The 57,193-nt window shown below is 68.4% G+C and carries 47 protein-coding genes and 1 pseudogene (1 of these 48 cut by a window edge); 22 read left to right on the forward strand and 26 right to left on the reverse strand.

The genetic code is table 11. From position 1 onward, the window contains the following. Window positions 1-4,654 (reverse strand): beta strand repeat-containing protein (locus tag AB7E83_RS10110; RefSeq protein WP_428568611.1); only part of this gene is annotated, 4,654 nt, incomplete at its 3' end. 267 nt (window positions 4,655-4,921) lie between these two features. On the opposite strand from AB7E83_RS10110, the gene gspF reads away from it, so the two are divergent. From gspF to AB7E83_RS10125, 3 genes are all read left to right on the forward strand, one after another. Further along, window positions 4,922-6,139 (forward strand): type II secretion system inner membrane protein GspF, encoded by a 1,218-nt coding sequence (gene gspF, locus AB7E83_RS10115; RefSeq protein ID WP_428568613.1) that lies wholly within the window; start codon window positions 4,922-4,924, stop codon window positions 6,137-6,139. Beyond that, complete coding sequence (locus AB7E83_RS10120) at window positions 6,140-7,039, forward strand: 5'-nucleotidase (protein ID WP_428568616.1); 900 nt, start codon at window positions 6,140-6,142, stop codon at window positions 7,037-7,039. 73 nt (window positions 7,040-7,112) lie between these two features. Further along, complete coding sequence (locus AB7E83_RS10125; RefSeq protein WP_428568619.1) at window positions 7,113-8,501, forward strand: tetratricopeptide repeat protein; 1,389 nt, start codon at window positions 7,113-7,115, stop codon at window positions 8,499-8,501. On the opposite strand, the gene AB7E83_RS10130 is transcribed toward AB7E83_RS10125, so the two are convergent. The 3 genes from AB7E83_RS10130 to AB7E83_RS10140 all read right to left on the reverse strand — a co-directional run bounded on the left by AB7E83_RS10130 (window position 8,488) and on the right by AB7E83_RS10140 (window position 11,778). Beyond that, a complete protein-coding gene (locus AB7E83_RS10130) occupies window positions 8,488-9,468 on the reverse strand; it encodes an MDR family oxidoreductase (RefSeq protein WP_428568622.1) in 981 nt (326 codons plus the stop codon). The two genes, AB7E83_RS10125 and AB7E83_RS10130, sit on opposite strands and share 14 nt — an antisense overlap. Window positions 9,469-9,529: 61 nt before the next feature. Further along, window positions 9,530-11,482 (reverse strand): glycosyltransferase, encoded by a 1,953-nt coding sequence (locus tag AB7E83_RS10135; RefSeq protein WP_428568625.1) that lies wholly within the window; start codon window positions 11,480-11,482, stop codon window positions 9,530-9,532. A gap of 11 nt (window positions 11,483-11,493) precedes the next feature. After that, window positions 11,494-11,778, reverse strand: coding sequence for a hypothetical protein (locus AB7E83_RS10140; RefSeq protein ID WP_428568628.1), 285 nt, complete (start codon window positions 11,776-11,778; stop codon window positions 11,494-11,496). A 55-nt stretch (window positions 11,779-11,833) separates the two neighbouring features. On the opposite strand from AB7E83_RS10140, the gene AB7E83_RS10145 reads away from it, so the two are divergent. After that, window positions 11,834-12,115: a hypothetical protein gene (locus tag AB7E83_RS10145; RefSeq protein ID WP_428568631.1), complete on the forward strand. Its 282-nt coding sequence runs from the start codon at window positions 11,834-11,836 to the stop codon at window positions 12,113-12,115. Between the two features lie 2 nt (window positions 12,116-12,117). Then, window positions 12,118-13,350, forward strand: a complete 1,233-nt coding sequence (locus AB7E83_RS10150; RefSeq protein WP_428568633.1) for a L,D-transpeptidase Cds6 family protein — start codon at window positions 12,118-12,120, stop codon at window positions 13,348-13,350. Here AB7E83_RS10150 and AB7E83_RS10155 read toward each other — a convergent pair. After that, window positions 13,325-13,633, reverse strand: coding sequence for a hypothetical protein (locus AB7E83_RS10155; RefSeq protein WP_428568635.1), 309 nt, complete (start codon window positions 13,631-13,633; stop codon window positions 13,325-13,327). The genes AB7E83_RS10150 and AB7E83_RS10155 overlap by 26 nt on opposite strands. Before the next feature lie 525 nt (window positions 13,634-14,158). On the opposite strand from AB7E83_RS10155, the gene AB7E83_RS10160 reads away from it, so the two are divergent. Together AB7E83_RS10160 and groL are read left to right on the forward strand one after the other, a co-directional pair. After that, window positions 14,159-14,449 (forward strand): co-chaperone GroES, encoded by a 291-nt coding sequence (locus tag AB7E83_RS10160; RefSeq protein WP_428568637.1) that lies wholly within the window; start codon window positions 14,159-14,161, stop codon window positions 14,447-14,449. Window positions 14,450-14,484: 35 nt separating this feature from the next. Beyond that, window positions 14,485-16,134: a chaperonin GroEL gene (gene groL, locus AB7E83_RS10165; protein WP_428568640.1), complete on the forward strand. Its 1,650-nt coding sequence runs from the start codon at window positions 14,485-14,487 to the stop codon at window positions 16,132-16,134. A gap of 64 nt (window positions 16,135-16,198) precedes the next feature. On the opposite strand, the gene pgi is transcribed toward groL, so the two are convergent. From pgi to AB7E83_RS10190, 5 genes and pseudogenes are all read right to left on the reverse strand, one after another. After that, window positions 16,199-17,734 (reverse strand): glucose-6-phosphate isomerase, encoded by a 1,536-nt coding sequence (gene pgi, locus AB7E83_RS10170; protein WP_428568643.1) that lies wholly within the window; start codon window positions 17,732-17,734, stop codon window positions 16,199-16,201. After that, window positions 17,734-18,681: a transaldolase gene (gene tal, locus AB7E83_RS10175; RefSeq protein ID WP_428568646.1), complete on the reverse strand. Its 948-nt coding sequence runs from the start codon at window positions 18,679-18,681 to the stop codon at window positions 17,734-17,736. The genes pgi and tal overlap by 1 nt, the downstream gene beginning before the upstream one ends. A 48-nt stretch (window positions 18,682-18,729) precedes the next feature. Next, entirely contained in the window at window positions 18,730-19,800 is a 1,071-nt protein-coding gene (locus AB7E83_RS10180; protein WP_428568649.1) for an ABC transporter ATP-binding protein, read from the reverse strand. Further along, a pseudogene (locus AB7E83_RS10185) lies at window positions 19,797-21,950 on the reverse strand (ABC transporter permease). Before AB7E83_RS10185 ends, AB7E83_RS10180 begins: the two are co-directional and overlap by 4 nt. After that, window positions 21,951-22,961, reverse strand: coding sequence for an ABC transporter substrate-binding protein (locus tag AB7E83_RS10190; RefSeq protein WP_428568651.1), 1,011 nt, complete (start codon window positions 22,959-22,961; stop codon window positions 21,951-21,953). It abuts the pseudogene before it with no gap. A 115-nt stretch (window positions 22,962-23,076) separates the two neighbouring features. On the opposite strand from AB7E83_RS10190, the gene zwf reads away from it, so the two are divergent. After that, on the forward strand, window positions 23,077-24,531 hold the full coding sequence (gene zwf / locus AB7E83_RS10195) for a glucose-6-phosphate dehydrogenase (protein ID WP_428568653.1): 1,455 nt from the start codon (window positions 23,077-23,079) through the stop codon (window positions 24,529-24,531). 37 nt (window positions 24,532-24,568) lie between these two features. Here zwf and AB7E83_RS10200 read toward each other — a convergent pair whose 3' ends face one another. The 9 genes from AB7E83_RS10200 to AB7E83_RS10240 form a co-directional block, all read right to left on the reverse strand. Further along, window positions 24,569-25,564, reverse strand: coding sequence for an ABC transporter ATP-binding protein (locus AB7E83_RS10200; protein WP_428568655.1), 996 nt, complete (start codon window positions 25,562-25,564; stop codon window positions 24,569-24,571). After that, window positions 25,561-26,556 carry an ABC transporter ATP-binding protein gene (locus AB7E83_RS10205; protein WP_428568658.1) on the reverse strand — a complete coding sequence of 332 codons (996 nt, stop codon included), beginning with the start codon at window positions 26,554-26,556 and terminating at the stop codon, window positions 25,561-25,563. The genes AB7E83_RS10200 and AB7E83_RS10205 overlap by 4 nt, the downstream gene beginning before the upstream one ends. Beyond that, window positions 26,553-27,464, reverse strand: coding sequence for an ABC transporter permease (locus AB7E83_RS10210; RefSeq protein WP_428568661.1), 912 nt, complete (start codon window positions 27,462-27,464; stop codon window positions 26,553-26,555). Before AB7E83_RS10210 ends, AB7E83_RS10205 begins: the two co-directional genes overlap by 4 nt. A gap of 12 nt (window positions 27,465-27,476) precedes the next feature. Continuing rightward, a complete protein-coding gene (locus tag AB7E83_RS10215; RefSeq protein WP_428568663.1) occupies window positions 27,477-29,051 on the reverse strand; it encodes an ABC transporter substrate-binding protein in 1,575 nt (524 codons plus the stop codon). Then, complete coding sequence (locus tag AB7E83_RS10220) at window positions 29,048-30,283, reverse strand: M20 aminoacylase family protein (RefSeq protein ID WP_428568666.1); 1,236 nt, start codon at window positions 30,281-30,283, stop codon at window positions 29,048-29,050. Before AB7E83_RS10220 ends, AB7E83_RS10215 begins: the two co-directional genes overlap by 4 nt. Next, entirely contained in the window at window positions 30,283-31,263 is a 981-nt protein-coding gene (locus AB7E83_RS10225) for an ABC transporter permease (protein WP_428568668.1), read from the reverse strand. The genes AB7E83_RS10220 and AB7E83_RS10225 overlap by 1 nt, the downstream gene beginning before the upstream one ends. 91 nt (window positions 31,264-31,354) lie before the next feature. Continuing rightward, window positions 31,355-32,938 (reverse strand): ABC transporter substrate-binding protein, encoded by a 1,584-nt coding sequence (locus AB7E83_RS10230; protein WP_428568671.1) that lies wholly within the window; start codon window positions 32,936-32,938, stop codon window positions 31,355-31,357. A gap of 114 nt (window positions 32,939-33,052) precedes the next feature. After that, a complete protein-coding gene (locus AB7E83_RS10235) occupies window positions 33,053-33,670 on the reverse strand; it encodes a DUF3047 domain-containing protein (RefSeq protein WP_428568673.1) in 618 nt (205 codons plus the stop codon). A 260-nt stretch (window positions 33,671-33,930) separates the two neighbouring features. Next, window positions 33,931-35,016, reverse strand: coding sequence for a porin (locus AB7E83_RS10240; protein WP_428568675.1), 1,086 nt, complete (start codon window positions 35,014-35,016; stop codon window positions 33,931-33,933). A 272-nt stretch (window positions 35,017-35,288) separates the two neighbouring features. Here AB7E83_RS10240 and coq7 point away from each other — a divergent pair, with 272 nt between their 5' ends. Beyond that, complete coding sequence (gene coq7 / locus AB7E83_RS10245) at window positions 35,289-35,906, forward strand: 2-polyprenyl-3-methyl-6-methoxy-1,4-benzoquinone monooxygenase (RefSeq protein ID WP_428568678.1); 618 nt, start codon at window positions 35,289-35,291, stop codon at window positions 35,904-35,906. A gap of 48 nt (window positions 35,907-35,954) precedes the next feature. Here coq7 and AB7E83_RS10250 read toward each other — a convergent pair whose 3' ends face one another. Next, the gene (locus AB7E83_RS10250) at window positions 35,955-36,404 is read right to left on the reverse strand and encodes an OsmC family protein (protein ID WP_428568679.1); all 450 of its coding nucleotides are present in this window, start codon (window positions 36,402-36,404) and stop codon (window positions 35,955-35,957) included. Window positions 36,405-36,602: 198 nt separating this feature from the next. Here AB7E83_RS10250 and ilvA point away from each other — a divergent pair, with 198 nt between their 5' ends. Beyond that, entirely contained in the window at window positions 36,603-38,147 is a 1,545-nt protein-coding gene (gene ilvA, locus AB7E83_RS10255) for a threonine ammonia-lyase, biosynthetic (RefSeq protein ID WP_428568682.1), read from the forward strand. Between the two features lie 5 nt (window positions 38,148-38,152). Continuing rightward, on the forward strand, window positions 38,153-38,914 hold the full coding sequence (locus tag AB7E83_RS10260) for an adenosylcobinamide-GDP ribazoletransferase (RefSeq protein ID WP_428568883.1): 762 nt from the start codon (window positions 38,153-38,155) through the stop codon (window positions 38,912-38,914). A gap of 16 nt (window positions 38,915-38,930) precedes the next feature. On the opposite strand, the gene AB7E83_RS10265 is transcribed toward AB7E83_RS10260, so the two are convergent. Beyond that, window positions 38,931-39,386, reverse strand: a complete 456-nt coding sequence (locus AB7E83_RS10265; RefSeq protein WP_428568684.1) for a type II secretion system protein N — start codon at window positions 39,384-39,386, stop codon at window positions 38,931-38,933. 62 nt (window positions 39,387-39,448) lie between these two features. On the opposite strand from AB7E83_RS10265, the gene gspG reads away from it, so the two are divergent. The 10 genes from gspG (at window position 39,449) to gspE (ending at window position 48,869) form a co-directional block, all read left to right on the forward strand. Then, window positions 39,449-39,961, forward strand: coding sequence for a type II secretion system major pseudopilin GspG (gene gspG / locus AB7E83_RS10270; RefSeq protein WP_428568686.1), 513 nt, complete (start codon window positions 39,449-39,451; stop codon window positions 39,959-39,961). Further along, on the forward strand, window positions 39,936-40,478 hold the full coding sequence (locus tag AB7E83_RS10275) for a pilus assembly FimT family protein (protein WP_428568688.1): 543 nt from the start codon (window positions 39,936-39,938) through the stop codon (window positions 40,476-40,478). Before gspG ends, AB7E83_RS10275 begins: the two co-directional genes overlap by 26 nt. Next, window positions 40,475-40,909, forward strand: coding sequence for a type II secretion system minor pseudopilin GspI (gene gspI / locus AB7E83_RS10280; protein WP_428568691.1), 435 nt, complete (start codon window positions 40,475-40,477; stop codon window positions 40,907-40,909). Before AB7E83_RS10275 ends, gspI begins: the two co-directional genes overlap by 4 nt. Next, the gene (locus AB7E83_RS10285) at window positions 40,909-41,619 is read left to right on the forward strand and encodes a PulJ/GspJ family protein (RefSeq protein WP_428568694.1); all 711 of its coding nucleotides are present in this window, start codon (window positions 40,909-40,911) and stop codon (window positions 41,617-41,619) included. Before gspI ends, AB7E83_RS10285 begins: the two co-directional genes overlap by 1 nt. Beyond that, window positions 41,616-42,593 carry a type II secretion system minor pseudopilin GspK gene (gene gspK, locus AB7E83_RS10290; protein WP_428568697.1) on the forward strand — a complete coding sequence of 326 codons (978 nt, stop codon included), beginning with the start codon at window positions 41,616-41,618 and terminating at the stop codon, window positions 42,591-42,593. The genes AB7E83_RS10285 and gspK overlap by 4 nt, the downstream gene beginning before the upstream one ends. 35 nt (window positions 42,594-42,628) lie before the next feature. Then, window positions 42,629-43,837 (forward strand): type II secretion system protein GspL, encoded by a 1,209-nt coding sequence (gene gspL, locus AB7E83_RS10295; protein WP_428568700.1) that lies wholly within the window; start codon window positions 42,629-42,631, stop codon window positions 43,835-43,837. After that, window positions 43,834-44,349 (forward strand): type II secretion system protein GspM, encoded by a 516-nt coding sequence (gspM, locus tag AB7E83_RS10300; protein WP_428568704.1) that lies wholly within the window; start codon window positions 43,834-43,836, stop codon window positions 44,347-44,349. The genes gspL and gspM overlap by 4 nt, the downstream gene beginning before the upstream one ends. Next, the gene (gene gspN, locus AB7E83_RS10305) at window positions 44,346-45,185 is read left to right on the forward strand and encodes a type II secretion system protein N (RefSeq protein ID WP_428568707.1); all 840 of its coding nucleotides are present in this window, start codon (window positions 44,346-44,348) and stop codon (window positions 45,183-45,185) included. Before gspM ends, gspN begins: the two co-directional genes overlap by 4 nt. 7 nt (window positions 45,186-45,192) lie before the next feature. Next, complete coding sequence (gspD, locus tag AB7E83_RS10310; protein ID WP_428568710.1) at window positions 45,193-47,367, forward strand: type II secretion system secretin GspD; 2,175 nt, start codon at window positions 45,193-45,195, stop codon at window positions 47,365-47,367. 89 nt (window positions 47,368-47,456) lie between these two features. Further along, a complete protein-coding gene (gene gspE, locus AB7E83_RS10315; protein WP_428568713.1) occupies window positions 47,457-48,869 on the forward strand; it encodes a type II secretion system ATPase GspE in 1,413 nt (470 codons plus the stop codon). A gap of 16 nt (window positions 48,870-48,885) precedes the next feature. Here gspE and AB7E83_RS10320 read toward each other — a convergent pair whose 3' ends face one another. The 5 genes from AB7E83_RS10320 to AB7E83_RS10340 form a co-directional block, all read right to left on the reverse strand. Beyond that, on the reverse strand, window positions 48,886-51,015 hold the full coding sequence (locus AB7E83_RS10320; protein ID WP_428568715.1) for an adenylate/guanylate cyclase domain-containing protein: 2,130 nt from the start codon (window positions 51,013-51,015) through the stop codon (window positions 48,886-48,888). 17 nt (window positions 51,016-51,032) lie between these two features. After that, the gene (locus AB7E83_RS10325) at window positions 51,033-51,176 is read right to left on the reverse strand and encodes a hypothetical protein (protein ID WP_428568718.1); all 144 of its coding nucleotides are present in this window, start codon (window positions 51,174-51,176) and stop codon (window positions 51,033-51,035) included. Window positions 51,177-51,206: 30 nt separating this feature from the next. Further along, window positions 51,207-52,172: a Bug family tripartite tricarboxylate transporter substrate binding protein gene (locus tag AB7E83_RS10330; RefSeq protein WP_428568721.1), complete on the reverse strand. Its 966-nt coding sequence runs from the start codon at window positions 52,170-52,172 to the stop codon at window positions 51,207-51,209. Further along, window positions 52,169-54,031, reverse strand: coding sequence for a hypothetical protein (locus AB7E83_RS10335; protein ID WP_428568724.1), 1,863 nt, complete (start codon window positions 54,029-54,031; stop codon window positions 52,169-52,171). Before AB7E83_RS10335 ends, AB7E83_RS10330 begins: the two co-directional genes overlap by 4 nt. 89 nt (window positions 54,032-54,120) lie before the next feature. After that, a complete protein-coding gene (locus AB7E83_RS10340) occupies window positions 54,121-55,086 on the reverse strand; it encodes an AEC family transporter (RefSeq protein ID WP_428568727.1) in 966 nt (321 codons plus the stop codon). 101 nt (window positions 55,087-55,187) lie between these two features. Between AB7E83_RS10340 and AB7E83_RS10345 the strand changes: the two genes are divergently transcribed. Continuing rightward, window positions 55,188-57,193: the 5' portion of an ATP-dependent helicase gene (locus AB7E83_RS10345; protein WP_428568730.1), read on the forward strand. It continues 55 nt past the right edge of the window; 2,006 of the gene's 2,061 nt are visible here — the first part of the coding sequence; the start codon lies at window positions 55,188-55,190; its stop codon lies off the right edge, out of view.

Below are 57,193 nucleotides of genomic sequence, written 5' to 3' on the forward strand. Positions count from 1 at the left end.
TTGTGATCGCGACCGTCGGACGCTCGGAGTCGATCGTGAGCGTGACCGTGTTGTTCGCGTCGCCACCGTCGGTGTTCAGGTTGCCTGCGGCATCCGTGAACTTGCTGCTCGCCACGCTGATCGTGCCATTGGCCGTGCTGTCCGTCGTCGGCGTGAACGTCGCCGTCCGCGTCAGGCCCGTGCCGCTCAGCGTGCCCAGCGTGCCGCCAGAGACGGCAATGTCGCTCGCGTCGAAGCTGGAATCCGGGTCTTCGCTGAAGGTGAAGGTGATCGTCGCCGTCTCGCCGGCCTTCAGCGTCGAGACATTGCTCGTGATGGCAACAGTCGGACGCTCCGAGTCGATCGTCAGCGTGACCGCGTTGTTCGCGTCGCCGCCGTCGGTGTTCAGGTTGCCGGCAGCGTCCGTGAACTTGCTGCTCGCCACGCTGATCGTGCCACTGGCTGTGCTGTCCGCCGTCGGCGTGAACGTCGCCGTCCGCGTGAGGCCCGTGCCGCTGAGCGTGCCCAACGTGCCGCCGCTCACCGCAATGTCGCTCGCGTCGAAGCTCGAACCCGGGTCTTCGGTGAAGGTAAACGTGACTGTCGCCGTCTCGCCCGCCTTCAGCGTCGAGACATTGCTCGTGATCGCGACCGTCGGGCGCTCCGAGTCGATCGTCAGCGTGACCGCGTTGTTCGCGTCGCCGCCGTCAGTGTTCAGGTTGCCTGCGGCGTCCGTGAACTTGCTGCTCGCCACGCTGATCGTGCCGTTGGCCGTGCTGTCCGCCGTCGGTGTGAACGTCGCCGTGCGCGTCAGGCCCGTGCCGCTGAGCGTGCCCAGCGTGCCGCCAGAGACAGCAATGTCGCTCGCGTCGAAGCTGGAATCCGGGTCTTCGCTGAACGTGAAGGTGATGGTCGCCGTCTCGCCGGCTTTCAACGTCGCCGCATTGCTCGTGATGGCGACCGTCGGACGCTCGGAGTCGATCGTCAGCGTGACCGTGTTGTTCGCGTCGCCGCCGTCGGTGTTCAGGTTGCCGGCGGCGTCCGTGAACTTGCTGCTCGCCACGCTGATCGTGCCGTTGGCCGTGCTGTCCGCCGTCGGCGTGAACGTCGCCGTGCGCGTCAGGCCCGTGCCGCTCAATGCGCCCAGCGTGCCGCCGCTCACCGAAATGTCGGTCGCGTCGAAGCTGGTATCCGGGTCTTCGCTGAAGGTGAACGTGATCGTCGCCGTCTCGCCGGCCTTCAGCGTTGCAACGTTGCTCGTGATCGCGATCGTCGGCGCCGTCGTGTCGACCGTGTAGCTCGCGTTGTCGGCGACGCTGGCGTGCGTGAGCGTCGCGTCGTTGCCCGCCGCGTCCTTGAGCGTGCCCGAGTTGAGCCCCAGTGCGTTCGCATCCACCGAGATGCCGTTGGCGTCCGTGTCGCCCGCCTGGACCGTGTATTCGAAGACCAGGCTGGCGCTGCCGGAGCCGCTTGCGTAGACCGCTTGCCGTGTCTGGCCGCCTACGTTCAAGCCCACTTGCGGACTGCCCGTGACCGTGGTTGCCTCGCTCATCGTCACCGTGACCGTGACGATGTCGCCCGCATTCAGCGTGCTCGCCTGCGCTCCGGTTGCGCCGGTGATCGCGACGCCCGTGACGGTGGGAACCGTGCTGTCGACCGTCACCGTGTTCGCCGACGCCGCGCTCACGTTGCCTGCCGCGTCCACCGTGTAGACCTTGTACGTGCCGTCCACGAGGCCCGTCGCCGCCAGCGCCGTGTCGGTGTTGGCAGCGGCAATCGCCACCGCGTTCCACAGGTTCCCCGCGGCGTTCACGATGCTCGCCTCGTCCGTCACCGTGACCGTCGACCTCACCAGGTAAGCCGTGCCCAGCTCGCTGGACTGCACCAGGACCTGGCCCGTGCTGGGAACGCTCGCGTTCTCCACGCTGGCCGTCGGCGCGCCCGTATCGACCTTGTACGCGGCGTTGTCCGATGCGGCGCCGTGCGCCAGCGCCGCATCGTTGCCCGCGGCGTCCTTGAACGTCCCCCCTGCGAGCGCCAGCGCGTTCGCCGCGATCGAGATGCCGTTCGCGTCCGTGTCGCCGGCCTGCACCGTGTAGGCAAACGTCAGCGTCGTCGTGCCGCTGCCACCCGTGTAGCTTGCCGTGCGGCCGGTGCCGCCCACGTCCAGCGCGATCTCCGGCGTGCCCGTGACGGTGGTCGCTTCGCTCATCGTCACCGTGACGGTGACGGTGTCGCCGGCATTCAGCGTACTGTTCTGCGCGCCCGCCGCGCTCGTGATCGCCACGCTCGACACGGTGGGGCCGCCGGCGTCGACCGTGATCTCGCCCAGCTGCACCGCCGTGCCGACGTTGCCTGCCGCGTCGATCTGCCGCACCTGCACCGCGTTCGCCGCGTACGTGCCCGCGCTCAGCGTGAAGTTGCTACCGCTCCCCGCGGTCCACGCACCGCCCGAGTTGGTGCTGTATTCCCAGGTCGCACCGCCTTCGAGGTTGGCGACGTTGACTTGGCCGTTGCTCGTGATGCCATCCGAGCTGCTCGTGCCAGTGTCGCTTGCGAGAACCGCCGTCGGCGCCGTCGGCGCCGTCGTATCGACCATGTACGACGCGTTCGCCCCCACCAGCGCATGGGTGATCGTGGCCGTGTTGCCGGCCGTGTCGCGGATCGTGCCGCCGTTGAGTCCCAGCGCGTTGGCGTTCAGCGCGATGCCGTCCGTGTCCGTGTCGCCCGCCTGGATCGTGTAGCTGAACACCAGCGCCGAGCCGCTGCTGGCACCCGCGTTGTACGCCGCCGTGCGCGCATTCGAGCCGACCTGCAAGGTCAATGTCGGCGACCCCGTCACCGCCATGGCTTCGCTCATCGTGACCGTCACGTTGACAACGTCGCCCGCATTCAGCGTGCTCGCCTGCGCGCCGGTCGCGCTCGTGATCGCGACGCTCGACACTGTTGGCGCCGTGGTGTCCACCGTGACCGTGTGATTCGTCGCCGCGGCGCCTGCGTTGCCTGCCACGTCCGTGACGATGGCGTTGAATGCGTAAGTCGTGCCATTCGTCAACGTCGGCGTGGTGATGTCCACGTAGCCGTTGCTGATGTCGGTTCCGGTGAGCGTGACCGCCGAGCCAACAGCGGTCGTGCTGTTGCGCAACTGAACCAGGTCGTTCGCCACGGCGTTGGTGCCGGTCAGGCTGACCCGAACCACCAGGACGGTGTCGTCCGTGCTGCCGCCGCTCGCCACGGCTCCGGTGATCGTGCCGACGTTGTCGGTTACCGACGTGATCGAGGGCGCGTTCGGCGCCGTGGTATCGACCGTGTACGTGCGAGTCGCAGCGGTGCCGCGGTTGAGCGCCGTATCGCGCACCTGCAGCTGGATGGTGTTGGCGCCGCTGAGCAGCGACGTCGTCCAGCTGACGGCGGTGCCGCTGACGGACCCTGTGATGTCCGTCCAGGTCGTGCCATTGTCCACCGAGCCCCAGAGCCGCTCGGCGCCGGCCGTGGCAGTGGCCGCGCTCAATGAGCCGCTGAGTGTCGCGGTGATGGTCTGGGACGTGGCGTTGGTGAGGAAATCGCTGTTCGACGTGCCTGAGTCGTTCGAGATGTCGATGCCGCTGACGGTCTTCGTCGGCGCGGTATTCTCGACTACGAGGTTCCACTTGGTACCGACGCCACCACTGGTTCCGGTGCGAGCCGCGAGGGCATGCGCCGTGTTGTTGGCCAACGATGTCGTCAGCGTGATGTCGATGTAGTCGTTGGCATCGTCGGTGGCGGTGACGGTGCCGGTGCCCACCGTGGTGTCGGTGCCCGTCGTACGGCGGATCTGAACCACAGTGCCGACGCCGGAGCCCGCCAGTGCCACTCGAACCGTCGGCGTCTGGTCGTCCGTGTAGAAGGTCGTCCCGCTCGACGTATGGGTCGACGACTCTTCGCCGAAATTGTCGGTAATCTGCGTGATCTGTCGCGACGCGAACTCGACGGCGACCGACTTGTCGCCGATCTGCAGCGTACCGGAATCGTCCTCCGCGACTACCCGGGCCAATCCCTCCGGTGTGAACGGCTCGTTTCGCAACAGGGCCGCGAAATACTCGCCCTCGTCACCGGAGCTGTCACGCCCGCCGTTCAGGCGCTGGTCCATGGCGTGTCCCAGCTCCTCGAGCAGAATATCGCCGACTCCGGAAGGCGTCACCAGTTCGAGCCAATCGGCACTGACGTAGATGGCCTCGATTCCGATGTGCGAGTTCGAGGTATAGGCAGCCGCCGCCCCTTGCATGTCCTTTGCGCTGAGCACGACGAGCTCGATACCCAAGCCTCCGCCGGCGAGCTTCGTGCGGAGTGACTCGAGCGCCGCCGAGAACTCCGCGGCATCCGTTCCGGCCCGGCCAAACACTTCGAGCATCACCTCGGCGTACTGCTCGGACTCCGCGAATGCCTTAAGGATGGCGTCGACCCGATCGACAGCGGCCTTCAGCGCTTTGGCGTCTTGCTCGCCAAGTCGATCAAAGTCGACGAGCAGATTCGAAATCGCCTTTTCCGCCTCGGCGCGCGAAGGCACTGGGCCATGCTCAACGGCAGGCGACGCCTCGGCTGCATGATCCGCCGCTGCGGGCTTGTTGGCCTCGACGGCGTCGGTCTGCTTCGACGCCGCCCCCAGCGTGTCGACCATCGCCCCGTCGAACAGCACCCGCGGCTCCAGCGCCAGCAGGCGGGAACGGGATCGGGCCGGCCTGGGCGAACCTGGCGAGCTCGACGACTTGGGCGTTTTCGGGGACTTGGGCGGCTTCTTCGACATCGATACACTCCGGCGAGACCCATACGAAAGTCTCGTGACCCCCTATCTTGCTCAACGCTGCAACAGATTGCAACGTAAATTGCAACCACCTGTAACTTGACCTGTGGTACGGGTGTGACATAGTCGCCAGTGCCCGCTTAATCCGTCAATTGCCGAGCCATGCCCGCCTACGCCTTTGAAGCACTCGACGCCCAGGGCGTCACCCGCAAGGGCATCCTGGAGGCCGACACGGCCAAGGCGGCGCGGGGCCAGTTGCGCGCCCAGGCGCTGGTGCCGATGTCCGTGGCCGCGGTCGAGTCGTCCCAGAAGCCGGGGGATGCGGGGTCCCGATTTCAGCGTCCTGTCTTCAACGGAACCAACCTCGCAATCTGGACGCGGCAGATCGCAGGCCTTGTCAGCTCTGGCTTGCCGCTGGAGCGTGCGCTCACAGCCATGGCCGATGAGGCTCAGAATGAGCGCGAGCGACACATCGTGGCGGCGCTTCGGGCCGAGGTGAATGGCGGGGCCAGCTTCGGTACGGCGCTTTCGCACTTTCCGCGCGAATTCACGGACATCTATGTGGCGGTCGTGAGCGCCGGCGAGCACACCGGCCAGCTTGGCCTGGTGCTGGAGCGCCTGGCCGACGACCTGGAGAGCCAGCAGGCGCTGCGCGCCAAGCTCATCGGCGCTGCTTTGTATCCGGGCATCGTGACCCTGGTCGCGATCGCCATCGTGATTTTCCTGGTCACTTATGTCGTGCCGCAGGTCGCGAACGTCTTTGCCGGCACCAAGCGGGCGTTGCCCTTCCTCACGACCGCGATGCTCGCGATGAGTGCTTTCGTGCGCAATTACGGTTGGATCATCCTGGTCGCGGGTGTGGGTGCCGGGGTGTTCTTGCGCGGCATGTTGCGCAATGCCGCGTTCCGCGAACGCTTCGACGCCGGCTTCCTGACGCTCCCGCTGCTCGGCCGGCTGGCGCGCGGTTACAACGCCGCGCAGTTCGCGAACACGCTTGCCATGCTCGCGGCGGCCGGCGTGCCGATCCTGCGCGCGCTGCAGGCCGCCGCGGAGACGCTCAACAACCGCGCGATGAGGGCCGACGCCATGGATGCTTTGGTTCTCGTGCGCGAAGGTGCACCGCTCGCCTCCGCGCTCGCGCAGAAGAAGCGATTCCCCGGCTTGCTGTCGATGTTTGCGCGCATGGGCGAGCAGACCGGCCAGTTGCCGGCCATGCTGCAGCGCGCGGCAACCCAGCTCTCGGCCGAAGTGCAGCGGCGTGCGATGCAACTCGCCACGCTGCTCGAGCCGCTGCTGATCGTGGCCATGGGCCTCGTGGTCATGCTGATCGTGCTCGCGGTGTTGCTGCCGATCATCCAGCTCAACCAATGGGTGCGATGAATGTCCGTCTCCCTCGATGACAAGCTGGTCGTCGCGATCTCCTCGCGCGCGCTCTTCAACTTCGAGGAAGAGAACCGCGTCTTCGAAAGCGGCGATGCGGCGGGCTACATGCGCATGCAGCTGGAGCGGCTCGACCACCCCGCCACGCCGGGCATCGCCTTCTCGCTGATCCGCAAGCTGCTCGCATTCAACGGCACGAGTTCGCAACGCGTCGAAGTCGTCATCCTCTCGCGCAACGACCCCGTGTCGGGCATGCGCGTGTTCCGCTCGGCCAAGGCCGCGGAAATCCAGCTGTCGCGCGGCGTGTTCACGCAGGGCCGGCCGCCGTTCGGCTACCTGCGGCCGCTGCGGGCGCATCTCTTCCTGTCGGCCAATGCCGAGGATGTGCGCGAAGCGCTGGCCGCGGGCTTCCCGGCGGCGCGCGTGCTGACCGAGTCGGTGCTGGCCGGGACGAACTACCCGAGCGAAGTGCGCATCGCGTTCGACGGCGATGCGGTGCTGTTCTCCGACGAAGCCGAGCGCGTGTTCCAGGCGCAGGGTCTCGAGGCCTTCCAGATGCACGAGTCGAGCAAGGCCGCGCAGCCGCTGCCCGGCGGGCCGTTCAAGCCTTTGCTCTCCGCGCTGCACCGGCTGCAGAGCGCGGCGAATCCTTCCATGCGGATTCGCACCGCGCTCGTCACCGCGCGCAGCGCGCCCGCGCACGAACGCGCGATCCGCACGCTGATGGACTGGAAGATCCACGTGGACGAGGCGATGTTCCTCGGCGGCCTGGACAAGGGCGAGTTCCTGCGCGAATTCGAACCCGACTTCTTCTTCGACGACCAGACGCGGCATGTGGCGCATGCGGCAAGGCATGTGCCGGCGGGGCATGTGGCGAGCGGAATTGCGAATGCGGTGTAGCGGCGGAAGCCTCGGCTGAGACCGGGGTCTTTCCTTCGCCATGGACGACGCTGCCGGCTGCTAATCTGCGGGCGTGTCGAACCCACCTCCTACCATCGAAGCGGCACTGGAAGCGTACAACGCCGGACGGCGCGACGTCGCGGCGGCGCTGTGCGAGCGCATGATCGAGCGGGATCCGTCGTCGTTCAATGCGCTGCATCTGCTGGGCACCGTGCGCCTGGAGAACGACCAGCTGCAAGAGGCGTTCGACCTGCTCTCGCGCGCCTGCGCGATCGAGGCGGGCGTGGCCATCGCGCACCTGCGCCGGGGTGTCGCGGCACGGCGGCTGGGACAGCTTGCCGTGGCTCGCGAGGCCTATGCGACGGCCGTGCGGCTCTCGCCAACGTTCGCGAAGGCATGGAACGGTTTAGGCATCACCTTGGCCGCACTCGGCGAGCACGAAGAGGCACTCGGGGCGCTCGATCGCGCGTTGGCACTCGAGCCCGACGACGCGCGCACGAACTGGAATGCGTCGCTCGTGCGGCTCGCGCTCGGCGACTACGCGCGCGGATGGGCGCAGTACGAGTGGCGGCTTCAGGTCCCCGAGTTCCGATTCGTCAACGACCTGCCGTCCCGCCCCTGGCGTGGACAGGAAGACCTTCGCGGCAAATCCATCGTGCTCATCGCCGAGCAAGGCCTGGGCGACACGATCCAGTTCTGCCGCTATGCGCCCCTGGTCGTGCAGTACGGCGCACGTGTCGTCCTGCGCGTGCCGGCGCCGCTGGTGAAGCTGCTGCGCACGCTGCATCCGGCGATCGAAGTCGTGGACGCATCCGCGCCGTGGCCGGCGACGGACTTCCATTGCCCGCTCATGAGCCTGCCGCTCGCGTTCCGAACCTTGCTGCAGACGATTCCGTCACAGCCCTACCTGCACGCCGACGCGAGCGACGTGGACGTGTGGTCACGCCGCATGGGCGAGCGCGCGTCGCCGCTGCGCGTGGGGCTGGCATGGGCCGGCGCGAGTCCGCCGCGAACGATGCGCGAGGAATTCGAGACCAGCCTGCGCCGCTCGCTGCGCCTGCGCATGTTCGAGGCATTCGGCGCGATTCCTGGCGTGGAGTTTTTCAGCTTGCAGGTGGGGGATGCGGCGGCCGAGATCGGCGAACTCGCGCGCGATCCCGAGTGGTATGGCCCGCGTCTTCGCGACATGACTTCGGACATCCACGACTTCGCCGACACGGCGGCGCTGGTGGCGAATCTCGATCTCGTCATCACATGCGACACCTCGGTCGCACATCTCGCGGGCGCGCTGGGCCGACCGGTGTGGGTGCTGTCGCGATTCGACGCGTGCTGGCGCTGGCTCGTGGCCCGCAGCGATAGTCCGTGGTATCCGTCGGCGCGCGTGTTCCGGCAACCTCGATTGGGCGAGTGGGCGCCACCCGTGGCCGAGGCCGCCGAAGCCCTTCGCGCTATCGCGTCCTGACGACGATGCGGCCGCGCACCTGGCCGGCCATCAGCTTCTGCGCTGCGGCGACGGCTTCGTCGAGGCCGATTTCGGTGGTGATCGCGTCGAGCTTCCCAACATCGAGATCGCGCGCGAGGCGGGACCACGCCTCTTCGCGCCGCGCACGGGGCGCCATCACGCCGTCGATGCCCAGCAGCGCGACGCCGCGCAGGATGAACGGCGCGACCGACGCGGGAAAGTCCATGCCCTGCGCGAGCCCGCAGGCCGCGACTGCGCCGCCGTAGCGCGTCTGCGCGCAGGCATTCGCGAGCGTGTGACTGCCGACGGCGTCGACGACGGCAGCCCAACGCTCCTTTTGCAGGGGCTTGCCGGGCGCGGAGAGTTCGTTGCGGTCGATGATGGACGTTGCGCCGAGTTGCTTGAGGTAGGGCTCTTCGGACGCCTTGCCTGTTGCGGCGACGACCGTGTGACCGAGCTTCGAGAGCAGTGCGATGGCGACGGAGCCGACGCCGCCGGTGGCGCCGGTGACGAGCACTTCGCCACCGCTGCCAGGCTTCAGGCCATGGCGCTCGAGCGCGAGCACACAGAGCATCGCCGTGTAGCCCGCCGTGCCTAACGCCATCGCCTGCTTCGCGGTGAATGCCGCGGGTCTCTTCACCAGCCATTGCGATTTGAGGCGCGCCCGACCGGCGAGGCAGCCCTTGTGCGTCTCGCCGACGCCGAATCCGTTGAGGATGAAGGCATCGCCCTTCTTCCACTCCGGCGATGCGCTCTCGGCCACCGTCCCCGATCCGTCGATGCCCGCGACCATCGGCCAGCTGCGCACCACCGGCGACTTGTTGGTGATGGCGAGGCCGTCCTTGTAGTTCAGCGTGGAGTAGTCGACGTCGACGGTGACGTCGGCTTCGGGGAGGAAGGTGTCGTCGACTTCGCGGAGGGTGGCGGAGAAGTCGGGGGATTTATCGAGGACGAGGGCTTGGAACATCGGAGCGTCCGGGAAAGAAATGGAATGCCTTCAAGGATACGCGCTGTCGGCGCGCCGACCGTCACGCCGAAGTGTCCGCGCTCCGCTTCACGAAAACATGAGGCTTGCCGGGATGCTCTAGCGGCATGCCTTCGTAGTCCAGCCCGACGGCCTCGCCCATGCGCGGAAGTGTGCCGGCCAAGGCCTCGTTCTCGTGAAGATGCGTCGGCCAGAACTCGCGCACGCCGTCGAAGCACTCGGAGATGAACGCCAATCCACCGGGAACGAGGCGCGCAGCCAGGCCCGCGAGCATCTCTCCGGGCCGGCTCACGTGCTCGAGCACTTCGAGGCAGATCACTGCGTTGTAGTCGGATCGGGCTTGCGCCTCGGCAATCATGCGGACCGCGCCAGGCAACGGCTGCGCAGCGGCGATGAACGACGCGATATTGGCCCGCGCCACGCGCGCCGTGACCGAGTCGTCATAGTCCATGCAATCGACGTCGAACCCGCAGCCTGCGATGCGCATCGCGTCGAATCCCAGGCCGTCGCCGACGGCGAGCACACGAAGCCGGACGTCGTCCCGCACCGACTGCAGGTTCAGAAGCCGCGTCATGATGAACGCCGCCATCAGCATCCGCGGCGGTGAGTCGTAGGTGGCCGCGAGTTCGAGGACGAAGCCCGAGCCCCCGGCATAGAGAGACTTCATCTGCGCAGACATGGCGAATGGCACCACGTCGTAAGTCCGGCAATCGGCCTGGACCGCGGCGCCCGGCTGGCGCGATTCGAGTGCGATTCGAGCCTCGACGGAGGCGGAGTCGTCACCGATCACCGCCGCGATGTTCGCCACCAGCGCGCTCCGGGGCAGGCGCTTGAGGCGAAGCGCATCGCTGAACATCGTCCCCAGATAGGGGTCGAGTTGCTTGGCACGGTAGTCGCGCGCCGCGGCGGCGAGAACCTGCTGCACGACCTGCCGTTGATGCGCCGCTCCGAACGCGGGCGCCAGTACCCGATAGCGCTCGCGCGCCGCCCGCGCGTGCGTCCGATAGTCCGCGGCGATCGACTCGACGATCCGCACCGCGCGGTCCAGGTCGCCGTGTGCGTAGAGGTACGCCTCGCCAAGCATCTCCTGCGGTCCGCCGGACATGGACGCGACCACCGGAATGCCTTCGCGCAGCGACTCGGGCACGGTCAGGCCGAAGGGTTCGTGCGTGGCAGCGATCAGGTGAATCGGCCGGCCCCGAACGCGCCCGATCCAGTCGGTCACGAAACCGTGAAGGACTACGTGGGGCGCCAGCCCCAGGCGAGCAATTTGTTCGCGGACCCGCTGTTCATCCGGCCCACCGCCGCCGAACACGTCGAGCCCGATCTCGACGCCACGCATCCGCAAGGCCTTCACGGCGACGATGGCGAACGCCAGGTTCTTGCGCGGCAGAATGCCCCCGACGAAGACCAGGCGGAGCGTGCCCTCACGCTCCGCCGAAGGCGCCGGATTCCCGCGCTCGCGGAACGGAAGGAGCACCGTCGTCCTGGCCTCCGGCGCCGCGGCGACGATCTCGGCGCGGACTGCCCCGCTGCAGCAGAGCATGTGGTCGCACACGGCGTGCAGCTGACGGATGTATGCCGTGCTCGGCAGCCCCGCCGTGGCGAGGATGCTCCGGTTCACGACCAACTCGTGCGACCAGGCGATGTGCGGCACGCCCAGGCACCCGGCGAGCACCGCGCCGTGCAGGATGACCAGCGTGTTGGAGATGACGAGGTCGCAGCCGCGCTGGCGCAGATGCGCCTCGACCTCGTCGGTGGTCGACGTCCCGATTTCGGCGAAGAGTCGCGAAGGCGTCGGGACAGACCAGGGCATGGGAAACACGACGCACCCGGCTTTCTTCATGCCCAGCACCCGCTGGAAAAGCACGCCCGCATTCTCGGGGAGCATCACTGTCGGCTCGTGACCGAGCGCAATGAGATCGTCGAGCAGGTTGAGCAGCGCCTGCTCCGCACCACCCAGATGGCTCGTATGGCTGACGAGCAGGATGCGCATGGCCGGCCGGCTCAGGCGCCACGGGCGCACCAGTCCTGCCACATCATCCGGTACAGCCCCTCGAGATCGCGCACGTACTGGTCGATGTCGAGCGCGGGGCTGGCCTGCATGCGCTCGCGCAAATTCTTCTTGGCAGTGAGCAGCTTGACTCGCTTGCTCGCGAGGTCGCTCGCAATGCGCACGAACTGGTCGGGCGTCTCGGCCACCCACTCCGGCCGGCCGATGTTGTGCAGGATGCTCGCGCTCATGCGACGCGAGAAGCCCTCGCCGGCCAGCGTGATCACCGGCACGCCCATCCATAGCGCCTGGTAGGTGGTCGTGCCGCCGTTGTAGGGCCAGGTGTCGAGGGCGATGTCGATGTCGGCGTACGACGCGCAGACCTACGGCACCCTCAAAGGCCAGGTCGAGTTCATCAGCCCGGACACCCTCAAGGACGATCGCCGCAGCGAGGAAGACACCTATTACCGCGTGCTCGTTCGCACCGAAAACTCGCACCTCATGCACAAGGGCGACAAGTTGCCGGTCATTCCGGGCATGACAGCGACGGTGGACATTCTCACGGGGCAGCGCACCGTGGCCGATTACCTGCTGAAGCCGGTCCTGCGCCTCGACGAAGCTTTCCGGGAGCGTTGAACATGATCGCCCGCCGCACCCCGCTGTTTGCAGCCGCACTGTGCTGCCTGCCCCTTCTTTCATGGGCCGATGCGTATGGCAATGTCGACGCGCTCCTGCGCGCCGGCAAGACGCAGGAAGCGCTCGCCCAGGCCGAGCAGCATCTGGCCGGCAACCCGCGTGATCCGCGCATGCGCCTGCTCAAAGGCGTCGCGCTGACCGAAAGCTCGCGCACGGGCGAGGCCATGACCGTGTTCCTCGCGCTCACCGAGGACTATCCCGAGCTGCCCGAGCCGCACAACAATCTCGGTGTTCTGTATGCGGGCCAGGAGCAGCTCGACCGCGCCCGTGCATCGCTGGAGCTGGCGGTGCGCAGCAGTTCGAAGTACTCGACGGCGCTCGAGAACCTGGGGGACGTTCATGCACGGCTCGCCGGCGAAGCCTATGCGCGCGCCGCGGGGCTCGACGCGAACAACCATCGCGTGCGGCCCAAGCTCGCCCTGCTGCGCGATCTGGTCGCGGCGCCCGGCATGCCTGCGGCGGCCTTGAGCTCGGCGCCCGCGTTCGGCATCGCGGTGTCGCAGGCGCCGATTCACATGACGGCTTCGCCCGCGACGGCCGCGACGGCTGCGACCGCACCGGACGCCCCGGCAGCCGCACCGACTCCCGCGCGCATGACGGCAGAAACATCGCAGACGTCTCTGCCCGACGCGCGGACACCGGATCCGATGTCGATGGCGCAAGCCCCGGTCTTCGTGCGCGTGGTGTCCGATCCCCCACGCGCGGCAACCCCGATTCCACGGAACGCGAAGCCGGCCACCGAGCGCCTTGCACTTGCTTCCGTATCCACTCGGTCTTCGCGGCCAGGGCAGCCGGCGCAATCTCCGGACTCCGCTCAGTTGGGGCAATCGTCGTCCGAGACACGCGGCGTCGAAGACGCCCTCGCGCAATGGGCCTCTGCCTGGTCCTTGCGCGACATGGAGGGCTATTTCAGTTCGTACAGCGCGGACTTCCGTCCCGCCGGCCTCGCTTCGCGCAAGGCGTGGGAGGAACAGCGCCGTCAGCGCATCCTTGGCAAGTCCCGGATCGCGGTGAACGTGAGCGACGTCTCCGTCGAACTGAACGGCGCCACGGCCATCGTCAAGTTCCGGCAGAACTACGCCGCCGACGGCCTCGTCCTCACCGACTTGAAGACCCTCGAAATGGCCCGCGACGGACAGCGTTGGCGCATCACTCGGGAGACGACGGGGGGCTGAGCGCATCCGGCGGCTCAGCCGCAAGCGCCGCGCGTTGACGCGCCTGTGATGCGCTCAGCATCTCCATGTACGTTTCAGCCGAAACATAGCCGCCGGGGCTGAGGCGCGGGGCCGAAGGGATGACCTCCGCGACGACCGATGCGAGGCCGTGAACACAGTTGAGGCCCTCGACGCTTCGTGGGTCGAATTTCACACCGACCAGCGCTGCGGTCGCGTTCCGAAGCTTCTGCGCGTCTTCGGGCGACTTGAGTTCCCCGAGGTCGACCAATTCCGCTTCCACCATCGGGCGCTCCCTGCGCCATCTGCCCTCGCACACGCCGTAGCCGGCGTAGCCCTTGACGGGCCCGAACCCTTCGGCTTCGTTGAAACCGTATTTCTCCTGTCGCCCCGCGTGAAAAGGAGAGCGATGTGAGGCCCGGTCAGCTGTCTGGCGACCCACACTTGACGGACTCGTCCGGCCTGGGTCGCCGCGCTTGGCCCCGGCGCCGCGTGGGGCAGCGCCCCTCCCGACTTCTCGCCGAGTCTGAGAATCCGCGTCGCATTCGCGGCCGTGAGAACAGAGGGACGGATCATCATGTACACGATGATGCCGCCCGTACGCGCGGGCCGGATCTAGACGCTCGGGTTGCCAAAGCCGGCGGCCGCGCTTGATTTCGGCCCGAAAGGCCTTATCATTAGCACTCGATGGAACTGAGTGCTAGCAGTCGCGCTTCGCTCGACAGCACGTCAGACCTCCGTTTACCAGCTATTAAGCACTAACTTTTGTTGGTGCTTTTTCGTGTCCACCGTTTCACCCTCAGGAGATGCAATGAAACTTCGTCCTCTTCACGATCGCGTGATCGTCAAGCGCATGGATCCCGAAGAAAAGACCGCCAGCGGCATCGTGCTGCCCGGCAACACGGCCGAGAAGCCCGACCAGGGCGAGATCCTGGCCGTTGGCCCCGGCCGCAAGGACGACAAGGGCGCCGTGATCGCCATGAACGTGAAGGTCGGCGACCGCGTCCTGTTCGGCAAGTACAGCGGCCAGACCGTCAAGGTCGATGGCGACGAACTGCTCGTCATGAAGGAAGACGACCTGTTCGCGGTCGTCGAGAGCTGATTCACCCCGATTCCACGCATTTGAGGACATAAGTCATGGCAGCAAAAGACGTAATTTTCGGCGGCGAAGCCCGCGCTCGCATGGTCGAAGGCGTGAACATCCTGGCCAACGCGGTCAAGGTCACGCTGGGCCCCAAGGGCCGCAACGTGGTGCTCGAGCGTTCGTTCGGCGCTCCCACCGTCACGAAGGACGGTGTCTCGGTCGCCAAGGAAATCGAGCTGAAGGACAAGCTCCAGAACATGGGCGCGCAGATGGTCAAGGAAGTCGCTTCCAAGACCAGCGACAACGCCGGCGACGGCACCACCACCGCCACGGTGCTGGCCCAGTCGATCATCCGCGAAGGCATGAAGTACGTGGCCGCGGGCATGAACCCGATGGACCTGAAGCGCGGCATCGACAAGGCCGTGATCCAGCTCACCGAGCAGCTGAAGAAGGCGTCCAAGCCGACGACCACCTCCAAGGAAATCGCGCAGGTCGGCTCCATCTCGGCCAACAGCGACGAATCCATCGGCCAGATCATCGCGGAAGCGATGGACAAGGTCGGCAAGGAAGGCGTCATCACGGTGGAAGACGGCAAGTCCCTGCAGAACGAACTCGACGTCGTCGAGGGCATGCAGTTCGACCGCGGCTACCTGTCGCCCTACTTCATCAACAATCCCGAGAAGCAGTCGGCCCTGCTGGACAACCCGTTTGTCCTGCTGTACGACAAAAAGATCTCCTCGATCCGCGACCTGCTGCCCGTGCTCGAGCAAGTGGCGAAGGCTTCGCGCCCGCTGCTGATCATCGCGGAAGAAGTCGAAGGCGAAGCGCTCGCCACGCTGGTGGTCAACACCATCCGCGGCATCCTGAAGGTCGTCGCCGTCAAGGCGCCGGGCTTCGGTGACCGTCGCAAGGCGATGCTGGAAGACATCGCGATCCTCACGGGCGGCAAGGTCATCTCCGAAGAGACCGGCATGACGCTCGAGAAGATCACGCTGGCCGACCTCGGCCAGGCCAAGCGCATCGAAGTGGGCAAGGAAAACACGACCATCATCGACGGCGCCGGCGCCGCGGCCGACATCGAAGCGCGCGTGAAGCAGGTGCGCGTGCAGATCGAGGAAGCGACGAGCGACTACGACCGCGAGAAGCTGCAGGAACGCGTGGCCAAGCTGGCCGGCGGTGTTGCGGTCATCAAGGTCGGCGCCGCCACCGAAGTCGAGATGAAGGAAAAGAAGGCCCGCGTCGAAGACGCCCTGCACGCCACGCGTGCGGCGGTGGAAGAAGGCATCGTGGCCGGCGGCGGCGTCGCGCTGCTGCGCGCCAAGCAGGCCGCGGGCGAGATCAAGGGCGACAACCCCGATCAGGACGCCGGCATCAAGCTGGTGCTCAAGGCCATCGAATCGCCCCTGCGCGAGATCGTCTACAACGCCGGCGGCGAAGCCAGCGTCGTGGTCAACCGCGTGCTGGAAGGCAAGGGCAACTTCGGCTTCAACGCCGCCAACGACACCTATGGCGACATGATCGAAATGGGTATTCTGGATCCGACGAAGGTCACGCGCACTGCCCTGCAGAACGCCGCTTCCGTCGCGTCCCTGATGCTCACGACCGAAGCCATGATCGCCGAGGCGCCGAAGGAAGACGCGCCCGCCGGCATGCCGGGTGGCGGCATGGGTGGAATGGGCGGCATGGGCGGCATGGACATGTAAGTCCATTCGCTTCCGCGAAATGAAGAAGCCGGCTTTCGAGCCGGCTTTTTCTTTGGCGTCAGCGTCAGCGCAGGCGCGCGATCAATCCGGCGGTGGACGGGTCGAGCCCCGCGGCATCGCCGCTTTCGAGCCGCTGCGCGATGTCCGTCGCGAGCACCTTGCCGAGCTCGACGCCCCACTGGTCGAAACTGTCGATCCCCCACACCGAGCCGCTCGTGAAGACGCGGTGCTCATACAGCGCGAGCAGCGCGCCCAGGCTCGCGGGCGTGAGGGCGTCGAGCAGGAAAAACGTACTGGGTCGGTTGCCGGGGAAGTCGCGGTGGCCACCCGCGTCCGTCTTGCCCTGCATCAGCGCCTGCGCCTGCGCGAGGGCGTTGGACAGCAGCAACTCATGATGCAGGGGCAGGTCGTGCGCGGGCTTCCTCGTCGCGATGAACTCCACCGGCACGCGGTCGCTGCCCTGGTGCAGCATCTGGAAGTAAGCATGTTGCCCATTGGTGCCGGGCTCGCCCCACAACACGGGCGACGTGCCGAACCCGAGCGCGCGGCCTTGCGCATCGACGCGCTTGCCGTTGCTCTCCATCTCCAGTTGCTGCAGATAGGCAGGAAGGCGTCGCAGCGCACTGTGATACGGCGCGATGCTTCGGCTCGTGAAGCCGTGGAAATTGCGGTACCAGACGTCGAGCAGGCCGAGGCGCACCGGCAGATTGCGCGCGAGCGGCGCAGTGCGGAAGTGCTCGTCCATCGCATGGGCGCCGGCGAGCAGATCGCGAAATCCGTTCGCGCCGACGGCGATCGCGATCGGCAGCCCGATGGCGGACCACAGCGAGTAGCGGCCGCCGACCCAGTCCCAGAAACCGAAAGTGGTGGCGATGCCGAACTCCGAGGCCGCCTTGACGTTCGTGGTCAGCGCGGCGAAGTGTCGTGACGTGTCGCGGCCGCCCCGCTCCTCGAACCAGCGTTTGGCGGAACGCGCGTTCGTCATCGTCTCCAGCGTCGTGAAGGTCTTCGACGCGATGAGGAAGAGCGTGCGCTCCGGATCGAGCCGCTTCAGCACCGACGCGAGTTCATGGCCGTCGATGTTCGACACGAAATGGAATCGCTTGCCGGCGATCGCGTGCGATTCGAGCGCGGCCACGGCCATCTGCGGACCGAGGTCCGACCCACCGATGCCGATGTTGACGATGTCGGTGAGTCCGTCGTCCGCACGGATCGACTCGGCGAATTCCAGCATCGCGTCGAGCGTCGCATGCACCTGCGCCGCATCCGCGTCCTGCGTCGCACTGCGCGGAGCGCGCAGCAGCCAGTGCTTCACCGCGCGCTGTTCGGTGTTGTTGATCGCCTCGCCCGCGAACATCGCATCGCGATGCGCGGGGATGCCGCATTCATTGGCGAGCTCGACCAGCAGCGACTGCGTTTCGGCGTCGATCAGGTTCTTCGAGAGGTCGGCGAAGACGTGCGGCGCCTCCTGGCTGAACGCCGCGACACGTCCCGTGTCGTCGGCGAAGGCGCGGCGCAGATCGAAGCCCTTGCCGACCGACGAATAGCGCGCATCCAGCGCCGCCCATGCCCGCGTCGCATCGCACCGCACGCGCTGCATCACGCGGCCTTCATCAGTTGCTCGAGCTTGATTGCATCGGCTGCGAACGCGCGAATGCCTTCCGCCAGTTTCTCGGTCGCCATTGCGTCTTCGTTCAGCGCATAGCGGAACGAGGCTTCGTCGTACGCCACGCGCTCGATCGATTCGGACTTCGCCTGCGCGGGATCGAGCGCGCGCACGAGCGGCGCATCGGCTGCCGCAAGCTGCGCCAGCAGCTCCGGGCTGATCGTCAGCAGGTCGCAGCCGGCGAGCGCGACGATCTGTCCGGTGTTGCGAAAGCTCGCGCCCATCACTTCGGTCGCGATGCCGAAGTGCTTGTAGTAGCTGTAGATCTGGCGCACCGACTTCACGCCGGGATCGTTGGCGCCCGAGTTCGCCTGCTCGTCCCACGCAGTGCCCGCGGACTTCTTGTACCAGTCGTAGATGCGGCCCACGAAGGGCGAGATCAGCTGCACCTTCGCCTGCGCGCAGGCGACGGCCTGGCAGAACGAAAACAGCAGCGTGAGGTTGGTCCTGATGCCCCGTTCCTGCAACAGCTTCGCGGCCTGGATGCCTTCCCAGGTCGATGCGACCTTCACCAGCACGCGCGACGCATCGACGCCCTCGGCCTGGTACAGCGCGATGATGCGTTCCGCGCGGCGCACGGTCGCCTCGGTGTCGAAGCTCAGCCGCGCATCGACCTCGGTGGAGACGCGGCCCGGGATGGTGCGCAGGATCTCGACGCCGAAACGAACGAGCAGGCGGTCCATGACCTCGTCGAGCGACTGCTTGCGGAACCGCTCGACGGTCTCGCGCAGCAAGGGCGCGTACTCGGCCTTCTGCACGGCCTTGAGGATGAGCGACGGGTTGGTGGTGGCATCCTGCGGCCGGTACTGGGCCAGCTGTCTGAAGTCACCGGTGTCGGCCACGACGGTGGTGACCTGCTTGAGCGCATCGAGTTGGGTCATGCGCCGATTATCCGGCGCGGGCGGCGGTCCGTGGACGCCGGGCGCGGCTCAGTTGGCGCGCACCACGGAAACGCCATGCCGGCGCAGGCCCAGCCCGACGTCGCTGCCGACGACGAGCCCGCGGCCGAGTTCCGGCGAGACGACGAAGACGTGTCCGATTTCCGTCTCGAAGGTGTACTCGAAGCAACTGCCGAGGTAGGACGCCTTCGCGAGGCGCGCGGCGAGGCCGGCGCCGGGCGGCCCGATGATCCACGCCTCGGGCCGGACCGCGACTTTCACTGCGCCACCGGTCGGCGAGCCGGCGCGCGGGGAGATGCGCAACGGCCCCACGGCCACCGTGCCGCCCGGCTCCACCACCGCCGGAAACAGCATCGCCTCGCCCATGAAGCCCGCCACGAATTCGCTGGCGGGCGCTTCGTACAAGGCCTCCGGCGTGCCGCGCTGCGCGATCACGCCATGGTCCATCACGATGATGTGGTCGCTCACGGCGAGCGCTTCGCTCTGGTCGTGCGTGACGTAGGCCACGGTGAGCGACAGCCGCTGCTGCAGCGAGCGGATCTCGTCGCGCATCTCGCGGCGCAGGCGGGCGTCGAGATTCGACAGCGGCTCGTCGAAGAGCAGCACCGCCGGCTCGAGCACGAGCGCGCGCGCGAGCGCCACGCGCTGCTGCTGCCCGCCCGAGAGCTCGCTCGGCAAGCGCGTGTCGAATCCCACCAGGCCCACGTTGCGCAATGTCTCGCCGGCGCGCAGGCGCGCGGTCTCCACCGGCACGCCCGACATGCGCAAGCCGTACATCACGTTCTCGATCACGTCCATGTGCGGAAAGAGCGCATAGCTCTGGAACATCATGCTCACGTTGCGCTGCGACGGGCCCAGCGTCGTGACGTCCTGTCCGCCGATGAGGATGCGTCCTGCCGTCGGCGTCTCCAGTCCCGCGATCATGCGCAGCGTCGTCGTCTTGCCGCAACCCGAGGGGCCGAGGATCGTGGTGAGCGAGCCCTTCGGAACTTCGAAGCTGATGCCCTTGACGGCCGGGACGGCGGCCGGGTCGTCGCCATATCGCTTGAGGACATCGATGAACTCGATGCCCGCTTCGGTCTTGTCGCCCATGTCTTTCATGTCACTCCCTCCGTGCGCGCACCGGCGCCTGCCGCGCGCCGACGGCCCAGCCGGCGCTCGCCGACCAGCAACTGGATCAGCGCCGTGGCCGCGCTCATGAGCACGATCAGCACCGTGCAGTACGCGAGCGCCACGCCGTAGTCGCCGTTGCCCACGCGGCCGATGATGTAGGTAGTGGCCAGTTCGTTCTCGGCCGTCACGAGGAAGATGACGGCCGACACCGTGGTGATCGCGCGCACGAAGCTGTAGACGAGCGCCGCCACGAGCGCGGGCTTGAGCAGGGGAAGCACCACGTAACGCAGCGTCTGCACGCTCGATGCGCGCAGCATCAGCGAAGCCTCGTCGAGCGACTTGTCGAGCTGCTTGAACGCCGCCGTGCCCGCACGCACGCCCACCGGCAGATTGCGGAACATGAAGCACAGCACGATGATCAGACCGGTGCCCGTGAGCTCGATGGGCGGCACGTTGAAGGCGAGGATGTAGCTCACGCCCAGCACCGTGCCGGGGATCGCGAAGGCGAGCAGCGCGGCGAACTCGAACAAGCCCTGGCCGCGGAACTCGGTGCGGGCCAGCAGCCAGGCGATCAGCAGGCCGACGCCGGCCGTCATCGGCGCGGCGATCGCCGCGAGCTTCAAGGTGGTGAAGAACGAATTCCAGGCGGTTCCCGCCCAGACGATGCCGAACTCGCCCCAGTCCACCGAGAACGCGGTGCGGAAGTGCGCGAGCGTCGGCGTGTAGTCGCGGCCCCAGGTCTGCACGAAGCCGCCGGCGAACGCGAAGAGGTAGACGACGAGCGTGAACGCCATCCACGGCAATGCGACACCGTTCACCAGCCGCCGCACGGCGCGCGGCAGTGCCATCGGCACGCCGGCATCGCCCTTGCCGGACACGGTGGTGAAGCTCTGGCCACCGAGCAGCCGGCGCTGGACGGCGAACACCGTGAGCGCGAAGAGCGTGAGCACCCAGGCAAGCGATGCGGCGCGGCCCTGGTCGTACTACGCGCCGACGATCGCGAAGAAGATCTCGGTCGAGAGCACCGAGAACTGGCCGCCCACGACGATGGGGTTGCCGAAGTCCGCCATGCTCTCGATGAAGCCGACGAGGAAGGCGTTCGCGAGGCCGGGCTTCAGCAGCGGCAGCGTCACGGTCATGAACGTGCGTTGCGGCGAAGCGCGCAGCATCTGCGCAGCCTCCTCCAGGCTCGGCGCGACGCCCTGCACCACGCCGCGCATGATCATGAAGGCCACGGGCGTGAACGCGAACGTCTGCGCGATCCACACGCCGAACCAGCCGTAGAACCAGCGCGTGGGCGTGATGCCGAAGGCCCACTCGAGGAACTGGTTGGCGACACCCGCGCGGCCGAACAGCAGGATGAGGCCGAGGCCCACCACGAAGGGCGGCGTGATGATCGGCAGCATCGCGACGATGTTGAGCGGGCGCGCGAGCCGCTTCGAGGAGCGCTCGGCCATCAGCGCCATGAGCGTGCCGAGAAAGGTCGTCGATGCGGCGGTCAACAAGCCGAGGAACAGCGTGTTCCATGCCACCCCGCAGCGCGGTCCGCCCGCGAGGCAGGACAACCCGAAATTGCGCTCGTTCGCGATGCGCTCCCACAACAGGGGCAAGGCGACCCGCCCGTTCTCGTCGTAGACCGCCGCCGACAAAGCCTTGAGCACGGGGAACACGATGAAGACCAGCAGCAGGCTGCCGCATGCGAGCACCGCCGCCGCGACGAAGAGGTCGCCCTTGAAGAAGCCGCGTCGCGCGACGCCGAAGGCCGCCAGCACCAGCAGGGCGGCAAGCACGACGAAACCGCCCCAGCCCCAGCCGGGCTGCTTCATGGCGAAGCCGCCGGCCAGCAGCGCCACGAGTGCCGCGCCCGCGCCGATGGCGAGCATCGCCCCCTGCCGCCGACCCGGCGTCGCGAATGCGGCGAACGCGGCGACCATCAGGCCGCCGACGCCCGCCAGCAGCCACGCGCGTCCGAAGGCGAGCGACTGCATCAAGCCGCTGCCGGACGCCTCGTTCGAGAACACCTGCCCGATGCGGGCGAGCCCGTTCGCGTCCTGCACCGCGTACCAGGGCAGCAGCAGGAATCCGAGGCAGCCCCCTGCGACCCACCACGCCAGCGCGCGGTTCGCCGGCGAGACCATCTACCGGCCCTGGTTCTGGATTTCCTTTTCCCAGCGGGCGATGAGTCGACGGCGCTCCGCGCTCGCGCCGTACTTCGCGTAGTCGTAGTTGATCAGCTTGATCTTCGCGGGATCCGTCATGCGCGGATCCTTCGCCACTTTCGTGTTGCTCGGGAGCTGGAACTGCCTGGCCGCCAGGCCGAACTGCTGGCCCCCCGGCGTGAGCGCCCATTCGTAGAACTTCTTCGCGGCTTCGGTGTTGGGTCCGCCCTTCACGATGCTCATCGAACCGATTTCCGCGCCCGTGCCCTCGACCGGCGTGGCGGATCCCGCCGGAAACCCGTTGACGGCCTCGGTGGTCACGTCATGCACGAAGCTGATCGACACCATGGTCTCCCCGCGTGCGACCGCCTTCACCGGCGCGGTGCCCGAGCGGGTGTACGCGCTGATGTTGGGATGCAGCTTCTTCATGTAATCGAAGGCCTTTTCCTCGCCCATCAGCTGCACCAGCGTCGCGATCATCGTGTAGGCGGTGCCGCTCGACGCCGGGTTCGCCATCTGCACCTCGCCCTTGTACTCCGGCTTCAGCAGGTCGGCCCAGGAAGCCGGAGGCTGCGCCTTCTTCTTGGCAAGCAGCTCCTTGTTGAAGCCGAAGCCGAGCGGCCCGAGGTAGACGCCGACCGTGCGGTATTTCGAATCCGCCGCCTGCTTCTGCGCCCACGGATGCAATTGCGCGAGCTGGTCGGATTTGTATTCGAGCGTGAGGCCTTGCTCGGCCGCCTGCAGGTGCGGGTCGCCGGTGCCGCCGAACCAGATGTCGGTCTTGGGGTTCGCCTTCTCGGCGTTGAGCTGCGCGAGCGCCTCGCCGGAGCCCTTGGCCACCATGTTGACCTTCACGCCCGTGGTCTTGGCGTAGACGGTCGACATCAACGTACACCACTCCGCCTGCACCGAACAGATCACGTTGATCTGCTGGGCGGACGCAGCGCAGGACAGGGAGGCGACCGAAAAGGCCAGCAGCAACTTTTTCATGGGAATTCCTCGGAACCGGAGCGACGCATCGAGGATAGCGCCGAGGCTTGCAGCGCCCTGTTGGGGTAAGCACGGACCGGCCTGCGGCCCCGTAAACGAAGTTACAGTGGCCGCCATGAGTTTCGATCTGGTCCTGTTCGGCGGCACCGGCGACCTGGCGTGGCGCAAGCTGATGCCGGCCCTGTTCCAGGCCTTCCGCCACGGCACGCTTCCGGCGGACGGACGCATCCTCGGCGTGGCGCGCGACGACCTGAGCGACGCGCAATACCGCGACCTCATCCGCGCGCGTTTCGACGAGGTGGAACTCGCGAAGCGACCGTCGGCCGAGGAGTTCGAGCGCTTCGCGCAGCTGCTGCATTTCGTCCGCATGGATCTGTCGCGGCCGGAGGACTACGCGCGCCTCGCCCAGGTGCTGCGCGCGCGTGGCGCCGACGTCGTGGTGATGTATCTCGCCACCTCGCCTTCGCTTTTCACGGTGGCCTGCGAGCAGCTCGCGGCCGCGGGCCTCAACGCGCCGAACACGCGCGTGGTGCTCGAAAAGCCGCTCGGCCACGACCTGGCGTCGAACCGCGCGATCAACGAGGCCGTGCGCCGCGTGCTGGCCGAGAGGCAGATCTTCCGCATCGACCACTACCTCGGCAAGCCGTCGGTGCAGAACCTCTTCGCGCTGCGCTTCGGCAATGCCCTGTTCGAGCCGGTCTGGCGCCGCGAGAACATCGCCAACATCCAGATCACCATCGCCGAGGATCTGGGCGTGGAGAAGCGCGGCGCGTTCTACGATTCGATCGGCGCGCTGCGCGACATGGTGCAGAACCACGCGCTGCAGCTGCTGTGCGCCCTGGCGATGGAGCCGCCGATCAACGCGCATGCGGATGCGATCCGCGACGAGAAGCTCAAGGTCCTGCGCTCGCTGAAGGCCTGGACGCCGCAGGACCTCGCGCAGCACGTCGTGCGCGGCCAGTACGGCGCGGGCACGGTGGGCGGCGAGGCAGTACGCGCCTATCGCGACGAGCCGGGCGTGAACCCCGAGAGCACGACGGAAACCTTCGTCGCCCTGCGCACCGAGATCGCGAACTGGCGCTGGGCCGGCGTGCCCTTCTACATTCGCACCGGCAAGCGGCTCGCGGAGCGCGAGGCGCACATCGTCGTGAATTTCCGCGAGGCGCCGCATGCGATCTTCCGCTCGCCGCCCGGCGCGGTGAACCGGCTCGTCATCAACCTGCAGCCCAAGGACGGCCTCGAGCTGCACCTGCTCGCGCAGGGGCAGGAAGGCCGGCGCAGCGCGCAGACGCTGGTCCCGGTGCATCTCGACCTCGACTTCGACAAACGCTTCGGCTCCGAGCGCGTGGGCGCGTACGAGCGCCTTCTGCTCGACGTCATCGACGGCCGGCTCAATCTCTTCGTACGGTCCGACGAGCAGGAGGAAGCATGGCGCTGGGTCGAGCCGATCCTGGAGCACTGGCACAACGACTCCGCGGGCCCTCGCGCCTATGCGGCGGGGACCTGGGGTCCGAGCGCGTCGAGCGCGATGATCGCGCGCGACGGGCAGTGCTGGAGCGAGGAGTGTTGAGGCCGACCGCCTTCGCGGTGACGACGGCAGGCCGCCGCTAGATCCGGCCTTCTTCCACCGCATGGCAGGCCACACGCGTGCCCTGCACTTCGATCAGCGCCGGCCGCTCCGCCTTGCACCGCGCATTGGCATGCGGGCAGCGCGGATTGAACGCGCAGCCGCTCGGCGGATTCAGCGGGTTCGGCACCTCGCCCTGCACCGGCGTGCGTGCGCGCCCGGTGTCATGCATCTTCGGAATCGCATCGAGCAGCATGCGCGTGTACGGATGCCGCGGACTGCCGAAGAGCTGATGCTTTCCCGCGACTTCGACGAGCCGCCCGAGGTACATCACGCCGACCTGGTCGCTCACATGCCGCACCACCGCGAGGTTGTGCGAGATGAAGAGGTAGGTGAGCCCCTGCTGGCGTTGCAGGTCTTTCATGATGTTGAGGACCTGCGCCTGCACGCTCACGTCGAGCGCGGAAGTCGGTTCGTCGCACACCAGGAACTCGGGCTGCGTGGCGAGCGCGCGCGCGATGGAGATCCGCTGGCGCTGCCCGCCCGAGAACTGGTGCGGGTACTTCACCATGTCGAGCGGCGACAGCCCGACCGACTTCAGCAGTTCGCCCACGCGATCCTTCAGCTGCGCGGCGTCGGTCACGATCTCGTGCTCCCGCAGCGGCTCGCCCACGATGTCTTCCACCTTCCAGCGCGGGTTGAGGCTCGCGTAGGGATCCTGGAAGATCATCTGGATGCGGCGGCGCAGCTTGCGGCCCTCGGGCGTCTTGAACGCGGTGTGCGCATCCTGCCCGTCGAAGATCATCGTGCCGCGCGTGGGTTCGTACAGGCCGACCAGCAGCCGTGCGACCGTCGACTTGCCGCAGCCGGACTCGCCCACGAGCGCGAGCGTCTGCCCCTTCTCGATCTCGAAGCTGACGCCGTCGACCGCGTGCAGCAGCACGCGCGGCTTGCGCTCGATCACGCGGTTGAGCCACGGCGCGGAGACGTCGAAGGTCTTGGCGAGGTCGCGGGCCTGGACCAGTGGCGCGCTCATGCCACGGCCTCCACGCCCGAACCCGCCTTCGAATTCGCATCGTGCAGCCAGCAGGCGGCGCGCGTCGCACCCGCATCGAGCAGCTCGGGCCGCTCTCGCGTGCAGCGCTCGAACGCCCGCGGGCAGCGCGGGTTGTAGGCGCAGCCCGGAGGAATGGCGTTGAGTCGCGGCATCGCGCCGTCGATCTGGTTCAGGCGTTCGCGCTCCACCGCCATGTCGGGAATCGACGACATCAGGCCGAGGGTGTACGGATGCGCGGGCTGGTTGATCACCTCGTGGACCGGGCCGAGTTCGGCGATGCGGCCCGCGTACATCACGGCCACACGGTCGCAGGTTTCGGCGATCACGCCCATGTCGTGCGTGATGAGCATCACCGCCGCACCATGCTCCTTGCAGATGCGCTTGAGCAGCTGGATGATCTGCGCCTGGATCGACACGTCGAGCGCCGTCGTCGGCTCGTCGGCGACGATCAGCTTGGGCTCCGCCGCGAGTGCGAGCGCGATCACCACGCGCTGGCGCATGCCGCCGGAGAACTGGTGCGGATAGTGGTCGATGCGCTGCGCCGCCGCCGGGATGCCGGTGTCCTCGAGCAGCGCGATCGCGCGCCGCTTGGCTTCGTCGGCCGTCACGGGCAGGTGCGCCTGGATCGTCTCGATCAGCTGGCGGCCCACGGTATACAGCGGATTGAGCGAGGTGAGCGGGTCCTGGAAGATCGCGCCGATCTTGCGGCCGCGGATCTGGCGCATTCGATCGTAGGGCAGGTTGTCGATGCGCTGGCCCTCCAGCAGGATCTGGCCCGAAGCAACACGCCCCGGCGGCTCCAGCAGGCCGATGATGGCCGCGCCGGTGAGCGACTTGCCCGCGCCGGATTCGCCGACCACGCCGAGCACTTCGCCGGGCGCGATCTCGAAGGAGATGTCGTCGAGCGCGCGCAGCGTGCCGCGCCGCCCGGGGAATTCGACCACGAGGTTCTGGACTTGAAGGAGACTCATCGCAGGCGGGGGTTGAGCGCGTCGCGCAGCCAGTCGCCCAGCAGGTTCACGGACAGCGCGATCAGGATGAGCATCAGGCCGGGGAAGATGGTGATCCACCATTCGCCGGAGAAAAGGTAGTCGTTGCCGACGCGGATGAGCGTGCCAAGGGAGGGCGACGTGGGCGGCACGCCGACGCCGAGGAACGACAGCGTCGCTTCCGTGATGATGGCGGTCGCGACGTGAATCGTCGCGAGCACCAGCACGGGGCCGAGCACGTTCGGCAGCACGTGCCGCACCATGATGTTGATCGGGGACACGCCGGTCACGCGCGCCGCCTGCACGTATTCCTTGCTGCGCTCCACGAGCGTCGAGCCACGCACCGTGCGCGCGTACTGCACCCAGCCGGTCAGCGTGATCGACACGATCAGCACGCCGAACGCCACCGTGTCGTGCGCATTGGGAAACAGCGCGCGGCCCACGCCGGCGATCAGCAGCGCCACGAGGATCGGCGGGAACGACAGCATCACGTCGCACAGGCGCATGAGGAAGCCGTCGATCCAGCCGCCGCGGAAGCCCGCGAGCAGCCCGAGGCTCACGCCGATCAGCATCGACAGCACCACCGAGATGAAGCCGACGACGAGCGAGATCCGCGCGCCGTACATCAGCGCGGAGAGGATGTCGCGGCCCTGGTCGTCGGTGCCCAGGAGGTACTTCGCGCTGCCGCCCTGCTGCCAGGCCGGCGGCAGCCGCGCATCGGACAGCACGAGCGTCGTGAGGTCGAACGGGTTGTGCGGCGCCACGAAGCCGGCGAAGGCCGCGCAGAACACGCACACGAAGGCAATCGCGGCCGCCACGATGGCGACGGGCGAGGTGCGAAAGCTGTAGCCGACGTCGCTGTCGAGCCAGCCGAGGATTGCCTGTCTCACGTGAGCCTTACCTTACTTTTGAATCGTGATCCACTTGAACGGCATGAAGTTGTCGGCGAGCTGCACCAGGCTCACCTTCTTGCTCACGCCCCAGGCCAGCGACTGCTGGTGCAGCGGGAGGTGGCCGATGTCGTCGCCGTGGATCTTGAACGCCTGCTTGATCATGTCGTCGCGCTTCTTCTTGTCGGTCTCCGACCCGATGGCGAGCGTCAGCTTGTCGAGTTCCGGGTTGCAGTACGCCCCCAGGTTGAACTGGCCCGTGCCTGCGTTCACGTCGACGCAGCGCGTGAGCGCGTTCAGCGCGTTGTGCGCGTCGTACGTGGTCGGCGTCCAGCCCAGCATGTAGAAGCTCGTGTCGCGCCGCAGGACCTTCGGGAAGTACGTGCCCTTGGTTTCCGCCGCGAGATTGATCTTGATGCCCACGCGCGAGAGGTTCGCGGCCACGGCCTGGCAGATGCGCGCGTCGTTGACGTAGCGGTCGTTCGGGCAGTTCATCGTGACTTCGAAGCCGTTCGGGTAGCCGGCGTCGGCCAGCAGCTTCTTCGCCGCGGCTTCGTCGTACGGCGGACGCTTGTCCATGTCGGCCGCGAAGCCGTTGATGCCCGGACCGACCAGCAGCGCGGTGGGACGCGAAGCGCCTCGCATCACGGTGCGCTGGATGCCCTGGATGTCGATGGCCTGGTAGAAGGCCTGGCGAACGCGCTTGTCCTTGAAGGGGTTCTTGCCCTTGACGTTGGAGAACTGCAGTTCGTCGCGCTTCTGGTCCATGCCCAGGAAGATCGTGCGCAGCTCGGGGCCCACGATCACCTTCGCGCCGGCCGAGGCGTTGATGCGCTCCACGTCCTGCAGCGGCACCGGCTCCATCACGTCGATCTCGCCGGACAGCAGCGCGGCCACGCGCGTCGCGTCGTTGCCGATGGGGGTGAAGATCACCTCCTGCACGTTGCCGTCGATCTTGCCCCAGTAGGCGCCATTGCGCACGAAGGTCGTGCGGACGTTCGGCTGGCGCTCGCGCACGCGATACGGACCCGTGCCGTTGGCGCGGAACGACGCCGCGTTCTCGAGGCCCTTGCGGCGGTCGACCGGCCGCGTCGCCTGGTTGTCCTCGCACCACTTCTTGCTCATGATGAAGGTGGTCGAGAGCTGGTCGGGCAGGATCGGGAAAGGCGCCTTGGTCTCGACGTCGACCACGAAGTCGTTGACCTTGCGCACTTCCTTGATGTCGCCGACCACGCCCTTGAAGTCGCCGCCGTCGTCGGCCGCGCGGCGCAGCGAGAACACCACGTCGTCGGCGGTGAACGGCGTGCCGTCGTGGAATTTGACGCCCTTGCGCAGCTCGAAGCGCCACACGGTCGGCGACGTCTGCTTCCAGGAGGTCGCGAGCGCGGGCGCCAGGTTCAGGTCCTTTCCGCGGCCGACCAGAGGCTCATAGATATTGTTGGTCACCGACAGCTGCAGCGACTCGTTGAGCGAGTGCGGATCGAGCGAGAGCGAGTCGCCCTGGTTCGCGATACGCACGGTCTGGGCCTGCGCGCCGCAAACGGCGAGCGTCGCGGCGACGGCAAGAAGCGTGGACTTGAGTTTCATGGCTGTTCTCCTGGGGAAAGAGGAAGGGAGCGCTCGAGCAGGCTCGCGTGCAGCGCGGCGCCCAGCGGCAGGATCTCGTCGTTGAAGTCGTAACGGGCGTTGTGCAGCATGCAGCTGCCCTCGCCGCCCTGGCCGATGCGCAGGTAGGCGCCGGGGCGCGCCTGCAGCATGAAGGAGAAATCCTCGGCGCCCATGCTGGGCTCCATGTCGCGCACCACCTGCTCGCGGCCCACCAGCGATTCCGCGACGTCGGCGGCGAACATCGCTTCGCGGGCGGAATTGATCGTGGCCGGATAGATGCGCTCGTAGCTCACCTGCGCCGTCGCGCCGAAGCCGATGGCGATGGTGCCGCACAGCTCGGTGAGGCGGCGCTCGATGAGCGCCTGCACCTCGGGGTTGAACGTGCGCACCGTGCCGACGATCGTGGCCTTGCCGGGAATCACGCTCATCGCGTTCAGGTCGCCCGCTTCGATCGCGCACAGGCTGATCACGGCGCCTTCGACGGGCCGCACGTTGCGCGACACGATGCTCTGCGCGGCGGTGATGATGTGCGCGGCGACCAGCACGGGGTCGACCGCGAGGTACGGGTGCGCGCCGTGGCCGCCCTTGCCGGCGATCTCGATCTTCACGCGGTCCGCCGACGCCATCATCGGCCCGGGCGTCGTGCCGATGCAGCCGGGCTTCATGCTCGGCCAGTTGTGCATGGCGAAGACCGACTCGACCGGCCAGCGCTGGAAGAGGCCGTCCTCGATCATCGCCTTCGCGCCGGCGAAGCCTTCTTCGCCCGGCTGGAAGATCAGGACCGCGGTGCCGTCGAAGTTGCGCGTCTCGGCGAGGTAACGCGCCGCGCCCACGAGCATCGCGACGTGCCCGTCGTGGCCGCAGCCGTGCATCATCCCGGCGTTCTGCGACTTCCAGGGAAAGTCGTTCTCCTCGGCCATCGTGAGCGCGTCCATGTCGGCGCGCAGTCCGATCAGCCGGCCGCTCGCCGTGCTGCGCCCGCGAATGACGCCGACGACGCCGGTGCGGCCGACGCCGGTGTGGACTTCGTCGACGCCGCACAGGCGCAGCGCCTCGTGGACGCGCTTGCCGGTATAGATCTCCTCGTAGCCGAGCTCCGGGTTCGCGTGCAGGTCGCGGCGCAGCGCGGTCAGCTCCGGGTGGAATTCGGCGATGTGCGAGAAGGCGCGACCGTGGGCGCGGATGCGCGGGGGCGTTGCGGCGGCGAGCATCAATGGCCTCCGCCTCGGTCCACGCGCAGGCGCGGGTCGACCGCGAAATAGAGCAGATCGACCACCAGGTTGATGACGACGAAGATGAGCGCGATGAGGCAGAGGTACGCCGCCATGACCGGGATGTCGGCGAAGGTCACGGCCTGGATGAACAGCAGGCCCATGCCCGGCCACTGGAAGACCGTCTCGGTGATGATCGCGAACGCGATGAGTCCGCCGAGCTGCAGGCCGGTGATGGTCATCACGGGCACCAGCGTGTTCTTCAGCGCGTGGCCGAAATGGATCGCGCGGTTGGAGAGGCCTCGCGCCCGCGCGAACTTGATGTAGTCGGTGCGCAGCACTTCGAGCATCTCGGCGCGCACCAGCCGCATGATGAGCGTGAGCTGGAAGATCGCGAGCGTGACCGCGGGCAGGATCACGTGGTGGATGCCGTCCTTCGTGAGCAGGCCGCTGGTCCACCAGCCGATCTTCACCGTCTCGCCGCGGCCGAAGCTCGGGAACCAGCCGAGCCCCACGGCGAAGACGAGGATCAGCAGGATGCCGATCAGGAAGGTCGGCAGCGACACGCCGAGAAGCGAGATCGTCATGAAGACCTGGGACATGAACGAGCCGCGCCGCAGCGCGGCGTAGACGCCCATCGGGATGCCGATCGCGAGCGCGAGGAATGCGGCGACGAGCGCCATCTCCAGCGTCGCGGGGAAGCGCTCGGAAATCAGGCGGGACACCTTCGCGCCCTGCCGCAGCGACAGGCCGAACTCGCCCTGCACCGCATTCAGGATGAAGTGCCAGAACTGCACGAAGAAGGGCTTGTCGAGCCCGAGGTCGGCGCGCAACTCGCGGATCTGGGTCGGCGTCGCGTCCTGCCCGAGCAGGAAGACGACCGGGTCGCCCACGTACTGGAACAGCAGGAAGGCGATGAAGGCGACCGTGACCATGACGACCACGGCCTGGATGAGGCGCCGGAGAACGAAGGCGAACATGAGTGATGAGGTGAGGCGCGGCCGATGCTATCAGGGCAACGGCCGCGCGATTAGAGGGTTTCCTTCAGGTCTAAAGGAAAAAAAGCCCGGTTCAGTTCACCTTGATCAGCCGCCAGTCGAGGCGGTTGTCCGCCCGGTGCGTCACTTCGACGTTGCGCTTCATGGCCCAGGGAATGATCTGGTTGTGCAGCGGGATGTGCGACACCTGGTCGTTGCTGATCTTCAGGCCTTCGGTGAGCAGGCGGTTGCGCACCGGCAGGTCGGTCTCGACCTTGATGCGGTCCACCACCACGTCCATGCGGTCGTTCTTGAAGCGGCCCACGTTGTAGTTGCCGTCGCCGGTGCCCGGCACGACGCTGCGCGTGAGCGACTGCAGGCTGTACAGCGCGTCGAAGGTCGGCACGCCCCAGCCCAGCATGTAGATGCTCGCCTCATAGCGCTGGATCATCGGGAAGTAGGTCACCAGGGGCAGCGTGCGCAGTTTGGCGCGCACGCCGATGCGCGACCACATCGCGGTCACGGCCTGGCAGATTTCCTCGTCGTTGATATAGCGGTTGTTCGGGCAGGCGAAGTCGACCTCGAAGCCCTGCGGGTAGCCGGCATCGGCCAGCAGCTTCTTCGCCGCGTCCTGGCTGTACGGCAGGCGGCGGTGCAGGTCCTCGGTCCAGCCGGCGACCTGCGGCGCGACCAGCGTGCCGGTGGGCTGCGACAGGCCGCGCATCGTGACCTTGTGCAGCGCGTCGCTGTCGATCGCCTGGTACAGCGCCTGGCGAACGCGCTGGTCCTTCAGCGGGTTCCTGCCCTTGATGTTGGAGCCGGGCAGCTCGTCGCGGAACTGGTCGAGGCCGAAGAAGATGGTGCGGTTCTCGACGCCGTCCATCACCTTCAGCGCATTGCTGCCGCGGATGCGCGGCAGGTCCTGCGGGCTCGGGTCGAGGACGAAGTCGACCTCGCCGGACAGCAGCGCGGCGACGCGGGTCGCCTCCGACTTGATCGGCGTGTAGATGACCTCGGTGACATTGCTGTCGGTCCTGCCCCAGTAGTTGGGGTTCTTCACCAGGATCAGGCGCTCGTCGGGCTTCCACTCCTTCACCATGTACTGGCCGGTGCCCATCGCATTGCGGTGCGCGAAGGTTTCGTCCTTGGTGCGGATGTCCTTCGGGTCGACCGAGCGGTTCTTCTCCGCCCACGCCTTGCTCATGATGCGCAGCTCCGTGAGCTGGTTGAGCAGCACCGGGTTGGGGCCGGACATGATGAAGTCGACCGTGCTGTCGTTCACCTTCACGACGCGGCTGATGCCCTGCGTGTAGACCTGGTAGTTCGAGCTCTTGGCCATCGCGCGAGTGATGGAGAACACCACGTCGTCGGCCGTGAACGGCGTGCCGTCGCTGAACTTCACGCCCTGGCGCAGGTTGAAGCGCACCTGCGTCGGCGTGATCTCGCGCCACGAGGTGGCGAGCTGCGCCTCGGGCTTGAAGGTCTTGCTGTCGTAGTAGACGAGCGAGTCGTACACCGCCGCATGCACGCCGTTGCCGAGCGCGTTGTTCTGCGAGTGGATGTCGAGCGTCGGGATGTCGCTGGCGCTGGTCCACTTGAACGGCTTGGCATGCAGCGCGGGCGCCGCCGCCATCGCCGCGGCCGCGGCCGCGCAGAGAAGTGCGAGCTTGAATTTCATCGGTATCAACCTCTTGGTTTGAAGAACGCCGACTATGCAGCCGCGTTCTCGGCAACGTCAAAAGGGGTTTCCCGCAAGAGCTGTGCCCGGCGCGACAGGCCGGGGCGCGGCTTCTCAGCGCGCGGACGCCACGCGCGGCAGCACGCGCACCGGGCCGTACCAGGCCCGCGCCGAGGAGCGCGTGTTGTCGCTGTCGGTCATGATCGCCACGCCGACCAGGGCGCCGGGCGCTTCGCCGAAGGCGCGCTCGTAGTCGAGGCGGATGTCGCGCTCGTGGTCGCGCCAGCGGTTGAGTTGCCGGCTTCCGGAATCGAGCACGATCGATCGGATCCGGTCCGTGCGCGGGCTCTTCACGACGGAGCCGGGCTCGCGCCGGTTGCACCACACGTACATGAGCGTGGCGTACGGCATCGGCTCCCCCGTGAGCGTGCGCGCGAGTTCCGACAGCATCTCGTCGCGCGCGGACAGGCGGGACCGGTCGCCCTCGAACGCGAGGATGATCCGCACCGGGGAATCGTCGGCGTCCCGCTGCGCGAGGTCCGCAGCGGCAATCAGCTCCGGCACCATCCAGGAGAACTTCACGCGGCCCAGGTCGGCCGCTTCCACCCGCACCTTCTTGCGCAGCAGGCTCGCCGATTCCGTGGCGGTGACCGCCATCGCGTCGCGCCCGTCCTTGCGCACGTAGCGGAACTGCGTGGCGCGCTTGCCGGGCAGGGGCTTGTGTTCCCACACCGTCGTCTTCTGCTGCGCGGTCGCCCAAGGGGTGGACGAAGGATCCTCGGCCGGCGGCAAAAAAGATGCGCACCCGGTAAGGCACAGCGCCAAACAGGTGGACACCGCGGAACCGGCTTTGCCGGGCCGCAGGTGGCGCCCCCTTGAGGGGGAGACGCCGAAGGCGTTTCGGGGGGGAGTCATTCCTATAAAAAAAGCCGCCCGAAGGCGGCTTTCAAGTTTCTTTCTCTTTTTATTCCGGGGCAAGCCCCGGACCGAGCTTAGAAGCTGTGGCGAATACCCAGGTCGAGACCCGAGGAATTGCGGCTGCCGCCGACGCCCAGCAGGGCGCCGTTGAGCACCACGGCATTGCCGTTGCTGTTGCGGGCATGTGCATACGTCGTGTAGAGCGCCGTGCGCTTCGACAGGTTGTGGACGTAGCCGAGGGCGATCTTGCGGACGCGCGGATCCGGGCCGGCGACTTCCGTGCGATAGGCCGAGTACGACACGCGAATCTCGCCGGGGCCCATCGGCACCAGGGCGCCGATCAGCCAGCCGCGGCCGTCGATGTTGCCGTTCTTGTCCCAGGCGGCGTGGCCCATCAGGCGCGCGACACCGAAGTCCCACTGGCCGCCGATGTTGTTCTGCTTGACGTCGCCCGCGCCGTACTCCGTGCGGCTCAGCGCCACGGCCACGTTGAACGGGCCGGAAGCGTAGCCGACGCGAACGCCGATGCCGTCGCCGTCGCTGTCCGTGCGGATGCCGCCGGCGACTGCGTTGTTCAGCTGCTCGCCCATGTAGAAGGCGACCTGGCCGTAGAAGCCGCGGAGGTTGGCCGGCAGGAAGTAGCCGATGCTGTTCGACGCGCGAACCTGCGTCACGCCCGTGATGCCGGTCTGCAGAGCGGTGGTGCCGACGCCGTTGTAGCCGAACGGATCGAAGACCGCCAGGTTCCAGAATTGCGGGCTGTAGTCGCGGCCCAGGCGCAGTTCACCCCAGCCACCCTTGAGGGCGACCGTGGAACGGCGGTTGAACGTCAGGCCCTGGCGGCCGGCAACGGCTGCACCGGCACCGGTCGCGGTGTTGTTGGTGTTGGTCGCGGCGCCCTGGCCGTCGTCGTTGGCCAGGCCGGCTTCGAGCCAGAACTCGGCAGCCATGCCGCCGCCGAGGTCTTCAACGCCGCGGAAGCCGATGCGCGAGCTGTTGTAGCCCGAATTCGTGAGCTGCCAACGGCTGGCGTTGCCCGTGCCACTGGCGCGGCCGTAGGCCAACGTGGCGTCGACGATGCCGAACAGCGTGACAGACGACTGGGCGGATGCCGAACCCGCAGCTGCCAAAATGGCCAGCGCAATCAGGGACTTTTTCATGCAAGTTTCTCCAAGGTTGAACATGGCGCCGGTTTCCCGACCCGACCTCCTTTTTCGGAAGTTGTCGCTATTGCACCAGAGCCATTTTTCTTTCGCAAAGGATTTGGCCGGGCCATTGCGGTTTCGTTGCACCAGGACAACATAGCCTGTACTGCTCAGTACCATCGACGCCACAGCCGTCCGACAGGCGGCGGAAATGAGGATCAAAGGAGCAGGGGATCCCGAAGGCGTCTGCGCTTCCGGGTTCGGGGTGCGGCTCTACACTTCATGCCATGGACCGACTTCTCGGCGGCCTCGACGCCGCGCTGCGCACCCTGTTCGCTGCCCCGCGTGCCACCCGGCCGTGCCCGGTGGTTCCGGCGGACGAGACGCACCTGGGCCAGCAGGAGCGCCAGCATGCGGCGGCGCTCATGCGGGTCAACCACGTCGGCGAAGTCTGCGCCCAGGCGCTCTACTCGGGCCAGGCCCTCGGCACGCGGAACGAGGCGCTGCGCCAGCACCTGCAATCCGCGGCGCGCGAAGAGGCCGACCATCTCGCGTGGACGCGCGCGCGGCTCGACGAACTCGGCGCGCGCCCCTCGTTGCTCAATCCGATCTGGTATGCGGGCGCCTTCGCCATCGGCGCCGCGGCGGCGCGAGTGGGCGACGCGGTCAGCCTCGGCTTCGTGGTCGAGACCGAGCGCCAGGTCGAGGCGCATCTCGAGAGCCACCTCGAGCGGCTGCCTCCCGGCGACCATGCCTCGCGGGCCATCGTGGCGCAGATGAAGGAGGACGAGGCGCAGCATGCCTTCCTCGCGCAGCAGGCCGGCGCCGTCGAGTTGCCCTTGCCGGCCCGGCTGCTCATGAAGGCGGCCGCGCGCGTCATGACGACGACGGCGCACTACATCTAGCGCAGGGATCGTCGCCGAGCCGGCGCGCGAAGCGTCGGCCTGCGTCGCTCAAGCCTCGACGATAACGAAGCCGGTCGTGATGGCGGCCGTCTTGCCGAGCATGATGCTGGCCGAACAATACTTGTCGTGGCTCATCGCGATCGCGCGTTCCACCGCGGCGGGGGGGATGGCGCGGCCGGTCACGGTGAACTGCATGTGGATCTTCGTGAACACCTTCGGGTCTTCCGCCGCGCGCTCCGAAGTGAGCTTCACGCTGCAGCCGCGCACGTCGTGCCGGCCGCGCTTGAGGATGAGCACGACGTCGTAGGCCGTGCAGCCGCCGGTGCCCGCGAGCACCGTCTCCATCGGGCGCGCCGCGAGGTTGCGTCCGCCGTTTTCCGGCCGCGCCTCGTCGGGCGCGCCATCCATCGCGATCACGTGGCCGCTGCCGGTCTCGGCCACGAACCCCATTCCCGAACGCGCGCCCGTCGCGCCGGTCCAGCTCACTGTGCATTCCATGGTGCCCTCCTCCGGGCTCAAGTCGTCCAACGCGTGTTGTGCATCGCAGCAAGAGCGCCGCTATACTGGCTGCAAGCATAGCGAGCGCGCGATGCACCCGTTGTCTCCTCCACCTCCCCTTTGGTGGATTCGGCCCCCGGACCGCAAGGCCCGGGGGCTTTTTTCATCGGCGGTCGAGAACTTTATGATCTGCGGGTCATGACCCAATCCCTCCAGAGCGCCGACTACCTCAAGAAGATCCTCACAGCGCGGGTGTACGACGTCGCGATCGAGTCCGCGCTCGAGCCGGCCAAGAACCTCGGGCGCCGGCTGCACAACAAGGTGCTGCTCAAGCGCGAGGACCAGCAGGCGGTCTTCAGCTTCAAGCTGCGGGGCGCCTACAACAAGATGGCGCACCTTTCGCGCGAACAGCTCGACCGCGGCGTGATCTGCGCCTCGGCCGGCAATCATGCGCAGGGCGTCGCGATGGCCGCGCACCGGCTCGGCACGCATTCGGTGATCGTCATGCCGGTCACGACGCCGCAGCTGAAGGTGGAAGCGGTGAAGGCGCTCGGCGGCGAGGTCGTGCTCTTCGGCGACAGCTACTCCGACGCCTACACGCATGCGGTGGCGCTCGAGAAGGAGCGCGGCCTGACCTTCGTGCATCCGTTCGACGACCCCGACGTGATCGCGGGCCAGGGCACGATCGGCATGGAGATCCTGCGGCAGCACCAGGGCCCGCTCGACGCCGTGTTCGTCGCCATCGGCGGCGGCGGCCTGATCTCGGGGGTCGCCTCGTACATCAAGGCCGTGCGGCCCGAGGTGAAGGTGATCGGCGTCCACATGAACGACTCCGACGCGATGATGCGGTCGGTGGCCGCCAAGAAGCGCGTGACGCTCGCCGACGTGGGCCTGTTCGCCGACGGCACGGCCGTCAAGCTCGTGGGCGAGGAAACCTTCCGCATCGCGCGCGAGCTGGTCGACGACTACGTGGTGATCGACACCGACGCCGCGTGCGCCGCGATCAAGGACATCTTCGTCGACACGCGCAGCATCGTCGAGCCTTCCGGCGCGATGGCGGTGGCGGCGATCAAGGAATACGTCGCGCGGCACAAGAAGCGTGGCGAAACCTACGTCGCGATCCTGAGCGGCGCGAACATGAACTTCGACCGGCTGCGCTTCGTCGCCGAGCGCGCGGAGGTCGGCGAGGAGCGCGAGGCGCTGTTCGCGGTGACGATCCCCGAGGAGCGCGGCAGCTTCCGCCGCTTCTGCGAGATCGTGGGCGCCCTGCCCGGCGGGCCGCGCAACGTGACCGAATTCAACTACCGCATCAGCGACGCCAGCAAGGCGCACGTCTTCGTGGGCCTCACCACGCACGGCAAGGGCGAGTCGGCGAAGATCGCGGCGAACTTCAAGCGACACGGCTTCGAGGCGCTCGACCTCACGCACGACGAACTCGCCAAGGAGCACGTGCGCCACATGGTGGGCGGCCACTCGTCGCTCGCGAACGACGAGCGCCTGCTGCGCTTCGTCTTCCCGGAGCGCCCCGGCGCGCTGATGAAGTTCCTCTCGCACATGCGGCCCACGTGGAATATCTCGCTGTTCCACTATCGCAACCAGGGCGCCGACTACGGCCGCATCCTCGTCGGCATCCAGGTGCCCGCGTCCGACGCCGGCGCCTTCCAGTCGTTCCTCGACACGCTCGGCTATCCGTACGTCGAGGAATCGGACAACCCGGTCTATCGGCTCTTCCTGCGCTCGTGAGCGGCATGCTGCGCGCCTGCCTTCGGACCGTTCGCGCCTTCACCCGGCTGCGCGCGGGCGACGCGGCGTCCGCGCAGGACAACCCGAGCGGCACGGCCCTCGTGCGCGCCGAGCGCGTGGAAGTCGGCCACCTGCCCGCCGTCGGCCTGCTGGTCGGCATGGCGGCTTGCGTCGCTTTCGCGGTCGTGTCGCTGATGCTGCCCGTCGTCCCGCTCGCGCCCTTCGCCGCAGCCATCGCCTCCACGGCCGTGACGGTGCTGCTGACGGGCGCGCTGCACGAGAGGGGGCTGGTCGACCTCGTCGACAGCATCGACGGCTCGGGCGCAGGCGCGATGCCCATGCTCGCGCTCTTATTTGCGGTGGGCGCGAAGTGCGCGCTGCTCGCGGTCCTCGCCGCGCAGTCGCCCGGCGGCGTGCTGGCTTCGCTGCTCGCCGCGCATGCGGTATCGCGCTTCGCGCCGCTGCCGATGGCGAGCGTGATCGCGCCGGAGGCGGGCCGTTGGCCGGTGCCCGCGCTCGTCGCGAGACGTTCGCTCTGGATTGCCGGGCTGTGGTGCGTGCCCGCCTTGCTGCTGCTCGGCGTGGCCGGGGGCGGGGGCAGCGTCGCGGGGGCGCTGCTGTTCAGCGGCGCGGCGGTCGCGGCCTGGCGTCACTTCCTGCTGCGCCGGCATGTGCAGGTTCGCGGCGGGGAGGGCTTCGGCGCGACGCAGCAGGTGGGCGAGCTCGCGTTCTATCTGGGCGCGGCGATGGCGATGCAACCGCAGTGAGAGGCTTGCAACCCTGCTATCTCTTGGCGGCGACCGGCAGTTCGAGCGTCACCAGCGCGGGCCCGCGCGCGGTCGCCGCGAGCACCGCCTTGCGGGCCTGGACCGATTGCACCATCAGGCCCTCGTCCACCGCGCTGCCGACACGGTAGTGCTTGGGCGGCTTGCCGTCGACCGAGATGAGCGCCGCGCCCGAGCCCGAAGCGCGCGCCACCACACCCACGAGCGAGAAGCGGGTGGCCTGCGGCGCCTGCGCCACGGCCGCAGCCGCGGCAACGGGGTTCGCGCCGAGCACGCGCGCGACCGCCAGCGGATCGACCGCGGTGCTCGCTCGCGCCACGCCGGGCGCGAGCGCCGGCGGGGCCGGACGCGCCACGAATTTCAGCAGCCAGTAGGCCGCGCTGCCGGCGGCCAGCGCCCAGAGCGCAAAAGCCGCCACGCGCACCGCCCACCGGCTCGCGGGAGAAGTCGACATGCGGCGATTATCATTGAAGCGATCCACCCTGCCGTATTGCCCGTTTGCCCTTCGAAGGCCCGATGAAGCTCTTCCATTCCCTTCCGCGCGAAACATCCTTTCTTGTCACGCACTCCGATTCCCGCGTTTCGGCGCCTCCCCGGCGCGTCGGCGGACGGAGACGACGGACCGCCGCCGGATTCACCCTGATCGAGCTGATGGTGGTGCTGGTCATCATCGGCGTGCTCGCCGCGCTCATCGTGCCCAACGTGCTCGATCGCGCCGACGACGCGCGTTCCACCGCCGCGCGCACCGACGTCAACAACATCATGCAGGCGCTCAAGCTCTACAAGCTCGACAACCAGCGCTATCCGAGCGGCGAGCAGGGGCTGCAGGCGCTCGTGACGCGCCCGACCACGGCGCCCGCGCCGCCGAACTGGAAGCCCTACCTCGAGAAGCTGCCCAACGACCCCTGGGGCCGCGCCTACCAGTACCTCAACCCCGGCGTGCGCGGCGAAGTCGACGTGATGTCCTTCGGCGCCGACGGCCAGTCGGGCGGCGAGGGAAAGAATGCCGACGTCGGCTCCTGGCAGTAGAAGCGCCCCCACGCTCCCCGCTTCGCGTGGTTCGCTGCCCCCCGAGGGGGCTGGCCCGCCTTGGGGCGGCCCGGCGGCGGGCCGGAGATCCACTCTCGCTACCACGCGCGGCTTCACCATGATCGAGCTGCTCGTCGTCGTCGCGATCATCGCGATGGGGACGGCAGCGGTGACCTTCGCCATGCGGGACACCGCCTCCGCGCAGCTCGAACGCGATGCGCAGCGGCTCGCCGCCCTGCTCGAAGCGGCGCGCACCGAGTCGCGCGGCAGCGGCCTCGCCGTGCGCTGGTCGCCGACGCCCGAAGGTTTCAGGTTCGACGGACTCCCGCCCGCCCAGAAGCTGCCCGAACACTGGCTGCATACCGGCACCGCCGTGCGCGGCAGCGTGACGCTCGTGCTCGGGCCGGAGCCGATCATCGGTCCGCAGGCCGTGGTGCTCGGCTCCGCGGAGCAGCCCGACCGCACCTTGCGCGTGGCGACGGATGGCCTGCGTCCCTTCGCCGTGAGTGCCGAATGAAGGCGAACGGACCCCCACGCTGGTCCGCGACACGCGGTTCGCTGCCCCCTGGGGGAGCATTGCCGGCGGCTGGACGACGCCACGTTCGCGGCTTCACCCTGATCGAAGTGCTCGTTGCGCTCGGCATCGTCGCCATCGCCCTCGGCGCCGGCCTGCAGGCGACCGCGGCGCTCACCACCAATGCGATGCGGCAGTCCGATGTGCTGCTCGCCCACCTCTGCGCCGAGAACGAACTCGCGAAGGTCCGGCTCGCCAAGCAGATGCCGGGCGTGGGCGAGACCGACATCGCCTGCGAGCAGGCCGGACGCGCGCTGCGTGTCCACATCACGGTGCTGCCGACGCCGAATCCGAGCTTCCGCCGCGTCGACGCCCAGGTGTTCGACGTCGAGACCCCGATCCTCAAGATCGCCACCATCGTGGGGCGCAACTGATGTCCGCCGTGCGCCGCCAGTCCGGCTTCACGCTCGTCGAACTGCTCGTCGCGCTCTTCGTCATGGCGCTGATGGCGATCATGAGCTGGCAGGGCCTCGACGGCATGACGCGCGCGCAGGCCGCGACGGAGCGGCGCGCCGACGAGGTGCTCACGCTGCAGACCGGCCTCGCGCAATGGAACGCCGACCTCGACGCACTCGTGCAGTTGCCGCAGATCACCGCGATCGACTGGAACGGCCGCGTGCTGCGCATGACGCGCCGCGGCACGGCGTCGGTCACCGACGGCATCCGCGTGGTTGCATGGACGCGCCGCGACGGCCAGTGGATGCGCTGGCAGTCCGCCTCGCTCGTGACGCGCGGCGACGTGCAGGCGGCATGGGACATGGCCGAGCAGTGGTCGCAGAACGCGGGCGACGCCGAGCGACGCTTCGAAGTCGCCATCGTGCCGCTGGACGACTGGCAGATCTTCTTCTTCCGCGGCGACGCCTGGACCAACCCGATGTCGAGCGACGCGTCGAGCGCCACCTCGACCAGTCCCATCGCCGCCGCCGCCGCGGCCGCGGCGGCGGGGGGCACGCCGACCGGGCGCGTCACCGTGGTCCCCGACGGCGTGCGGCTCGTGCTGATGCTGCCCACGGGCCGCGCGCTGTCGGGCCGGCTCACGCGCGACTGGGTGAACCCGCGCGTGAGCGGAGGAAAGGCGGCATGAGGCGGGGAACCCGGGCACAAGCGGGGGCCGCCCTGCTCTCGGCGATGCTCGTCGTCACGCTCGTGGCGACCTTCGCCTCCGCCGCGCTCTGGCAGCAGTGGCGCAGCGTCGAGGTCGAGCGCTCCGAGCGCACGCGCGTGCAGTCCGGCTGGATCCTCACCGGGGCGCTCGACTGGGGACGCCTCATCCTGCGCGAGGATGCGCGCTCGGGCGGCGCCGACCACCTGGCGGAGCCCTGGGCCGTGCCGCTGCAGGAGGCGCGCCTGTCGACCTTCCTCGCCGCCGATGCGGCCAACAACGCCGACACCGCCGACGCGGGACGCGCCTTCCTCTCGGGGCAGATCACCGACCTGCAGTCGCTCATGAACGTCACGAACCTGGTCCAGGCCGGGAGGCTGTCCGACGAGGACTTCGCGAGTTTCGCGCGCCTGTTCGATCTGCTGGGCTTGCCGCAGGCCCTGCTGGCGCGCATGGCGGAGAACCTGCGCTTTGCCTCGGACATCAGCATGGACAACCGCTCCGCAAGCCAGGCCGCCCTGTACCCGCAACGCGTGGAGCAACTGGTGTGGCTGGGGCTTCCCGCGCAGGCCGTGGCGGTGCTGCAGCCCTACGTGACCGTGCTGCCGCAGCGCACGACGCTGAACGTCAACACCGCGAGCGCCGAAGCGATCTTCGCCGTCGTCGGCACGATCACGCTCGCCGATGCGCAACGCCTCGTGGCCGAACGCCAGCGCACGCACTTCGGCACCATCGGCCAGGCGATGGGCGTCGTCGGCTCCGACGCCACGGCCAACGGACGCATCGGCGTGACGACGCGCTATTTCGAGATCCGCGGACGGCTGCGGCTGGACGACAGCATCGTCGAGGAACGCTCCATCGTGCAGCGCGATGGCCTCGAGGTGCGCGTGGTGCAGCGCGAGCGCGGCGTGGTCGACCCCGACGCGCTCGCGCTGGCGCCCCCCGTGCCCCGCTGACGGGCCGCGCCGACACCTACAATGCCTCGCAACCCATGAGCACGCTCGTCGTCCTGCTGCCCGCCTCCGTGCCCGACCCGTCGGCCGAGCTCGAATTCGCGACCAGCGCCGACGGCCGCACCGTACTCGCGCACGCCACGGCGTCCGCGGCGCTGCTGCCGCAGCCCCGCGGCGCGGGCGCCGAGGTTGTCGCGATCGTGCCGGCGCAGGCGCTGTCGTGGCACCGCATCGAGTTGCCGCGCGGCCTGGCCCCCGGCTCGCCCCGGCTGCGCTCGGCGCTCGAAGGCCTGCTCGAGGAAAAGCTGCTCGACGAGCCCGATGCGGTCCATTTCGCGGTGGAGCCGCGCCCGAAGCCCGGCGAGCCGGTCTGGGTCGCCGCCTGCGACCGCGCCTGGCTGCGCGCCGCGCTGCAGGTGCTGGAGCAGGCCGGCCGCCCCGTCTCGCGCGTGGTGCCCGAGTTCGCGCCGCAAGGCATCGCCGCCCTGCATGCCGTCGGCCATCCCGACGACGCCCGCTGGGTCAGCACGAGCGAAGGCGGCGTGCTGGTGCTGCCGCTGGCCGCCGCCACGCTCGCCCTGGTCGCGCCCTTGTCCGATGGCGTTCCCTGCATCGCCGAGCCCGCGGTCGCCGCCCTCGCCGAACAGGTGCTGCAGGAGAAGGTGGAACTGCAGCAGCCCGCGCAGCGCTGGGTCGCCGCCGCCGCGGGCGAGTGGGACCTCGCGCAGTTCGAGTTCGCGAGTTCGGGCCGGACCCGCGCCATCAAGAAGCTGTCGACCGGCTGGGCCGGCCTGCTGCGCGATCCGCGGTGGCGGCCGGCGCGCTGGGGCGCGGCCTTGCTGGTCGCGGTCAACCTGCTCGGCCTGAACGCCTGGGCCTGGAAGGAGCGTTCCTCGCTCGAAGCCAAGCGCGAGGTCGTGCGGCGTTCGCTCACGGCCACGTTCCCGCATGTGAAGGTGGTGGTCGATCCCAAGGTGCAGATGGAGCGCGAGGTCACGGCCTTGCGCCTCGCGACCGGCGCGGTGTCCGCGCGCGACGTGGAGGTCCAGCTCGCGGCGCTCGCCGTCGCGCTGCCCGGCGACCGCCGGCCCTCGGCCGTCAACTACAGCGCGGGCGAACTCAGGGTGCTGGGCCTCGGCCTGCGGCCGGACGAAATCGGCCCCCTCGTGGCCGGACTCAAGAGCCAGGGCTTCGCGGCCGCCGTGCAGAACGACGTCCTCACCGTGGCGCCGGAGGACGTGCGATGAAGGCGCAGTCGCAGATGCAATTGCAGGCGCAGGCGCAGGCCAAGGCGCTGCGGACGCGCTGGGATCGGCTCGCGCCGCGCGAGAAGGCGCTCGTCGGCGGCGCGACCCTGCTCGTGGCCGCCGCGCTCCTGTGGTGGGTCGCGCTCGCGCCTGCCCTCGCTACGCTGAAGGTGGCCGACGAGCAGCACCGCGCGCTCGATTCGCAGGTGCAGTACATGCTGCGCCTGCAGGCGCAGGCGCAGGCCATGCAGGGCCAGCCCCGGCAGAACACCGACGAGGCGATGAAGGCGCTCGAGCTCGCGATTCGCCAGCACCTGGGCACCGCCGCCCGCTACACCATCGCGGGCGAGCGCGTGACGGTTTCGCTCACGGGCGCCCATTCCGAGGCGGTTGCACAGTTCCTCACGCAGTCGCGCGTGAATGCGCGCGCGCTGCCTTCGGAGTTGCGCCTCGCCCGCAATCCCGTGGCGGGGTGGGACGGCACGATCGTCGTCGGCCTGCCGCCGCGGTGATTCGCGCATCCCTCGCTTCCGCCCGGGGTCCGCGCGCCGCACGCGGGCCGCGTGCGGCGTCGGCCGCCACGTGGACCCCCTGGCGCTGGGCGCTGGCGGGGGCCGTCCTGGGCCTCCTGGCCGCCCTGGTCGCTTTCATGCCCGCCCAGTGGCTGGCCGACGGCCTGGCGCGCGCCAGCAACCGCCAGCTGCTGCTGATCGACGCGCGCGGCACCGTATGGAACGGCTCCAGCCGCATCGTCTTCACCGGCGGCACGGACAGCAGCGAGGCTGCCGTGCTGCCCGGCCGCGTCGATTGGGAACTGCGTCCGAGCGGCCTGGGCGTGCGGATGCGCCTCGCGAGCGCCTGCTGCGCTGCCCAAGGCGTGGAACTGCGCGCGCGCTGGCGTCCGCGGGGCCTGGCGCTCGACGTGGCGGATTCGACTTCCCACTTCCCCGCGGCCATGCTCGCGGGCCTCGGCACCCCCTGGAACACCCTGCAGCTCGAAGGCGATCTGCAACTGGCGACGCAAGGCCTTTCAGTAGAATGGATCGAAGGGCGCCTGGCCGTCGCCGGGCGGGCCGAGCTCGTGGCGCAGCGCATGTCGTCGCGCCTGTCTACCTTGAGGCCCATGGGCAGCTACCGCATCACCGTGCAAGGGGGCACCGCTCCCACCCTGCGGCTCGACACGCTCGAAGGCAGCCTGCGGCTGACCGGCAGCGGCCAGTGGGTCGGCCGGCGGCTGCGCTTCACCGGCGAGGCGAGCGCCGAGCCCGAGCGCGAAGCCGCGCTCGCCAATCTCCTGAACATCGTGGGGCGCCGCAGCGGCGCGCGCTCGATCATCACCATAGGCTGAAGCCGAGATGCAATCCCGAATCCTCCGAGCCATCGCGGCGGCCTGCATGCTGTCCATGCTGGCGCCGCCTTTCGCGGTCGCGCAGCGCGCCAGCGAACCCGTCACGCTCAACTTCGTCAACGCCGACATCGAAGCCGTCGCCCGCACCATGGCCGCCATGATCGGCCGCAACGTCGTCGTCGACCCGCGCGTGAAGGGCACCATGACGCTCTCGACCGACCGGCCCGTGCCGCCGGCCGCGGCCTTCAACCAGTTCGCCGCGACCCTGCGCCTCTCGGGCTTCACCGTGGTGGAAGCCGGCGGAATCCTCAAGGTCGTGCCCGAGGCCGACGCCAAGCTGCAAGGCGGCGCGGTGTCCGTCGACGCGCCGCGCGGCGGCAGCCAGATCGTGACGCAGATCTTCCGGCTCAACCACGAGAACGCCAACAACCTCGTGCCGATCCTGCGGCCGCTGATCAGCCCCAACAACACGATCAACGTGAACCCGGGCAACAACGCGCTGGTGATCACCGACTATTCGGACAACCTGCAGCGCATCGCCCGCATCATCGCGGCACTCGACGTGTCGAACGCGACCGACGTCGACGTCATCAACCTCAAGCACGCGCTCGCCTCCGACCTGGCGCCGGTGGTGCAGCGGCTGGTCGAGGCGAGCGGCTCGGCCGGCGGCACGATCGCGCCGCAGCCCGGCCAGGTGGTGGCGGCCGGCGGCGGCGGCGACACCTTCCGCACTACCGTCATCGCCGAGCCGCGCAGCAATTCGCTCGTGGTCCGCGCGGCCAACACGGCGCGCCTGAACCTCGTGCGCTCGCTCGTGGAGCGCCTCGACCAGCCCGGCGCGACCTCGGCCAACGGCAACATCCACGTGGTCTACCTGAAGAACGCGGATGCGACACGCCTTGCGGCCGTGCTGCGTGCGGCCGTGGCGAGCATGCAGTCCGCCAACAACCCGGCGGGCGGCGGGCTCGCCTCGGGCGGGGGCGCCGCGCCGGTCGTCACCACGGCCGGCGTCGCTCTGGGCGGCGGCGGCACCGCGGCGACGGCGCCGATCCAGGGCGCGGCGCCGCCTTCCACCGGCGGCCAGATCCAGGCCGACCCGGCGACCAACTCGCTCATCATCACGGCGCCCGAGCCCCAGTACCGGCAGCTGCGCGCGGTGATCGACAGCCTCGATGCGCGGCGCGCGCAGGTGCTGGTCGAAAGCCTGATCGTCGAAGTCACGGCGAACAAGGCGGCCGAATTCGGCATCCAGTGGCAGAACCTCCTGGGCACGCAGAACAGCAGCGTGATCGGCTTCCTGGGCACCAACTATCCCGGCGGCGCGGGCACCGGTGTCGGCGCCAACATCATCGACCTCGCCGTCGGTGCGGCCAGCGGCACCGCGCGGCCGGGCGCGGGCGTGAACTTCGGGCTGGCGCGCAACATCAACGGCACCTTCGTGCTCGGCCTGCTCGCGCGCTTCCTGCAGAACGACGGCGACGTCAACATCCTCTCCACGCCCAATCTCGTGACGCTCGACAACGAGGAGGCCAAGATCGTCGTCGGCCAGAACGTGCCCTTCGTCACGGGCCAGTACACCAACGCCAACGCGGGCGGCGCGGGCTCGGTGAACCCGTTCCAGACGATCGAGCGCAAGGACGTCGGCCTCACCCTGCGCGTGCGCCCCCAGATCAGCGAGAACGGCACGGTGAAGATGCAGATCTTCCAGGAAGTGTCGAGCGTCGACGAATCCACGCGGGCGAGCGCGAGCGGCCTCACCACGAACAAGCGCTCGATCGAATCGAACGTGCTGGTGGAGGACGGCGGCATCGTCGTGCTCGGCGGGCTGATCGAGGACCGGCAGGGCGACACGCAGCAGAAGGTGCCCATGCTCGGCGACCTGCCCGGCGTGGGCAATCTGTTCAAGAGCGAGGTGCGCACGCGCAGCAAGACCAACCTGATGGTGTTCCTGCGGCCCATGGTGCTTCGCGACGCCGCGCAGACCGAGGCGCTGTCGCTCGACCGCTACGACATGATGCGCAACCGTCAGGAAGCCTCGCAGCCGGCGCCGACGGTGTTCTCGCCGGCCACGGGCGGCGGCCCCGTGCTGCCGCCGCTGACCCTGACGCCGCGCATGACGCCGGCGACGCCGATGCCCGTCGCCCCGCAAGCGACGCCGCAAGCCGTCCCGCTCGTGCGCTGAAGAATGACAGCCCCCACGCTTGTCACTTCGTGTACTGCGCTGCCCCCCGAGGGGGCTTCAGCCGCCTTGAGGCGGCTCGGCGGCGGCTGATGCGCTACCCCCTTCCCTACGCCTTCGCGCGCAGCCATCAGCTGCTGCTGGAAGACGACGGCCAGCAGCTCGTGCTGTGGCACGCCGGCGCGCCGGCCGCCGGCGCCTTCGGCGAGGTCATGCGCAAGCACGGCGTGCGCGCGCTGCAGCAGCTCGACGCGGGCGCGCTCGCGCAGCGCATCAGCGCGGCCTACGCGCAGGGCGAGTCGAGCGCGGCCACCGTCGTGAGCGAGGTGCAGAACGACGCCGACCTCTCGCGGATCATGCAGGAGCTGCCGGCGGTCGAGGACCTGCTGGAGGCCAGCGACGACGCGCCCATCATCCGCATGCTCAATGCCCTGCTCACGCAGGCGGCCCGCGACGGCGCGAGCGACATCCACATCGAGCCGTACGAGCGGCACTCGTCGGTGCGCTTCCGCGTCGACGGCACGCTGCGCGAAGTGGTGCAGCCCAATCGCGCGCTGCACGCGGCGCTGATCTCGCGCCTGAAGATCATGGCCGACCTCGACATCGCCGAGAAGCGCCTGCCGCAGGACGGGCGCATCTCGCTGCGCATCGGCACGCGGGCGGTGGACGTGCGCGTGTCGACGCTGCCGAGCGCGCACGGCGAGCGCGCCGTGCTGCGGCTGCTGGACAAGAGCGAGAGCAAGCTGAGCCTCGAGTCCGTGGGCATGACGGGCGAGACGCTGCGCCGCTTCCTCGAGCTCATCGCGCAGCCGCACGGCATCATCCTCGTCACCGGCCCCACCGGCTCGGGCAAGACGACGACGCTGTACGCGGCGCTGAGCCGCCTCGACTCGTCGGCGGGCAACATCATGACGGTGGAGGACCCCATCGAGTACGAGCTCGCGGGCATCGGCCAGACGCAGGTCAATCCGAAGATCGACCTCGATTTCGCCAAGGCGCTGCGCGCGATCCTGCGCCAGGACCCCGACGTCATCATGATCGGCGAGATCCGCGATTTCGAGACCGCGCAGATCGCGATCCAGGCCTCGCTGACCGGCCACCTCGTGCTCGCGACGCTCCACACCAACGACGCGCCCAGCGCCGTGACCCGTCTCACCGACATGGGCGTCGAGCCCTTCCTGCTGTCCTCCTCGGTGCTCGGCGTGCTGGCGCAACGGCTCGTGCGCAAGCTGTGCCCGCATTGCCGCCAGGAAGTGAACGGCGCGTGGGCGCCGCGCGGCTGCGAGCACTGCGGACACACGGGCTACCAGGGTCGCACGGGCGTGTTCGAGCTGATGGTCGCGGACGACCGCACGCGCGAGCAGATCCACAACCGCGCATCCGAAGCCGAGATCCGCGAGGCCGCGCTCGCCTCGGGCATGACCTTGATGCGCGACGACGGCGACCGCCTCGTGCGCGAGGGGATCACCTCCCGGGAGGAAGTGGTGCGCGTGACGCGCGATTGAACGCGCGAATGAAGGCTCAGGCGCCGTCGACCGCCGCGGCGTCCGCCACGGGCGCGCGACCCGCCAGTGCCTGGTCGCACCGCAGCACCATCACCTTGGCCACGATGTCCTGCGGATACGCCTTCACGATCTCACGGTAGCGATCGCGGGCGAGCGCCCACTGCTCGTCGTGGAATGCCTCGTAGGCATCGTTCGAAAGCGCGCACAGCTTCACGATTTCCGGCGACGCCGCCAGTTCGGGGTCGCCGCCCTTGATGCCCAGGACCTCGAACACCTCCATCTCCTGGCGCCGGCCCTTCACCGTGACGGAACCCAGGCGGCGCTGCACGAGACGCTCGCCGGCCTCGCGGAACACCGGCTGGCTCACGCACACGCGGGTGCCGAATTCCTTGTTCGCGCCTTCGAGCCGCGACGCGAGATTCACGCCGTCGCCCATCACCGTGTAGCTCATGCGCTCCATCGAGCCGATGTTGCCGACGATCACCGCATCGGCGTGGATACCCACGCGCACGTTGAGCGGCGCAAGGCCCTCCTCGGCCCAGCGCGCATTGAGCGCGTCCATGCCGCGCTGGATGCGTACGGCCGCGGCGCAGGCGTGGTACACGTGATCCTCGAGCGTGGCGGGCGCGCCCCAGAAGGCCATGACGCCGTCGCCGATGAACTTGTCGATGGTGCCGTGCTCGTGGTTCACGGCACGCGTCACCACGGCGAAGTACTCCGAGACCCGCGTGAGCATTTCCTTCGACGAGGTCTTCTCCGCCCAGGTGGAGAACGACTCGAGGTCGGTGAACATCACGGTGAGGAACTGGCTGCGGCCGCCGAGTTCGAGCTTGTTGCCCGGGCCGATCAGCTGGCGCACGAGGTCGCGCGGCACGAACGCCGAAAACGCCGTGATCGCGTTCTGCAGCGAAGTGACCGCGCTCGCGAGCGATCCGATCTCGCGAATGCTCGACGTGACCGGCGGCCCCTTGTGCGGCTCGAAGTTCTGCACCTCCAGCACCTGCTGCTCGAGCCGCTCCAGCGGTCGGGCGATGCGCCGCGAGAATGCATAGATCAGTGCCACCTGCAGCGCGATGGCGATGAGCCCGAACATCAGCAGCTTCTCGTTGTTCGCCTTCCACTCGCCCACGAAGTCCTCGAGCGGCGCGAGGATGATGACCTCCCACTCCTTGCCGAATTCCCGGGGAAAGGGCGAGAACATCGCCGCGTATTCCTCACCCTTGAACTCGAAGGTGAAGCGCGCCTGCTGGCGCGCCGTGCGCTGGCTGTAGGCGACCGCGAACAAGGGATCGGGCAGCTCGTTCACGCGCACGCGGCCCAGGCTGCCGCTCGCTTCGCGCTTGAGCGCCTGCTTCGAGTCCGGGTGGGCGACCAGCATGCCTTCGTTGTCGACGATCACCGACAGGGAGTGCTCGCTCACGGGTCGCTGCTTCAGGAAGGCCGACAGGCTGTCGAGCAGGATGTCGATGGCGAACACGCCCTCGAGCTTGCCGCCGGAGTAGAACGGCATCGCGACCGTGACGCCCGGCAGGCCGGTGGTGGCGTAGATGTAGGGGTTGGAGATGACCAGGTCCTTCTTCTCCACGGCATCGCGAAACCACGGCCGCACGCGCGGGTCGTACTGCGTCGGCGCGTCCGCCGTGCCGATGGGCAGGTGCTTCGCGTCGAGGAAGTCGTAGCGGTCGGAGGGCACGCCCCCGGCGCGCCGGTCGATCCAGCGGCTGGCATAGCGCGTCGCTTCGGGCGGCGCCGCGTTGTGGACCCTCAGTCCCTTGGGCACGCGCAGTGCCATGCGGTAGGACCCGTCGGCGAAGCCGACGTAGACGCTGCTGATCTCGACGCTGTGGTTCACCGTCTCGAGCATCGACGCGAGCGCGGTCTCGTTGCGATAGAACTCGGGCTGTTCGCCGGCAAGCCGCGCGCTGATGCGGGCGAAGGACGCGATGGGATCGAGCAGCGAGCGTGTATGCGAAATGGTTTCGAGCCGCGCGCGTTCCATCGACTTCTCGGCGGTCTCGCGCGCGAGCGCGTCGTTCGACTTGTAGCCGACCCAGATGGCCGCGCCGAACACGGGCAGCACCATGGCGATGAAAAGCGCGACGATGCTCGGTCGCAGCCGCCAGCCGCGCAGGCCCAGGATTTTCATCGCGCCCCCTTCCCGGTTCAGGACCGTGCCGCGGAGCGGCCCACCCGCTCCGGCGGATTCCCGTTGCCCGGCTCGCGCACCGGCGCCTGCGGGCCCCGCTCGTCTTCGATGGGCGGCGCGGTGGGTTTGGGGGTGCCGGTCGGCTCGGGTGGAATCGTCATGCTTCTTGTTTCCGTATTCTTGGCGCGAGGTCAGTCCATTCTCGCGCCGGAGCGCTTGACCGCGTCGGCCCAGCGCGGCGTTTCCTGCTGCAGGTATCTGGCGAAATCCTCGTGGCCGAGAAAGGCCGGGTCGGCGCCCTGCGCGATCATGCGGTTGCGGATGTCCGGGCTCGTGAGGACCTGCCGGAACGCATCGCTCAGGCGCGCCGCGACATCCTTCGGCAGGTTGGCCGGCGCCAGGAAGCCGTAGAAGCCGACGACCTCGAAGCCGGGGATGCCGCTCTCGATCACCGTCGGAATATCGGGCAGCGCCGGGTTGCGTTCGCGGCTGGTGACGGCAAGCGCGCGCACCTTGCCCTGCTTGTGATACGCGGCGGCCTGCGGAATCGACTCCGCCATGAACTGCACCTGCCCCGCCATCAGATCGGTGAAAGCGGGCGCGCTGCCGCGGTAGGGGATGTGGACCATGAACAGCCCGCTCGCGTTCTTGAACATCTCGGGCACGAGGTGGCTGATGCCGCCGTTGCCCGCCGAGCCGTAATTCACCTGGCCCGGACGCGCCTTCGCATACGCGACGAACTCGCGCAGATTCTTCGGCGGAAGGTTGGGATTGACCAGCAGCGCGAGCGGCTGCATCGCCGTGCGCGCGATGGGTGTGAAGTCGCGCAGCGTCTGGTACGGCAGCTTCGCGTAGAGGGCGGGGTTGATCACCATCACGCCGGTGTTCGCGAGCATGAGCGTGTAGCCGTCGGCCGGCGCCTTCATCACGTCCTGCGCGCCGACGGTGCCGCCCGCGCCCGCCTTGTAGTCGATGATGAGCGGCTGGCCCAGCACGGCCTGCAGCCGGTCGGCGAGCAGGCGCGCGTGCTGGTCGAGCGGCCCGCCCGCGGGAAAGCCGATGACGAGGCGGATGGGCTTTTCCGGAAAGGCCGCATGCGCGACGCTTGCAGCGGCCAGCAGCAGGACGGCTGCCACGGTGCGGATCGGCGTTCTCATGCGCGCAACGCCGCCAGGACCTGGTTGCCGCGCGTCTGCGCCGCCACGTGGCTCTGCATGGTCATCGGATGCTTCGGGTCGACCGTGATGTCGCGGATCTTGCCGGTGGCATGGTTGAGGATGCCGCGGATGGAGTCGTTCGTGAGGTCGAGCGGCGAGAACTCGAAGCCGCACGCCTGCATGTATTCGACCGAGTACTGCTTCAGCCGGCGGAAGTAGTCGTGGCCGATGTCGAACACCTGGCGTTTGGCGCCGGGGTTGCGGATCATCTCGCCCTCGTTGTCGAACAGCTGCACGAAGGTCATGAGGCTGCCGCAGATTCCCGAGTTGAGCGTGAGCATCGGGATCAGCGGACTGGCGCTGCACCCTTCCTTGAAGAACGCGGTGAAGCGCGCCGTGTCGCTGATGATGCCGGTGCCGTCGATGCGGGGCGCGAGGTCGCCGCGGATCGCCTGGCCGGTGCCGCCGTCGGCCTTGCGCTCGTGGCCCGGCGAAGGCTGCAGCTGCGCGCGCGCCTTCTCGGCCGCGAACTCGATGCGCGCCTTGCCGAGGAAGGTCTTGATGGCTTCGTTCTCGACCGCGCGCGCGATCATCTTGACGATCCATTCCATCGCCGACATCGCCGCTGCCACCACGCTGCCGAGGCCGGGGCCCAGCAGCGTCGCGGCCGACTTGGCGGCGCCCTTCAGGATGTCGAGCAGGCCCTTGAAGATGCCGATGGTCATCGAATGCTCGATGTTGTTGGCGATCTCCTCAGGATGGCCCGGCGTGATGTTGATCTTGCGCCGGTCGAGCCACGCCGCGATGCGCGTGCAGGCCGCGTCGATCGTGCGCACGAGGCCGGTGCCGATGTCGATGGCGCCGCCCACGAAGGGCGCCGCGTTCTTCATCACCATGTCGACCGCGAACTTCACGACGCCCTTGATGACGGCGCCGAGCGCGGTCCCGACGAACATGCGGTCCTGCAGCTTGCGCGTCACCGTCGTCGCCAGCCCGTCGAACACGCTGTAGAGCTTGTCGAACAGGTCCTTCGCGAGCAGGTACAGCGCCCGCGCCGCGTCGGCCACCAGAGCGCCCGCGATGACGACGGGCGCGGCCAGCGTGGCGCCGACCGCGAGGCCGGTGCCGACGAAGTAGCGGCCATGTTCGTAGGCATCGCCGATCGCGGACGCCGCCGCCGTCACCGCGGTGCCGGTGCAGGGAAACCAGGTCCGGGGCTCGCCGATCGGCGGCGGCTTGGCCGTGACGGAGCCACCCTTGCCCGTGATGCCGCCCACGAGCGCCAGGCCGCCGCGGCCCGCGCCGATGGCCTGGCCGCCCGTGACCGCGCGCCCGCCGACGGAGCCCACGCGCATGCCGCTGGAGGAGGCCGCGTTGCCGATGTCGTTGAAGTTCGTGGTGAGCGACGAGCCCACGGTCGCGCCGACGCAGCTCACGCCCTCGAGCACGAGGTTGAAGACGTCGGCCTGGATCTGGATGTTGCCCAGCAGGTAGAGCACGCCGTAGCGCGAGTGCGGGATGTCGTGCGCATTGATCATCGTGCGCGCCGCATGATCGAGCTCCGCGGCGCGGCGCGTGGTCATGCGCACCGAAGGCGGCGCCACCTCGTTGTACATCCACTCGAGCAGGCCACCGCTCGCCGTGTTGCGCGCGCACATGTTCCAGTAGCCGCCGTGCTCCACCAGGTAGTCCTGGAGGATGCGATAGAGCTGCTTGCGCTTGAACTCGGTTTGCGACTCGTAGTAGGCCGCATAGGCGAGGTCGAGCCGCTGCGTGCTCGGACTGCGGCGGCTGAACGTGAGCGAGGTGCGTTCCCGGAATTCCTCGGGCGTGACCCAGGTGAGCGGTTTCGTGGCCATGACTTGTCCTCCTGGGGCGTGGGAGGACGATCTTCGGGCGTCCACGCCATCGGTGTCAATTCAAGATTCCCGTTTCCGGGCGATCGCTTTCAGCGTATCAGCGTCACCGCAGCGGAAAACGTCACGAAAGCGGCGGCCGTCGTGACCAGGATGATGCGTGCGATGCGGCCGGTGTCGGCGCCGAACCGCTCAGCCAGCAGGGACACGTTGCTCGCGCTCGGCAGCGCGGCGACCAGCGTCATGGCCCCGAGCGTGGAGGCTTCGAGCGGCAGGCCGAGCGCGCGCGCCGCCGTGCCGGCGCCGAAGACGAGGACTGGATGCACCACGAGCTTCGCGAGCGCGACGGGGACGTAATCCGCCAGCGGCATCGGCCCGTGTTCGTGGACCGCGGCGAGGTGCTGGGACCGGTACAGCACGGCGCCGATGGTGAAGAGCGCCACCGGCGATGCGGCATCGGCGAGGAGGCCGATGGTATTCATCACGGGCGCGACCGGCTTCCATCCGAGCGCCGAGGACAGCCCGCCCAGCAGGATCGCCCAGGGCATCGGGTTCAGCGCCATGCCCTTGAGCGCCTTCTTCGCGGCTTCCGATGCGCCGTGCTCGTCGGCCGAGTCGAGGCGCGACAGCGCGATGCACAGCGAACTCGTGACCACGAGATCGAGCAGGATCGTGAGGATCGCCGGACCCGCCGCCGCCGCGCCGAGCAGCGCGACGAGCAGGGGCACGCCCATGAAGCCGGTGTTGGGAAACGCCGCGACGAGGGCACCGAAGGCCGCATCGTTCCAGCGGATGCGCGTGTTCAGGCTGAAGTAGATGGTGCCGGCCACCATGAGCAGCGCGCAGGGCAGGTAGACGGCCACGGCGAACGGATCGAGCAGCTGCGCGATGGGCGTGCTCGCGCCGAAGCGGTACAGCATGCACGGCAGCGCGAAATAGAGCACGAAGGTATTGAGGCCGCCGATCGCATCGAGCGGCAGCATGCGCCGCCGCGCGGCCACGTACCCCGCCAGGACCAGCGCGAAGAACGGGAAGGTGACGAGCAGGATGTCGAGCATCGCCGCGTATTCTCCGCGCAACCGCGGTGCGTACATTCGCACCGGCCCCGGCCGGTGCGCTCGGTATGATTCGCCGCTTCCCCCGCAGCCTTCCCGCCCGAATGTCCGGCCTCAATCTCGCGCAGCAAGAAGCAGTCAACTACCTGCACGGGCCATGCCTCGTGCTTGCCGGCGCGGGCTCGGGCAAGACGCGCGTCATCACGCACAAGATCGGACGGCTCATCCAGTCGGGGCTCGATGCGAAGCGCATCGCGGCCATCACGTTCACCAACAAGGCCGCGGCCGAAATGCGCGAACGGGCGAAGTCGCTCGTCGGCCGGGCGGCGAAGGACGTGCTGATCTGCACCTTTCACGCGCTCGGCGTGCGCATGATGCGCCAGGACGGCGCGGTGCTCGGCCTGAAGCCGCAGTTCTCCATTCTCGACAGCGACGACGTCACCTCGATCCTGAAGGACGCCGGCGGCTCCACCGATGCGGCGACGGCGCGCCAGTGGCAATGGACGATCAGCGCGTGGAAGAACCAGGGACTGAACGCGGCGCAGGCCGAGGCGCACGCAAGGGACGACAACGAGCGGGTCACCGCGCGCATCATGGCGCGCTACGAGGAGCGGCTTACCGCGTATCAGAGCGTCGACTTCGACGACCTGATCGGCCTGCCGCTGAAGCTGCTGCGCGACCACCCCGACGTGCGCGAGAAGTGGCAGCAGTCGCTCGGCCACGTGCTCGTCGACGAATACCAGGACACCAACGCGACGCAGTACGAGCTGCTCAAGCATCTCGTCGGCGAGCGCGGCCGCTTCACCGCCGTGGGCGACGATGACCAGTCGATCTACGGCTGGCGCGGCGCGACGCTGGACAACCTGCGCCGGCTGCCGCAGGACTATCCGCAGCTGAAGGTGGTGAAGCTGGAGCAGAACTACCGCTCCACCTCCGCCATCCTGCGGGCGGCGAACAACGTCATCCAGCCGAACCCGAAGCTGTTTCCCAAGACGCTGTTCTCCGAACTCGGCGAGGGCGAGCCCGTGCGCATCGTCGACTGCGACAACGAGGAGCACGAAGCCGAGCGCGCCGTCGCGCGCATCCAGTCGATCCGCGCGAACGGCCTCGGCAAGGAGTGGAGCGACTTCGCGATCCTCTATCGCGCCAACCACCAGGCGCGCGTGCTCGAGCAGGCGATGCGCAAGGCACAAATCCCGTACAAAGTCTCCGGCGGCCAGAGCTTTTTCGACCGCGCCGAAATCCGCGACCTGTGCGCGTGGCTGCGCCTGTGGGTCAACAACGACGACGACCCCGCGTTCCTGCGTGCCGTGACCACGCCCAAGCGCGGCATCGGCCACCAGACGCTGCAGTCGCTCGGCAACTTCGCATCGAAGTACAAGCTGAGCCTGTTCGAGGCGCTGTTTTCGCCGTCGCTCGGCGCCTCGCTCGCGTCGCGCGCGGTCGCGGGGCTGCACGAGTTCGGCCGCTCGGTCAACGACCTCGAATACCGCGCCCGCCATACGCTGGGCGCGGAAGACGCGCGCGCGTTCCTGAACGACTGGCTGAAGGACATCGGCTACGAGAAGCACCTGTACGACGGCGAGGACAACGAGAAGGTCGCGGCTGCGCGCTGGACCAACGTGATGGAGTTCTGCGACTGGATGGCGAAGCGCTGCGGCGCCGAGATCGACGACACGGCCGGCGTCCAGATGGCGGGCGAGAAGAAGAGCCTGCTCGAAGTCGCGCAGACGATCGCGCTGCTGTCGACGCTCAGCGAGCGCGAGAAGGACCAGAACGTGGTGACGCTGTCGACGCTGCATGCGTCCAAGGGCCTGGAGTGGCCGCACGTGACGCTGGCCGGCTGCGTGGAAGGCATGCTGCCCTTCAAGCCGGAGGACGACGACCAGCGCGGCTCGCCCAGCGAGGCGACGCTGGCGCGTCTTCAGGAAGAGCGGCGCCTCATGTACGTGGGCATCACGCGCGCGCAGCGTTCGCTCTCGGTGAGCTGGAGCAAGCGGCGCAAGAAGGGCCGCGAGATGGTGGCCGCGCAGCCGAGCCGCTTCATCGCCGAGATGGCGCTGAACAAGGAGACGACGAAGGAAGATCCGCGCGAGAAGCTGAAGGCGCT

This window comes from Ramlibacter sp. (assembly GCF_050250995.1).
Classification (GTDB): domain Bacteria; phylum Pseudomonadota; class Gammaproteobacteria; order Burkholderiales; family Burkholderiaceae_C; genus Ramlibacter.

What these genes read in the sequence shown, in the direction of transcription:
- AB7E83_RS10325 (WP_428568718.1), bottom strand. Translation starts at nt 51,176, where the DNA reads ATGACGATTCCACCCGAGCCGACCGGCACCCCCAAACCCACCGCGCCG.
- AB7E83_RS10220 (WP_428568666.1), bottom strand. Translation starts at nt 30,283, where the DNA reads ATGCTCGCCGCCGCAACGCCCCCGCGCATCCGCGCCCACGGTCGCGCC.
- groL (WP_428568640.1), top strand. Translation starts at nt 14,485, where the DNA reads ATGGCAGCAAAAGACGTAATTTTCGGCGGCGAAGCCCGCGCTCGCATG.
- gspL (WP_428568700.1), top strand. Translation starts at nt 42,629, where the DNA reads ATGAGCACGCTCGTCGTCCTGCTGCCCGCCTCCGTGCCCGACCCGTCG.
- AB7E83_RS10190 (WP_428568651.1), bottom strand. Translation starts at nt 22,961, where the DNA reads ATGAAAAAGTTGCTGCTGGCCTTTTCGGTCGCCTCCCTGTCCTGCGCT.
- gspI (WP_428568691.1), top strand. Translation starts at nt 40,475, where the DNA reads ATGAAGGCGAACGGACCCCCACGCTGGTCCGCGACACGCGGTTCGCTG.
- AB7E83_RS10205 (WP_428568658.1), bottom strand. Translation starts at nt 26,556, where the DNA reads ATGAGTCTCCTTCAAGTCCAGAACCTCGTGGTCGAATTCCCCGGGCGG.
- AB7E83_RS10130 (WP_428568622.1), bottom strand. Translation starts at nt 9,468, where the DNA reads ATGTTCCAAGCCCTCGTCCTCGATAAATCCCCCGACTTCTCCGCCACC.
- gspE (WP_428568713.1), top strand. Translation starts at nt 47,457, where the DNA reads ATGCGCTACCCCCTTCCCTACGCCTTCGCGCGCAGCCATCAGCTGCTG.
- AB7E83_RS10265 (WP_428568684.1), bottom strand. Translation starts at nt 39,386, where the DNA reads ATGTCGACTTCTCCCGCGAGCCGGTGGGCGGTGCGCGTGGCGGCTTTT.
- coq7 (WP_428568678.1), top strand. Translation starts at nt 35,289, where the DNA reads ATGGACCGACTTCTCGGCGGCCTCGACGCCGCGCTGCGCACCCTGTTC.
- AB7E83_RS10135 (WP_428568625.1), bottom strand. Translation starts at nt 11,482, where the DNA reads ATGCGCATCCTGCTCGTCAGCCATACGAGCCATCTGGGTGGTGCGGAG.
- AB7E83_RS10240 (WP_428568675.1), bottom strand. Translation starts at nt 35,016, where the DNA reads ATGAAAAAGTCCCTGATTGCGCTGGCCATTTTGGCAGCTGCGGGTTCG.
- AB7E83_RS10330 (WP_428568721.1), bottom strand. Translation starts at nt 52,172, where the DNA reads ATGAGAACGCCGATCCGCACCGTGGCAGCCGTCCTGCTGCTGGCCGCT.
- AB7E83_RS10225 (WP_428568668.1), bottom strand. Translation starts at nt 31,263, where the DNA reads ATGTTCGCCTTCGTTCTCCGGCGCCTCATCCAGGCCGTGGTCGTCATG.
- AB7E83_RS10215 (WP_428568663.1), bottom strand. Translation starts at nt 29,051, where the DNA reads ATGAAACTCAAGTCCACGCTTCTTGCCGTCGCCGCGACGCTCGCCGTT.
- AB7E83_RS10140 (WP_428568628.1), bottom strand. Translation starts at nt 11,778, where the DNA reads ATGGGCGTGCCGGTGATCACGCTGGCCGGCGAGGGCTTCTCGCGTCGC.
- gspK (WP_428568697.1), top strand. Translation starts at nt 41,616, where the DNA reads ATGAGGCGGGGAACCCGGGCACAAGCGGGGGCCGCCCTGCTCTCGGCG.
- AB7E83_RS10340 (WP_428568727.1), bottom strand. Translation starts at nt 55,086, where the DNA reads ATGCTCGACATCCTGCTCGTCACCTTCCCGTTCTTCGCGCTGGTCCTG.
- AB7E83_RS10180 (WP_428568649.1), bottom strand. Translation starts at nt 19,800, where the DNA reads ATGAAAGACATGGGCGACAAGACCGAAGCGGGCATCGAGTTCATCGAT.
- gspM (WP_428568704.1), top strand. Translation starts at nt 43,834, where the DNA reads ATGAAGGCGCAGTCGCAGATGCAATTGCAGGCGCAGGCGCAGGCCAAG.
- AB7E83_RS10155 (WP_428568635.1), bottom strand. Translation starts at nt 13,633, where the DNA reads ATGGTGGAAGCGGAATTGGTCGACCTCGGGGAACTCAAGTCGCCCGAA.
- AB7E83_RS10335 (WP_428568724.1), bottom strand. Translation starts at nt 54,031, where the DNA reads ATGGCCACGAAACCGCTCACCTGGGTCACGCCCGAGGAATTCCGGGAA.
- gspG (WP_428568686.1), top strand. Translation starts at nt 39,449, where the DNA reads ATGAAGCTCTTCCATTCCCTTCCGCGCGAAACATCCTTTCTTGTCACG.
- AB7E83_RS10260 (WP_428568883.1), top strand. Translation starts at nt 38,153, where the DNA reads ATGCTGCGCGCCTGCCTTCGGACCGTTCGCGCCTTCACCCGGCTGCGC.
- AB7E83_RS10145 (WP_428568631.1), top strand. Translation starts at nt 11,834, where the DNA reads ATGTCGATGTCGGCGTACGACGCGCAGACCTACGGCACCCTCAAAGGC.
- AB7E83_RS10320 (WP_428568715.1), bottom strand. Translation starts at nt 51,015, where the DNA reads ATGAAAATCCTGGGCCTGCGCGGCTGGCGGCTGCGACCGAGCATCGTC.
- gspF (WP_428568613.1), top strand. Translation starts at nt 4,922, where the DNA reads ATGCCCGCCTACGCCTTTGAAGCACTCGACGCCCAGGGCGTCACCCGC.
- gspD (WP_428568710.1), top strand. Translation starts at nt 45,193, where the DNA reads ATGCAATCCCGAATCCTCCGAGCCATCGCGGCGGCCTGCATGCTGTCC.
- AB7E83_RS10120 (WP_428568616.1), top strand. Translation starts at nt 6,140, where the DNA reads ATGTCCGTCTCCCTCGATGACAAGCTGGTCGTCGCGATCTCCTCGCGC.
- AB7E83_RS10150 (WP_428568633.1), top strand. Translation starts at nt 12,118, where the DNA reads ATGATCGCCCGCCGCACCCCGCTGTTTGCAGCCGCACTGTGCTGCCTG.
- AB7E83_RS10250 (WP_428568679.1), bottom strand. Translation starts at nt 36,404, where the DNA reads ATGGAATGCACAGTGAGCTGGACCGGCGCGACGGGCGCGCGTTCGGGA.
- pgi (WP_428568643.1), bottom strand. Translation starts at nt 17,734, where the DNA reads ATGCAGCGCGTGCGGTGCGATGCGACGCGGGCATGGGCGGCGCTGGAT.
- AB7E83_RS10275 (WP_428568688.1), top strand. Translation starts at nt 39,936, where the DNA reads ATGCCGACGTCGGCTCCTGGCAGTAGAAGCGCCCCCACGCTCCCCGCT.
- tal (WP_428568646.1), bottom strand. Translation starts at nt 18,681, where the DNA reads ATGACCCAACTCGATGCGCTCAAGCAGGTCACCACCGTCGTGGCCGAC.
- AB7E83_RS10230 (WP_428568671.1), bottom strand. Translation starts at nt 32,938, where the DNA reads ATGAAATTCAAGCTCGCACTTCTCTGCGCGGCCGCGGCCGCGGCGATG.
- AB7E83_RS10285 (WP_428568694.1), top strand. Translation starts at nt 40,909, where the DNA reads ATGTCCGCCGTGCGCCGCCAGTCCGGCTTCACGCTCGTCGAACTGCTC.
- AB7E83_RS10160 (WP_428568637.1), top strand. Translation starts at nt 14,159, where the DNA reads ATGAAACTTCGTCCTCTTCACGATCGCGTGATCGTCAAGCGCATGGAT.
- zwf (WP_428568653.1), top strand. Translation starts at nt 23,077, where the DNA reads ATGAGTTTCGATCTGGTCCTGTTCGGCGGCACCGGCGACCTGGCGTGG.
- ilvA (WP_428568682.1), top strand. Translation starts at nt 36,603, where the DNA reads ATGACCCAATCCCTCCAGAGCGCCGACTACCTCAAGAAGATCCTCACA.
- AB7E83_RS10200 (WP_428568655.1), bottom strand. Translation starts at nt 25,564, where the DNA reads ATGAGCGCGCCACTGGTCCAGGCCCGCGACCTCGCCAAGACCTTCGAC.